This is a genomic window from Streptomyces sp. NPDC002888, assembly GCF_042888465.1.
Classification (GTDB): domain Bacteria; phylum Actinomycetota; class Actinomycetes; order Streptomycetales; family Streptomycetaceae; genus Streptomyces.
In genome coordinates this window covers 1-55,868 of the sequence record NZ_JBIAPU010000041.1, presented here as the reverse complement: position 1 = coordinate 55,868, position 55,868 = coordinate 1, and the positions used below count along the sequence as shown (strand labels likewise).

Here is a 55,868-nt window from a genome sequence, read left to right as displayed (position 1 = left end):
ATCGCGTCGGCGACGCTGTGCCACAGGGAACGGCCCTCCCGCACCGCCTCGATGAGCACCAGCAGGTCCTCGCCGGTGACGACGAGGTCGGCGGCGTTGCGGGCGGCGGCCGATCCCCGGGCGCTGATGCCCACACCGATGTCGGCGGCGCGGATGGCCGCGGCGTCGTTGGCACCGTCGCCGACCATGCCCACCACCCGGCCCGCGTCCCGCATCGACTCCACCACCTGGAGCTTCTGCTCGGGCGCGACCCGCGCCACGATGTCCGCGTCACGCAGCATCCGGGACCGCGCCGACCGGTCGGCCGCGGCCAGCTCGTCACCGGTGACCACCCTCGTGTCCTCCGGCCAGCCCAGGTCCGCGGCGATGGCACGGGCCGTCTGCGGATGGTCGCCGGTCAGCACCACCGGTCGTACGCCCGCCTCGCGCAGCCCGCGGACCAGCGCAGGGGACGTCTCGCGCGCCACGTCGGCCAGTGCCAGCAGCCCGGTGAACTCCAGTCCGTCCAGGGGGTGTTCGAGTACGTCCGCCGCCTCCTCGCCCTCCTCCAGCGGGCGTCGGGCCACGGCCAGGACGCGCAGTCCGTCGCCGGCCAGCGTCTGGGCCGCCTCGGAGGCGTGGGACGGCAGGTCGGCGCAGGCGGGCAGCACGGTCTCCGGCGCGCCCTTGACCACCAGCACGGGTGAGCCGTCCCCGGCGCGCCCGACCGCGGCGGCGTAAGCCCGGGAGGTCTCGAACGGCAGGCCCTCGTCCTGCGTCCAGTCGGCGTCGGGCCCGGCCGCGTCCAGGACCGCCTCGTCGGTGGCATGCGTCGGCCGGGCGCCGTCACCGTTCAGGCGGGGACAGGCACGCGCGGCAGCCCGTACGACCGCGGCGACGCCGGGCTCGTCCGCCCGGCTGACCGTGCCGTCCGCGTCGGCCACCCGGACCAGGCGCAGCCGGTTCTCGGTGAGGGTGCCGGTCTTGTCGAAGCAGATGGTGTCCATGCGGCCCAGCGCCTCCAGCGTGCGAGGGGTACGCACGAGGACACCGCGGTGGCCGAGCCGGCGGGCGGCCGCCAGCTGCGCCACCGTCGCCACCAGCGGCAGCCCCTCCGGGACCGCGGCCACCGCCACCGCCACACCGCCGCTGACCGCCTCCCGCACGGGCGTCCCGCGCAGCAGCGACAGACCGGTCACCGCGGCCCCACCCGCCAGCGTCAACGGCAGGGCCTTGCGCGTGAGTTCCTGCAGCCTGGCCTGAACTCCCGTGGCGGACGGCGTCCGTGCGGCCAGGGACACCGCCCGCGCGGCCTCGGTGCGCTCACCGGTGTCCACGACGACCGCCCGGGCGCGTCCCGCCACCACGGTCGTGCCCTCGAAGACCATGCAGTGGCGCTCTGCCACGGGAGCCGACGGCGTCGGGTCCATCGACTTGTGCACCGGCAGGGACTCGCCGGTCAGCGCCGACTCGTCCACCTCCAGACCGTCCTCCCACAGCAGACGGGCGTCCGCGGGCACGACGTCGTCGGCGTTGAGCTCGATGACGTGGCCCGGCTCCAGCTTGGCCGCGTCCACGACGTGCGCCTCGGCCGCCGAGTCCCGCGCATCCTCCTCGGCGACCCGCGCCTTCTGCTTCTGCTGGGCGAACAGCCCGGCGAGGGCCCGCTCGGCCCGCAGCCGTTGCACACCGCCCACCAGCGCGTTCAGGTCGAGCGCGCCCACCACGAGCAGCGCGTCCACGACGGACCCGAGGATCGCCTCGGCCGCCGAGCCGACCGCCAGGACCGGAGTGAGCGGGTCGTCCAACTCGCCGCGCATCGCCCGTGCCAGGTCCAGCGACCACCGCGCCGGGGCCAGTGCGGACACGTCGCCCGCCCGGTCGGCCATCGCCCGCATCCGCGCGCCCGCCTTCTCGAGCGCACTCGGCTCGGGTTCGCGCTCGTGCTCCTTCACCAGCCGCTCGCGTACGTCCTCCGGGTCCAGCGCATGCCACGCCACCCGCGGCCGTGGGTGCGGGGCGCGGGCCGCCGCCACGCCGAGGGCCGCGTGCACCCCGGACAGCAGGGCCGCCGCCGCGCTCGCGTCGACCGGCGCGTGCCGCAACCCGGGCAGTGTTGAACTGCGGCCCCGACGGGACTCGCCCACGGCTACGAGCAGCCCGGACAGCGCGGCACCGGACCGCGCCAGGATCTGCGACCTGCGCCCGACCGCGCGGGCCGCCGGCACCGCCCTCAGCAGCCGCCACACGTCGGCCAGACCGTGCAGGGCCAGGACGTCCGCGCCCCAGGCCACCGGACTGTCGCCGTCCGTCAGGGCGATCGCCACATCACCGCTGAGCAGCCCGGACAGCACCTCCGGGTCGTCGCCCGGCGCCGGGCGCACGACGGTGACGACGCCACCGTCCTCCTCGCGCAGCTCACGCACCACCTCGCTCAACGGCCGCCCGGCGCCGACGACCTGGTCGGCGAGTCCGGTGAAGTCGGCCAGCGCCGGATCCTCCACCATCACCACGCGCAGCCCGGCCCGCCGGGCCGCGTCCAGCACGGACTCGGCCCACGGATCGGCCCCGGCGCCCGGTGTGCGCAGCGCGCTCGGATCCAGGAGGACCGTGCCGGCCATCTCCAGCTGCCGCAGCCGGTCCGGCTCCCGCACCAGCACACCCGTCCGCGACAGCGCCCCGCTCAGGACGGCGTGGAAGGCGGCCGGACCGTACCGCGCGGCCTTCGGCGAACCCGAGAGCACCGCCTCCGCCGCCTCGGCCACGTCGTGCTTGACGAGCAACGCCGCCACCGCGCCCAGCACACTGCCGGCCGAGGCGTGGGCGGCGTACTGCTGGGCCGGGGAGGTACGCAGCGGCGGCCGTACGGACCGGCCCCCGGGCAGGCTGTCGCGACTCGGCACGCACAGCTCGTCGTGGACCGCCTCGAACGCGGCCCCCCGGGCCACCGCCTCCGCCAGCTGGCAGGCGCGCAGTGTCCCGTCGAGCACCAGCGAGGTCGGACTCTGACCCGCACCGTGGACGGCCGCGTTGGCGACGGCCAACGCCAGGTCCATGCGGGCGTCGCCGAGCCGACCGCGCAGCCAGCCCCGGAAGGCCGGGTTCTCGCGCAGCATCGTCGACACGGCCGTGATCAGCCGCGGCGAGGGCGGCAGACGCAGCGCCGACGCTGCGAACGCGGCGCCCACGCCCACCACGTCGGCCGCGAGAGCCGTGGCCGCGGTGCGCACCGAGCCGGGGTCACCCGGATGGTCGAAGTCCTCCACCGGGTCGGCCTCGGGCACCAGCCCGTGCCGCTCGGCGAGCTCCGTCGCCCGCTCCACCACCTCGTCGCCGACCGCGTCCTCGACCGCCGTCACCACCAGCCGGGACAGCCCGCGGTCCCAGTACGCCACCGCCACGTCCGGGTGCTCGGCCAGCGCCTCGGCCACCCGCCCCGCCACGTGCTCCATTCCACCGGCCCGGTGGATCTCCTCCGCCAACGCCGGCCGCAACGCGAGGTGGGCCCGCGTCCCGGCCCGCCAGTGGCGGGTACCGCCCGGCAGCGCCGTACGGGCGACCCGAGCCGCCCGTGCGGCGACGTCCGCGCCCCGCACCCCGGCCCGTGCGGTCGCCGCGACCGCTCCCGCGGCCACACCCACCGCGGGTGGCGTGCCCCGCGCGATGAGCCGGGGCCCGGCCAGCACAGCCGCGGTCACGGCACTCGAGGAACGCGTCAGAAGTCCGTCCATCGCCTGGCCTCAGCCTGCCTGTCCCGTGCCCGCCGTCGAACCGCTGACCCCGTCGGCGGGGGACGCCTTCCGTCGCCCGGCGGTGGAGGTGCCGCTCCGTCCGGGCGCCTTGCCGCCGGAGGGGGCGGGGGTGGCCGTGGCGGCGGGAGTCTGGGAAGCGGCGTCCCGGTGGGCGCTCGTGGGGCCGGCACCTGCGCCTCCGCCACTGGAACCTGCGGTTCCTTCGATGCCCGCGGTGCTTGCGACAGCACCGGCACCCTCAAAAACCCCGATACCCTCAGCGCTCCCAGGGGCCCCGGCGCCCGTCGCGCCCTCGGCCTCCGCCTTCTCCAGCTCCTCTTGCTTCTCCTGCTTCTCCTCGGGCCGAGGCTGCGTCAGCCAGGCCACAGCAGCCCCGGTGGCCGCGACGGGCCACTCGATGAGGCCGGTGACGCCCAGCACCCCGGCCCCGGTGTAGACCGCCACCCGCCGCCCGCGCGGCGACACGGCCCCGATCCTGTCCAACGTCCCTTCGGCCGCTCTGCTCACCATCCCGGCGCCCGGCACCTTCTGCAGCGTCGAGGCCGCCGCACGGAGCGGCTGCGGGAGGCGTTCCTGCGCCGACTTCTGCTCAGCCATGACTGTCCTCGCATGTGGGAATCTCACTTTTCCGGAACACCCGAGTTCCCGCACTTCGGGGGGCTCACCCCGATAACATCCCTTGCGTCTCAGCGCTCCGCCGCGGCGCGATGCCGCACCCACGCCTCCTCCCGCAGACGCGTCTCCAGGCGTACGTCCGTGGCGGTGCACGCCAGCGCCTGCGTCGCCGCAAGCAGCACCCCGCGGGTCCGCTCGGAGGCGGCGGCCTCGGCGAACTCGGGGGTGTGGTCGGAACCGTCCTCGCCCATGACGGCGACGAAGGGGTGGATGGCCGGCAGACGCGTACTGACGTTGCCGATGTCCGAGGAGCCGAGATACGCGCCGGGCGCGGGCGGCGTCAGGGTGATGCCCGCTCGGCAAAGATGGGCGGCGAATCGGCCGGACAGGGCAGCGCTGTCGCGGAAGTGGTCGTAACGGACCGTGGCGCGCACCACCTCGGCCCTGGTGCCGGTGGCGCGGGCGACGCCCTCGGCGCAGTCGCGCAGCTGTTCCGTCAGCTCGTCCAGGGCCACGGTGGTGGCCGCCCGCACACCGAACAGCCCCTCCGCGTGCTCAGGGACGATGGTGGTGGCCGTGCCGCCGTGCCGCCGTGCAGCCTCAGCGCCACGTCCCACAGCAGGTCGGCCCGGTCGGCGGCCTCCCTGCGGAGGTCCTGGTGGACGTCGTCGGAGTGCGGGCCCCGTGGCCTCCTCGGCGTGGGTTCCGGCGAGGCGGTAAGCGCCGGACGCGGTCGGGCGTACCGCCGTCGGGTTCCATCGTCCGGGCCCGGCGCCACCCCGCGTTTTGAACCCCGGACGCTGTGCAACCCGGTCCGTGTACCCGGGCGGCCGGCGTCCGCTCGTGTCCCGGCCCTCGGGGCCGATCTGGGAGGAACCATGGATCACTCGCGGGCGCCCGTGCTGGAGGCGCTGCGGGAGTTCCGGCGCCGGGGAGACGTGGCCTACGGTCCGCCCGGTCACAAGCAGGGCCGTGGCGTGGATCCGCGGGTGGCGGAGATCGTCGGGCTCGACGTGTTCCGCTCGGACGTCCTCTCCCTCAACGGCCTCGACGACCGACGCCAGTCCCAGGGTGCGCTCAGCCGGGCCCAGGAGCTGATGGCGGACGCGGTCGGCGCCGAGCGGGCGTTCTTCTCCACCTGTGGCAGCTCGTTGTCGGTCAAGACCGCCATGCTGGCCGTGGCCGGCCCGGGCGAGAAGCTGCTGCTGTCGCGCAACGCGCACAAGTCCGTGATCGCGGCCGTCGTCGTCAACGGGGTGGAACCCGTCTGGTGCACCCCAGGTTCGACCCCGAGCGGCACATCGCCCACCCGCCCGAGCTCGACGACGTACGCCGCAGCCTCAAGGAACACCCGGACGCCAAGGGCATGCTGCTGATCACGCCCACCGACTGGGGGACCTGCGCCGACATCCGGGGCGTCGCCCGCGTGTGCCACGCGTTCGACGTCCCGCTCATCGTCGACGAGGCGTGGGGCGCCCACCTCCCGTTCCACCCCGAACTGCCCGCCTGGGGCATGGACGCCGAGGCCGACCTGGTGGTCACCAGCGTCCACAAGACGGGCGGCGCCGTCGAGCAGAGTTCCGTCTTCCATCTCCAGTACGACCGGGTGTCTCCCGAGGTCCTCGAACAACGGGAGGACCTGCTCGGCACCACCAGTGCCTCGTCCCTCGTGTACGCCACCCTCGACGGCTGGCGCCGCCAGATGGTCGAGCGCGGGTACGACCTCCTGGACACCGCGCTGCACCGCGCGGAACGCATCCGCACGGCGGCCGGCGATCTGCCGGGCCTGCGCCCGATGGGCCGCGAGGTCGTCGAGGAGGGGCTCGCCGAGGCCTTCGACTTGCTGAAGATCGTGATCGACGCACGACAGCTCGGCATCAGCGGCATGCAGGCATTCGAATGGCTGCGGGACCACCGGCATGTGGACGTCGGCGGCTCCGACACCTGCCGTTTCAGCGCCTCCATCACGTACGCCGCCGCCGACGAGACCGAGAAGACCCTGGTGGACGCCCTGCGCGCCCTCGTCGACGGCGCCGACTCCATCGAACGGCAGGAGCCGGTGCGTCTGCCCGAGTCCTCGGCCCTGGAGCTGGAGCAGGCCATGCGGCCGCGTGCGGCGTTCTTCGCCGAGGTGGAACATGTCCCCGCGGAGCGGGCCGCGGGGCGGATCGCCGCGGAGATGGTCAGCCCGTACCCTCCGGGCGTACCCGTGATCGCCCCCGGCGAGGTCATCACCGACGACGTCCTCGACTACCTCCGCAGCGGCGTCGACCACGGCGTCCTGATCCCGGACGCGGCCGACCCCTCGGTCCGGACCCTGCGCGTGGTGGCGCGACGATGAGGCCGGGCACTGCCACCGGGCGTGCGGGACCCCGATGAGCCGGACTCGGCGGCGAGGGCCCATTGTCAGTGCCGGATGCGATCGTTCAGGTCATGGATGAGCTGGAGTTCATGCGCGGCCGGGTGTACGGGGCGGACCACGACGACGCGGCCCCGAGGCGCGGACGGGTCTACGCGGAGCTGGTGGGCGGCCCGTTGGACGGACTGCTCCTCGACGTGACCGACCGGCCCGACGACGAGTCGCGCGCAGGCGTGGCCCTGCCGACGGAGATAGGCCGCCACGGGCCGGGCGGCCGGGCGCTGTATGCGCCCAGGGAGGCCGACGGACGCCGCTTCGACTGGCGCGGCGACATTCCGTGACACGGGGCTGCCTACCATCGACGCAACCCACGACTGTCCCGTCGTCCCGTTTCGACCAACGGCCAACGGCTGACGTGGGGCCACACACGGGGGATTGAGAGGGCATTCATGACCGGCATGACGGTGTTCAGCTTCGTGCTGATCGGCCTGCTCGTGGTGATGGGCTGTCTGAAGGCGGACCGGGTCCGCGCCTGGCGCCGGTCCGTCAACCCCTCGGCGCCCGAACTCCCCGACGGTTTCTTCGTGGTGACCCGTATCGCCCTCTTCGGCCTGGCAGGCGTCGGCCTCTTCACGACGTTCCAACTGATGGCCACCGCCGACAACTCGGAGTGGAGCGAAGACGAGTCGGCCGGCGCGGTGAGCGGCGCCACGACAGCGCTGGACGGCAGTTCCCGCTACGGCGACCTCTACGGCGACGACAGCGGCTTCGACGGCGAGTACGCCAGGATGATCGAGGACGAGGTCCAGGAGCACGGCGGCGGTGACGCGCCCGGGTTCGGCGTGGACGCCGTCCCCGCCGACACGAACAAGGCCTCCGACGCCCGCTACACGGTCACCGCCTCCGGCGCCGGCGTGGCCTTCTGCCTGCACGTCGAGCGCACGCGGTCGAAGGAGGACGACTGGGACGCCCCAGGCGTCGCGGGAGGCGAGGGCACGGTGACCGTTCCGAGCTACAGATTCGCGGTGACCAGCCGAAAGGGGGCGTGCTGAGGCGCACACCGCGAGGCAAGGGGGACTGCCCGGCGACAATGGACGGAGGCGGCGATACTGAACCGATGCCGCCGACGCCACAGCCAGGACCCGAGACGCCCCCGGACCCCATCTCGGCCGACGCGCCGGGGGTGATACGCCGCCCGCTGCTCACCCAGTCCTGGCTCGACCTCACCTTCCTCCACTGGGCCGCGGACCCCGCCGACGTGGCCGGTCTGCTGCCGCCGGGGACCCGTCCCGACACCCTGGACGGTGTCACGTACGTCGGTCTCGTCGCCTTCCGCATGCACCGCGTCGGCTGGTTCCGTCTCCCCGGCGTTCCCTATCTGGGGACCTTTCCCGAGACCAACGTCCGCCTGTACTCGGTCGACGCGCACGGACGGCGCGGTGTGGTCTTCCGTTCGCTCGACGCCTCCCGGCTGGTGCCGGTGGCGGCGGGCAGGATCGGCTTCAGGATGCCGTACGTCTGGTCCCGGATGGCCATCCACGGCCACGGCGACACGGTCACGTACACCAGTTCCCGGCGCTGGCCCGGCCCGCGGGGCGCCCGCAGCCGCATCACCGTGCGGGTGGGCGAACGGATCGACGCGGCGACGGAGCTGGATCACTTCCTGACCGCTCGCTGGGGGATGCACAGCGCGTTCTTCGGCCGGTCGATGTACCTGCCCAACGCCCACCCGCGCTGGCCTCTGCACCGGGCCGACCTGGTCGAGTGCGAGGAGGACCTGGTGGCCGCGGCAGGCGTGCGCGAGCCGTTGGGGGAGCCGGTGAGCGTGCTGTACTCACCGGGCGTGCCGGTCCGCTTCGACCGCCCGGCCCGCCCGGCCGGCATCCCGACTCCCTGACCGCACCGCGTCCCAAGGTCAGCGAAGCGCTCCACGGCCTCGTACGGGAAGCGTCGGCCGGGGCCGCTGACGGCAGGGGGAGGCGATGACCGTGCCCGGGCGTCCGAGGACCGGCACGGCGACCCAACGTGCACGCCCGGCCCGCGCAGGCCCTGGGCGTTCCACGTGTCCTTCTCCCCCCGGGGGAGGCCACGACAGGGCCTGCGCGGCGCTGTGCCGTCAGCCGAGGCAGAGCACGAGCACGCAGATTTCGCCCGCCGGAGAGGTGGCGGTCGGCCCGCTGTTCGCCTGCGAGGTTCCCGAACCGGTACCGCTGTCCCCGCCGGTGTCACTGCTGCCGTCGGCGCCGCCGGTGGGCGTGGGCGTCGGCGTCGCGGCGGTACCGGAGTCGTCGGCCGAGCCTCCGGAATTCGACCCTGCGGAGCCCGACCCTGCGGAGCCCGAACCGTCGGAGCTCGAACTGTTGGAGCTCGAACTGTTGGAGACCGACCCGCCGGAGCTCCGCGAGCCGGCCTGCGGCTGCGGCGTCGGCTTCGCGGCCGTACGGGGCTGGTCGGCGGAGTCCGGCTGGACGTTCGACGGCATGTTCCGTGGCGGGGCGGCGGACCGCTGGCGTGGGAGGGCGGGCTCGGACGGGGTGGGGGAGGAGCGGTGCGCGTCCGGTCGTGTCGAGGTCGGGAGGCTGTCCTGCGTCGTCTGCTCGTCCTCGGTGCCCGGGCCGGTGATCTCAGGGGCGGTGGCCGCCTCCGCCCGGTTCGTGGAGTGCCGGTCCATCGTGCCCAGGGTCAGGCCGCCTCCGACGAGGGCGACCGCGGTCGCGACCACGGCCCGGCGCTGGTTCTTCTTCCAGCGGGCCCGCTGGCGACGCCGAGCCGCCCGCCCTTCCGGCACCGGCGGTGCGCCCCCGAGGTCGCCGGACGGCTCGGCAGGAGGAGCCTCGTCCGTGCCCGCGCCGTACAACCCGCCGTCCGCCTCGTCGTGGAGCGTGCCGCGGTGAAGCCCACCGCCGGGCCACGCGTCCGGGCCGGGCGCCCACGCGGCCGTCGCGCCGACGGTGGCCGGGCCCGGAACGGTGCGTCCGTCGGCGTTGGTCGGAGCGATGTCCGGGGCGTAGGCACCGCACCCGGGACACACCAGGGCGCCATTGAGGTGCCGGCGACACGAGGAGCAGTAGTCCATCTGCGGTCTTCCTGGGTTGACAAGCCGCCGGCCCGCCGGAGGGCGGCCCCGTCACGTTCGTTCACGTAATCGAGCAGCCAGCAACGCTAACGAGGGTTTCGGAACGGGATGTGCAGTCCGCGTGAGACTCGTGGGGGGATTCTTTGAGACGTCTGTGCGGGGCCCGGTCGCCGAGGCAGAGGGAGCCTCGAGACGCCGCCTCGGCCGCGTGCGCGTTTCCGGTCGGAATGCGTGACGTGTGGGCGGAGCCCCGCCGGGTCACTCGGTGGGCGTCAGACGTCCGGGCCGTCGGCCGATCCCGCCCGGCCGTCCCGCCGGCCACGAGGAGACCCACGATGCGCACATTGGAAACCCGGGACAGGCATCACACGCAGGACACGCGTGCCGACCTGCTCGGCATCTACCTCAACGACCACCTCGCGGGATCCACCGCAGGCGTCGACCGCGCCCGGTCCCTCGCCGAGGCCGAGCAGGACACGGCCCTCGGCGCCGACATGGGCCCGCTCTCCGACGAGATCGCCGAGGACCGGGCGACCCTGCTGGAGATCATGCGACGGCTCGACGTCCCCGTACGCCGCTACAAGGTCGTCGCCAGCCACCTGGCGGAGAGGGCGGGCCGGCTCAAGACCAACGGCCGCCTGCTGCACCGCTCCCCGCTCACCTCGCTGATCGAGCTGGAGCTGTTGCGCGCCGGCGTGACGGGCAAAACCGCCCTCTGGGAGGCGCTGCGCCGCCTGACCGACGAGGAGGAGCGCCTGGACGCGGGTCAGCTGGACACCCTGCTGGAACGCGCCCACGGCCAGCTGCGCACCCTGGAGCGACTGCACGCGCAACAGACCGCTCAGACCTTCCAGCAGACCCCCGACGGCTCACACCGGCCGGACTGACCCCCAGCCTCCGCCCCCGACCCCGAACGCTCTCCCCACCGGACGCCCCCACCGGACGCCTCCCACCAGACGCCCCGCCATCGAACGCACCGTCGCTCGACGCACTCCGCCCGCACAACTTGCTCTGAACATCAGCCAGTTGAAGTGCTCATTGGCCAGTTGCAGGTCTTCTGGACGCAAGCTCCTGCCGTCATGATCGTCGTGCCCCACACGTCCGACGCCCTCCGACGCCAAGGAAGCGCCCGTGACCTCGTTCCGTACCCCGCGAAGAGCCGCACTCCTCGCGTCGGGCACCGTCCTGATCACCCTCCTCGCTGTCCCCTCCGTCGGAGCGGCGGACCTGCCGGTGGTGACGGCCGCCGGCGAGACCGCTGCTCTGTACGACGACGAGGCCGGCGGCAACTCCGACGCCGACGACCCCGCGATCTGGCGCAACGCCGCCGATCCCGGACGCAGCCTCGTCATCGCCACCGTCAAGGAGGGCGGGCTGCGGGTCTACGACCTCGACGCCCGCCCGGTGCAGTCGCTGCCCGCCCCGAGGCCCCCGGCCGAGGACGACGCGCCGGGCCGCTTCAACAACGTCGACCTCGTCTCCGGCCTGCGCACGACCTCCGGTCCGGCCGACGTGGCGGTGGTCACCGACCGCGGCAACGACCGCCTCCGCGTCTACCGCATCGACCCCTCCCGCCCCGGCGGCCCCCTGACCGACATCACCGACCCGGCCGCCGCGGCGGTGTTCTCCGTCGGCCAGGCCGAGATCAACGACCAACGGACCGCGTACGGCTTGGCCACCTGGAAGGACAGGGCAACCGGTCGTAGCTACGCCCTGGTCAGCCGCCGCGAACGCACCCGCCTCGCCCTGCTCGAACTCGTCCCCACCGCCGGCGGCAGGGTCGGCCACCGCACCGTCCGCACCCTCGACCTGCCCTCCTCCTTCCGCCTGCCCGACAGCACGACCTGGAGCCCCTGCGCCGAGCCCGGCGAACTCCCGCAGGCCGAGGGCATGACCGTCGACCCCGCCACCGGCACGCTCTACGCCGGTCAGGAGGACGTCGGCATCTGGCGCCTGCGCGCCGACCTCACCGGCAGGCCGGTCCTGGTCGACAAGGTCAGGGAGTACGGCGTGCCCGGCACGTACGACGACGAGACCGAGGAATGCACACCGGGAGCCGACCCCGGCTTCGGCGGCCGGCACCTCTCGGCCGACGTCGAGGGCCTGACCATCCTCCAGGAGCCCGACGGGGACGGCCACCTGCTCGCCTCCAGCCAGGGCGACAACACCTTCGTGCTCTACGACCGCGAGGTGGGCGAGGCCAACGAGTACGAGGGCGGCTTCCGTATCGGCGCGGCCTCGGACACGCTCGACAGCGTCGAGGAGTGCGACGGCGCCGCCGTCCTGAACGCCCCGCTGGGCCGCCGCTACCCACGCGGCCTGCTCGTCGTCCAGGACGGCCGGGAGACCCCCGAGGTGCCCGATGGAGCGGGCGGCGGCACACGCACCGCGACCGGCTTCAAGTTCGTCGACCTCGGCGAGGTGAGGGACGCCACCGGCAGGTGAGCGGGACCGCCGTCAATCGCGCGGCGTGGGGTACAGCGGCCGAACGTGGGCCCAGTAGCGCCGTACATGCTCCTCGGCCTGCAGCAGGACCGGGTCGTCCGGTGCCGAGGCCGGTTCCCGTTCATGCGACGATCGGGAAGCAGGCGCGTTCCGGGTGGCGGCCCACCGCAGCAGCAGGACCAGGCCGGTGGACACACCGGCGGTGAGGGCGGGCAGGGTCTCGGGAGCAGACACAGTCGCGGTCACCTCGGGCAGTCGGGCAGGAGCGGAGGACGCGGGCTTTCACCGCGGCGGCACCCAACCGGGCACCGAACCTTCTGACGCCCGGTCAGTCGAGCAGGGTGACGCGGGCGGTGACGCGCTTGCCGACGGGCTCGCGCCGGACCTCGTATCCCGCGCAGACGGCCATCACGATCTCCAGGCCGTGCTGGCCCACCCGCCCGGGATCCGCTGCCCGCGCCACCGGCAGCACGGGATCGCTGTCCCAGACGACCACCTCGACCGCACCACCCGCGATCCGCAACTCCAGCAGAACCGGTCCCGGCGCGTACTTCCTGGCGTTGGTGACCAGCTCACTGACCACGAGCCGGGTGGTGTCCATCGCCCGGGCGGTGACCGGCAGCCCGTGCTCGGCCTGCACCCGGGCGAGGAAGTCGGCCGCGCGATGACGAGCCTCGGCGATACAGGAGGAATCGCCGTCCAGAGCAACAGTGGTGTGAATACGGCCACGCTGCGGCGCCATGCGGCCTCCGCCAATGATCACCGATTGCATACAGTCCGCCCTACTTTCGTGCACAGGCTCGCGTGTACCCGCTCGCCCGCCCCGCACGCCTCCGGCGGACCGGGGTCGTACCGGAAGGAGGCGGTCTCCCCTCGAAGGATCTACGGCGGTACCCTTTCCCGGACCGTGGCCGGCCCCTGACCGACGCCTTTGGGGATACCGTGGCAGAAATCGAGGAACCAGCAGTCCCGCAGCGGCTGTCGATCGCCCGCTCCGTCGTGGACGGCATCGACGTCGTCGCCCCGCACGGTGAGATCGACCATACGACCAGAACCAACTTCCGTCAGGCCCTGCTCCCGCCCGAGGGCGCCGGCACCGCGCGGCTGGTGGTCGACCTCAGTGGAGTCACCTTCATGGACTCCACCGGCGTCAACACCCTCATCGCCGCCCACCAGGCCGCCCAGGCCGCCGAGGGATGGCTGCGCCTGGCCGGGCCCAGGCACCCGGTCCTGCGGATCCTGCAACTGGTCGGGGTCGACACCGTCATCCCCTGCTACGCCGACCTGCAACAGGCACTGAAGAACTGAACGTCGGGTTCACCCCGCGCGCAGCAGGCGGACCGGCTCCCCGGCCAGGAAGGCCGCGATGTCCTCCACCACCTCGCCGTAGTACGTGCGGTAGTTGGCCTCGGTGACATAGCCGAGGTGGGGTGTGGCCAGGACGTTGGGGAGGGAGCGCAGGGGGTCCTCGGCGGGCAGCGGTTCCGTATCGAAGACGTCGAGACCGGCCCCGGCGATCCAGCCCTCCCGCAGGGCCCGCAGCAGCGCCGCCCGGTCGACGATCCCGGCACGGGACGTGTTGACCAGATGGGCGCCCGGCTTCATGGCGCGCAACTCGGCCTCCCCGAGCAGACCGCGCGTGCGCTCGGACAGCACGAGATGGACCGACACGAAGTCACTGCGGTGCAGCAGGTCCTCCTTGCTGTCCGCCAGTTGCGCGCCCTCGGCGACCGCGCGCTCGGCAGTGAGGTGCTGGCTCCACGCCAGCACCTCCATGCCGAAGGCCGCGCCGACGCGCGCCACACGGCTCCCGATCTTGCCGAGCCCGAGCAGTCCCAGCGTCCGGCCGTGCAGATCCTGGCCCACTGTGGACTGCCAGGGTCCACCCTCCCGCAGGGCCCGGCTCTCGACCGTGACCTGCCGTGCCAGTCCCAGGATCAGCGCCCAGGTCAGCTCCACCGGCGCGGTGACACTGCTGGCCGTGCCGCAGACCGTCACTCCCGCGGCCGCCGCGGCCGCGAGATCGACGGAGGCGTTGCGCATGCCCGTCGTCACCAGCAGCCGCAGCCGCGGCAGACGACCCAACAACTCCGCGTCGAACGGCGTCCGCTCCCGCATGATCACGACGATCTCGCAGTCCACGAGCGCCTCGACCAGCTCCTCACGGTCCGACACATGTTCACGCAGGACCCGTACGTCCATCTCGTCCGCGAGGGGTGTCCAGTCCGCGTGCGTGAGGGCAACGCCCTGATAGTCGTCGAGGACGGCGCAACGCAGGGGCGAACGCTCGACGAAGCCGGTGCCCGTCACGGCGTTGCGGACGGCCGGACCGGCCTCGTAGGTGTCGCGGTGCGTGGTGTCGCCGTGGGCGGCGTCGCCGGCCGGGGACTCGGATGTCACGTGCTTCGTTCCTCTTCACGCGTTGATGATGTTGAAAACGCTGGCACTGCAGCCTCCGCCGAAACCGACAGCCGGTCAACCGTGCGAAAGACTTGACCAGGACACCGCCCCCGGCGTGCACCTGGCACATCGACGTGCACGACACTGTGGTACGAGACCGCACCCAGCCACCGGCCGGCACCGTGCCCGCAGGCGACGACCCAGGAGAGACCATCATGATCATCTTCGGCACCAAGGGATACCTGTACCAGCTCGCGATACTCACGCTGCTGTGCGGCCACTGCGGCAATCCCTCCGCCCACACCCTCAGGAAGCGCGTCACGAAATTCACCCTCTTCTTCGTGCCGCTGTTCCCCATCTCGACGAAGTACGCCACGCAGTGCACGTTCTGCGGCGCCGAGCAGAAGGTGACCAAGGAGCAGGCGGACCAACTGCTTGCGCAGGCCGCGAGCGGGCACGGCAGCCAGCCCTACGGGCAGCCCCAGCAGCAGCCGTACCAGTCCTGAGGGAGGCCGGGGCCGGTCCCGCCCGACAGATCGGAACACCGGTCCATGCTCCCGGGACACCGGGCGCACCAGGGTTGCGAACGCCGTGACGGCGAGCGCGGCGGCCGTGAGGCGCAGCCCCGACCACACCCATCCGTACGTGACATCCTCACCAGGCTTCAGGCGGTCACCAGGGCGGAGGCCATCGTCCGGGCCCGCCGGGCGGGCCTGGGCGATACCTGACCGGCGTCAGCGCTTGCTGAACTGGGCCCGCCCCGGCTGGTCGACGTTCGGGGTGATGGCGATGCCGGTGTCGGTGAGTGTCTGGCCGTAGATGTCGGTGACACGGATGTCGGAGCCGCAGCCGGCGCCGTTCTCGGAGACGAAGTAGTTGTACTCGTAGCGCGGCAGCTGACGCCACGTGGAGCCGGTGCGGACCTCCAGGGTGGCGACGGGGTTGCGGTGGTTGCGGACCTGGATGCCGCACCACCACTGCGAGGAGCCCTCCTTGTAGCGGTAGGCGACGGGGCCGCCGATGTCCGGGCTCACCAGCTTCCACGTGATCGGCACCCGGCCCGCCACGGGGTCGGCGATACGGGCGAAGGCGCGCTCACCGAGGTCGATGTCACCGGGTCTGCACTCGGGGCAGCGGTCGACGATCTTCACGGTGATCTCGCCCCGGGGGCCCTTGACCTGGAGGTACGCCCCGCACATCCGTGAGTTCTCGTAGTCGGTGTGGTTGAGCGCCGCGATGCCGATGTCGCCGGTGGCGTCGTAGAGACAGTTCCCGACGCCGGTCGCGCCGTAGAAGGTGCCCTCACCGGAGTAGGTGGTGCCGGGCTGGACGGAGGCGTGCGCCGGTGCCGTCGTCGTACAGAACAATGCTGTGGCGCCGGCGAGGAGAGCGAGGGGTCTGCTGCGCATGCGGGTGCCTTTCGAGGACGGTGGGGACGCGCTCGAGCGAGGTGATCCTGGCAGCGTTGAAAGATCAATTGAAAGTGCAATTACGGCCAGGGCTCGCCGTGCTCCTCGGTCGGCGCCCGCAGAACAGCGAGCGGTACGTCCACCGCCACCCACCGCCCCCCACCGACTGGGCGGGCCATCCCCGGCGGCCGCGAGGATGCCCCGCACGGCGGAGGCATCCCCGGCGCCGGACGGCGTTCACCCTGTTCGGGCTCACGCCGTCCCGGGCCTCAGCCCGCCTTCGTCACCTCCACGGAGAAGTCGTTGTCGACGGTGTAATAGGGGCGCAGGCCCGCTCCGCCGACTGTGACCGTCGGATAGACGAACACCTCCTTGCGGCCCGCCACGTCGTCGAGCAGACGGGCGAGCCGGATGAGGGGCGCCTCCGCCGCGGGCTGGACGAACACGTCCCAGACCCCGCTCCCGCCCACCGTCTCGGCGGCCAACTCCGCGTGGTCGACCGTGAAGGAGAAGCTCCGGCCGTCGTCCTCGGCCCGCGGCTCCAGGTCCCGTACGCCGCCGCTGCCGCCCCGCAGACGCAGGTGCACGACGGCTCCCGTCCGGAGCGAGGCACCGTGCAGGCGCGCGCCGACCGTCAGCGACCGGTCCGTGAGGGTGATCGCGTCGACCTCCCCGTGGGCGGGGCGCAGCCAGGACCGCACCGCGAGAAAACCGTCCGCGGTGGCGTACGGGACCCGGACGGCCAGCGGTGCCTGCCAGTCCCGGCGGTGTCCGTCGACGAGGGCCCGCAGATCGCGCATACCCGGGCGCAGCCGCTGCCGCTCGGCCTCCGGCTCCCTGAGCAGGTACACGTCCCACCGGCCCTCCACGAGCACGGTGTTCGGGTCCAGGACGGCGCGTCGCCCACCGTCGTCCGTGGGCTCCAGGTCGAGGACGTGGAGGACCTTCTCGGGCTGCCCCTTCTTCGGCCGCAGCCGCAGAAGCAACTGCCGCCCTTCGGCGGACCGCGACACCATCTCGAAGACGATCCGGCCCCCGGTGTCGACGACGCACCCGACGCGCGGCTGCACTCCCTGTTCCGCGCTCACCGCTGCCCCCTCCGTATCGCGCGCCGCGCGTTGCCCGCCGCGGAGAACGCGGCGTCGCGGGCGGCGAAGCCCTGGCTGACCAGCACGCGGTGCACGCCCGCGCGTTCCTGTACGACCGCCCGCCCCGCTTTTCTCGCCGAGACCGCCTCGCCCAGCAGACGCTCGGCCTGCTCGACCACAGGCCCGGGAGCGAACCGCTGCGCGTTCTCCAGGGCCGCACGGCGCATCCGTAGGCGGCGCTCGTCGTCACGGACCAGTTCCAGCAGGGCCGCGCCCAGTGCGTCACGGTTCCCTACGGGCACGAGCCGTCCGTCGACGCCGTCCTTGATGATCTCACCGGGCCCGTACGGGCAGTCGGTGCTCACCACCGGCAGCCCGCAGCGCATCGCTTCGACGATCGTCATGCCGAACGGCTCGAAGTTGGAGGCGGCCGCACCGATCGAGCCCTTGACCCACTCGGCCTCCATGGGGGTCGCCGCGCCCATCAGGAAGACGTTGTTCCACAGCCCGAGCTCTGCAATGAGCTTGCGCAGCCGGTCGTGCTCCTCACCCTTGCCGTAGATGCGCAGCTGCCAGTCCGGGTGTTCGGCGGCGACCGCGGCGAACGCCTCGATGAGCAGGTCGTAGCGTTTCACCGGCACCAGCCGGCCGGCCGCGACGACCACCTTCGCGGTGCCGTCCGCGGCCGCCAGCACGGGATCCGGAACGCTGTTCGGGAGGGCCTCCACCCGAACGCCCGGCAGCCGCATCTTGCGCCGGTAGGCGGCGGCGTCGGCCTCGGTCACCGTGGTGAGCGCGTCGAGCCGACGGTAGGCCCGGCGCAGCGTGGTGCGCAGCCCCGGCGGATGGTTGTCCAGGGTGAGGTGCTCCTGGCCGATGCGCACGACGTGTGACGGAGCCTGGAGAGCGAGGTGCACGTTGAGGCCCGGCCGGGTGCCGATCACCACGTCGGCGTCGGTCGTGGCGAGGCTCTCGCCGATCCGCTGGTCGGTCAACTCGCTGTACTGCCGGTACCGGTACTCGGCGCGGGGAAACACCTTCGCAGGTCTGAGATGTAACGCGTGCTCCTTGTCCTGTCTGAGGTCCACCAACGGCCGCAGGGACACCCGCGGGTCCAGGGTGAGGTTCGGGTGCTCCCGGTGCCGCAGGACGGAGACGATCTCCACCTCGTGCCGCTCGGCCAGTGCGTGGGCCAAGTTGAAGGTGGTGGTGATGGTGCCTCCAATCCCGTACGCGTTATGAATCAGGAAAGAAATCTTCATGGCGGTTTAGACGTCGTCAATTTCCCTACAGTTGTGGTCCGTTACCAGTTCGTAGTGCACGCCTGCGCCGCCCGCGGGGAGCCGAGCCGGCCGGTCAGGAGCCGGTTGGTCTCAGTGGGGCGCTCCTGCTGGACCCAGCGGCCGCCACCGTCGAGGATCCGCGACGTGAGCAGCCCGGGTGCATCGGGTGTGGGCATGGTGTCGGCGGACAGGCGGCGTAGAAGACTGCCGGCCGGCCGCGCACGTCGGGCTCGATCTCGGCCCCGGCCCGGCCGGGCCGAGGCCGCTGGAAGAGTCGCCCGGCAACTGGTGCCGCCAGGAGTCCGGGAACCGGACCTACGGGTTGCCCTCCGAGCGACGCGCCACCGCGGCGTGCACGAGCCAACCCACCGCCGCGCCGACCGCGTACCAGAACAGATCGGGCGGATTGAAGGTGGACCCCAGCACGAGCCGAGCGACGGCACTGCGCCGGGACAGCTCCGCCGGCACGTCACTCAGCTGCAGGAACTCGACCGCCCAACTGGCGGCCAACGCACTCGCGGCCCCGGTCAGGGGCGTCACCCGCGGCGCCACCACCACGACAAGAGCGACCAACAGAAGGGTGTACAACGCATCCCCACCGTACTTGGCCACACTCCCCGCCGCCGCGCCCCGCAACCCCAACCCGAGGCCGACGATCACCACCGCCGCCCCGACCGCCGCGAGACGGATCCACATCGGGTCGGCGGCGGCAGGCTCGCTGCTTCGAGGCACAAGGGGCACAGCGGCATACTGCCGCACGTGCTCCGCGGTGTCTCGCACTACCCAGCCTCGGCTCGTCACCCGCGCACGGCCGGGTGGCCATGGAAGAACAGGACCGGTCCGGGGCCGGCACCGGGAGGTACTTGTGGCACACACCCCGCGCATGTCATCGACGAATCTCCGACTCAGGGCACAGCACCAGGTGGGCTCCCCTCATCACCGGCTCACTGGATGTGGTGCTGCTCCCAGAAGGGGCCGAGGTTCTTGCTCGTCATGCGCTGAGCGGCCTTCTTGAAGTCGGTGGTGGTGGAGACCCCGTACCAGTGGTCACGGGCGTACTGCTTGAGCAGGCGGGCCATGGTGCCGGTGCCGAGCGTGCGTTCCAGTTCGGCGAGGGCGCAGGAGCCGGCGGTGTAGATGAGGTGGTACTCGCCGGGGTGCTGGTGCCAGTACGCCATGGAGTTGGTCAGTCGGGCGTCGTCGCTGGGCCAGTCCTCCTCCTCTTGGCAGTCGCGTGTGTCCCAGCCGTAATAGCGGGCGTTGGCGTACTGGGCGAAGCTCTCGTCGAGCCAGGGCGCGTTGTATTCGTCGTTGCCGACGATGCCGTACCACCACTGGTGGGCGATTTCGTGGACGACGGCGCTGCCATCTTCGGTGGTGCCGAGGAGGACGAGACCGGGGTATTCCATGCCGCCGCCGAAGCCCGGGGTCATCACCAGGTCGATTTCGCCGTACGGATAGGGGCCGAATTCCTTGCCGAACCGGTCGACGGCGCCGGTGGCGTCCTTCCGGTTGAGACGCACACCCGCGGAGGGCGTGCCGGGTGCCCAGTACGAGTTGACGCGCACGCCGCCGGGCGAGGTCTCCGTGGCCGTACGGAAGGGACCCGCGGCCCATGCGAAGTCCCGTACCCGGAGTGCGGTGCTCTGGGTGACGGTGCGGCCGGGTCTGCCCGGGCTGGTGCGGGTACGGCCCGTCGCGGGGACCTTGAGGGCGGCGGGATGGTCGAGGCGTACCCGGAAATCGGCGGCGAGGGCGTAGAAGCTCTCGCCGACGGACACGTACGGGTCGAGGTGCCACCCCTTCTCATCATGTACGGCGAGCACGGGCAGCGCGTTGCCCAGGAAACGGAAGGCACCTTCACGGCCGAAGCGGCTGTTGCGCCGGGGCACGGTGATGGACACGTCGAAGGCGACGGTCGCCTGCCGACCGCGCGCGAGCGGCCTGGACAGCGTGATGCGCAGTGCTGTGCAGTTCACGGTGAGGCGGCCCGCCGTGCCGCCGCGCACGTGGGTCACGCTGACGGGGGAGGGCCGGCCGGGTGCGCCGCAGCCGTCGTCCCCGTTGCCCCACAGCCGTACGTACACCTCTCGCAGGGGCAGGCGGGAGGCGTTGCGGAACGACACCCGCTGCCGGCCCGTCCAGTGCGAGCCGTCGCTGTCGGAGCGCAGTGTCACGTCGTAGCGCAGGCCGTCGGGCGTCGCGGCGCCGACGGTCGCCCGTGCCGGGGGCGCCGCAACGGCGTCGGCCACGGTGACGCCCACCGCCACGAGCGGCGCCAGCAGGACAACAAGCAGACGACGACCGGTCCTTGACCACCACGCGGGTAACGACGACATGGCAGCGGATCCTGCCACATCGCCTCCGACATTCACCCCCCACCGGGAGAATTCGAAGAAGCGCCTCCACTTCGCACGGCGGCCCGCTGGGATGTCACATTACGGCGGGCCCGACCGGTCGTAGGTGTATGACGACGCACACGAACCACAGCCAGGACGAGACACGAGTGCAGAACCAGAGCGTTCTCCTCGCGGGAGCGAGCGGAGTCCTCGGCCGCCATGTCACCCGCGCCCTCACCGAGGCGGGACACAAGGTCACGAGCCTGGGCCGGGGCCCGGCCAACGGTATCCGGGCCGATCTTCTGGACCGTGACGCGCTGCTGCGCGCCGTGGAGGGCCACCGCTTCGACACGGTCGTTCACGCCGCCACCGCCCTGCGCGACGCACCGCTGCGCCACCGTGACATGCACGCCACCAACGCCCTGCGCATCGAGGGCAGCGCCCACCTGATCGAGGCTGCGCAGGCCACCGGCGCGCGGCGCTTCGTCTCCGAGTCGATGGTCTTCGGATACGGCTACGGCGACCACGGCGAGCACCCCCTGACCGAGGAGGACACCTTCGGCCCCCGCGGCCGCACCGCGGAACTGGAACGGCACATCGCGGCCATGCGCATCAAGGAGCAGCTCACCTTCGGCACACCGGGTCTGGAGGGCGTCGCACTGCGTTTCGGGCTCTTCTACGGCCCCGGCGGCACCGATGCCCTGCTGCCCCTGCTGAGAGGACGCAAGCTCCCCGTGCCCGGCGACCGGGACCGGGTCCTGCCGTGGATCGAGCTCACCGACGCGGCGCGCGCCGTCGTCGCCGCCGTCGAGCGCGGGCGCCCCGGCGAGGCGTACAACATCGCGGACGACACACCGATGGGCTTCGGCAGCCACGTCCGCGCCGTGGCCGAGCACTTCGGGCTGCCGAAGCCGATGCCCGTCCCGCTGTGGCTGATGAGGCCGATGTCGTACGCCCACACGATGATGTCGACCACGCTGCGCGTCTCCACGGCGAAGGCCCAGCGCCAACTGGACTGGACGCCCGCCTACCCCTCCACCCACGCAGGACTCGCCGCCATGACAGCCCGGCGGCGGACGACGCGCGGGAACGCTGCTACGCGAAAGCCACGACATCCCCGGCCATGACACGGGGAGGGTTGGGGAGCAGGGCGGCGAGGTTGTCCCTTACGAAGTCCGCCGCTCTCGAGACCGATTCCTCCGCACCGGACTGGTCCTCGAAGACGCTGGTCGAGACCATGACTCCATTCCCGGCATCGACCCAGTAGTAGGCCACGAAACCGGGAATCCGGCGCACGAGCGGCACGAACCCCTCGTTCACCAGGCGACCCGCCTCGGCTGGATCGGTCACGCCTTCATACCGCCGGACTGCTGCGTACATACCTGATCTCCTCGCGAATTCCGGGCCCATTCCTTGCTGAGACGCCGTACCCCCTACGACAGCCGGCGCTCGCCAGGCGCCCGACAATCACCGGAAGGACCGCCCACCCTGACCCGAACGGCGGCTTCCGACCCGGCCACACCGGCGCGGCTCCGGTCGGCATGACAGAAGCGTTCGCTACTCGTGGGTAAGGAACCGGGAAGGGCGGGGAAGGAGCAGAGCAGCCACGTCACTGCTCGCGCTGAGCCTGGCCGAGCTCGCGACCCCGCTCCCCGGCCGTCCCTCGTGGCGGCGCTCGGGGATGCAGACGCGGAGTTCAGCGCCTGGGGGTTCATGCACCTTGGGTCGCCGGCCGACTTTCCGGACCGCCCCCGGATCCCTGTCCCAGGCCCCCAGCAGTCCGGCGTCGACAAGCTTGTCCAGGTGGAAGGCGGCGAGCTTGCGCGATATGCCCACACTCGCCGCGGCCTCGCCGCGGTCCCGTCACGAGTGACAGGGTGCTGGGCACGCCGGATGAAGGCGAACAGCTGCCGCCGGGATCCCTCCCCGAGGACACTGACGGACTCGATCGCCCTGGCTTCGTAGGTGAGAACGGAGAGCGAATGTCGATGGGGCCTGGCATCGGTTCTTGATCGAGATGCTCAGAAACGTTGATGAGAACTGGCAGCACCCAGAGGACTCGGCTCGGGCGTGTCGGCACCGACGGACATGATGCGGCTGTGGAGCTAAGACCGGAGTTGTTGCCCCCGCCCGTGAGCCGGCAGCGGCTGGACGAGCTGTGCGCCGAGGTGGAGCGGATCGCTGACCTGCTGGAAGCCCGCCCGGAGGCGGCGGGCGAGGCGATCGCGGCCTTCAACGCGATGACCGGTCACGAATACGAGGCTCGCGACTTCGCCGAGTACGACGGAAGCAGGAGCCTGGAGGAGTTCGCGAGGGAGGCGGCCAGGCCGGCTCGCCCCATGGTCGCGGACATCACCCGGGACGAGCTCGTTGAGATCGTTCGCAGACTCCTGATGGCCGACCTGGAGAACGACTACTACCTGCGGCTCCTGGAGGCGAACTGGTCGGGATCGGTACGCGACCGGCTGCTGTTCGCGACGCTGAGTGAGACCGGGATGCGGCTGGGCGAGTGCCTGTCGCTCAAGCACTGCGACTGGCACGTCGGCCGGGGCAGGACCCCGTTCGTCGAGGTCGTGCCCCGGCAAGACCACCCGGCCGGGGTGCGAGTGAAGAACGGCCGGTTCCGCCGCATCTACATCAGCGACGACCTGGAGCGTCTGCACAGCAGGCCGAGCCGAGGTCGGCGGCAGCCTCCAGCCGAGGACGATCAATAAGAACCTGCAGACGATCGACCTGTTCTACCGGGTCATGACCGACGCCCGCGCCGAGGTTGCCGAAGCACTGAACGATGCGCGGTGGCTGGCGCTCACCGACAGCCATGCCCGCATGTTCCGCCCCGCCGACCGGCCCCGTCAGCGCGAAGTCCGCGAGGCCGACGAACGCAACTACATCAACGACACCGACCTCAGCAGCAGTCCCCTCGCCTGGCCCCAGAGCTCACGATCCGGAACGCAATCCCAGAGCACTGTGCTCCACCACACCCGAGGGAAGATCGTTCTTCCCTGAAGCCCGAGCAGTCAGCTCCACGAGCCCGGCCCGGAGGTCGGTGGCTGGCTCACCAAGGACGATCGCGCTGATGATCAGCTCCATCATCAAACGGTCGTACTCGTCGCCCATGCTCCGATAGCGCTTCCCATCGGCCTCCACCACAGCAGAGGCGATCCTCCTCCCACCACCAGCCACGGGGGCAAAGGAGGCCTCATAGACGCCGTGACCGGTCCAACTCCGGTGCATGAAAACGACGTCGCCTTCGGCGAAGACGTTCCACTTCTCATCCATGTCCCGGGCTCGATATCCGCGCCGGATCCGGTCCCAGCCCTCGTCAGTCCAGACACGATCCGGCAACTGAGACACCGGCCTGGGCGCGTTGATCGGATGGAGGCGTCGGAACGACTCTCGGGTGAGCGGGGCATCGGCAGTCATGACGTAATCCTACGGATGCCCCACTCCAACAGGACAGCGACTTACTTCCAACTGGGCAGAGGATGAACCTCAGCCACCTTTCGGACGCGTCCGCAGCTTCCTGAACAGCGACCTTGCCAGGCCGCTACACCGCTACCCCAGATAACTGCGGCGACTTGTCGCGGGGGAACCCGGCGGCCTTGATCCGCCGTTCGGAGCGACGTCGGGCCCGGTCGTCGCATTCGGCCAGCAGCAGCTCTGAGAGGAATCCGAGGTAGGACATCTGCTCGCGGCCGACGGTCTCGGCGAGTTCTGGGAACTGGGATCGGATGGTCGGCAGCCGCAGCATCCGGCATGCCTGGTCGACCGCAGCGGTGGCGGCCTGCTCGGCGAGTCCTCGCTGGCGGGGGGAGGTCACAGTCGTTCTCCTTCAGGATGGGGGGTGGTCCGGCCGACGTAGCCGCAGCAGCTGGTCGTAGTGGGCGACCGAGGGAAGCGGCCGCTTGTCGGGAGGCAGGTGAGCCAGGCGGCGCGAGGTCAGGGACGTAACCTTCGACCGGCTGGCCGTGGGCAGCGAGAGTTCCGTGGTGCCGCTGTCCTCCTCCGCTGCCTTGCCGGCCTCAAGCGCGACGGCGTCCGCGGTCAACGCGCCCGTCTTCAGGGCCGCTGCAAGGCCGGTGACCAGGTGTTCGTGGGGTAGATGACGGCCGAGAAGGAGGACCTCGATGAGCGCGCGGGTACCGTCCCGTTGGCCGTGGGCCTTGACCGCCGCCCACCAGGCGTCATGGACTTCCAGACGCCGGTGCGCTCGGCGGTGCTGACATGCTGGTGCGATGACTGATGCCTGGGATGACTGGTTGGCCACCTTGTCCAAGGACAAGCAGGACTTGGCGGGTGAGCTGCGAGATCGATTCGAAGAACTGGGCGCTGAGGATCCGGAAGGCTGGACGCGCTCGGAGATCAGCGAGAACATCCCGCAGCTCGCGCGCTTCCTCATACTGCGGGCTATCCGCCGGCAGGCGGTCGATTCGTGGGCCCGTGCAGGTGCATTGACTACGATTCCTGCTGCTCAACGGCTGCTAGCCGCTGGCGCCGACCCGGGTGACCTGCTTTGTCTGGTTCAGGCCACTGTTCACGATACGGCCTTTGCCGTACTCGAATGCCTCGACGAGGGCCGGGATGCCGAAGTCTCAGAGGAACACCCGGGCTGGAGCCTGGTGGAGGCAGGGGGAGCCCACGCTGGAGTGAGTCGCAGGATCGAAGGACTCCACGAAGATCTCCAGCCATAGATCCGATCGGGCAGGATGGCGGGATGCCTGTTGATGAACCATGGGAGCAACTGCGATCTCGACTGCGGATCGGCGAGTGCTTGACCGGGACCGTCGTACACGTTCCCAAGCCCGGTGCCATCGGCATTTTCGTTGATCTGGGGCTATCTGTAGGCGGTTTCGTCGATGTCGTCCTTATGCCGCGGCGCGACCCTGCCAGATGGCCGACTGAGGGGACCGTGACTGACTTCGAGATCTGGTGGATGGACGAGCGGGCACAGATTCGGCTCAAGCCGGTTGACCCTGCCTATCTGGTGGAGGACTTCGACTGCTGGGTCGCCCGGGAGAACAGCGTCGCAGCCAAGCAATGGTTGCAAAGGGCCAGCGAGAGGCGCCGGGACGTGTGATCACCCGAGCGCATTCTCTCCGGCTTCACCCTGGCCAGTTTGCTCTCGCAGTCGCTTGACCTGTTGTTTCTTGGTGGCGATGTGTCGCAGGCTCTCCTGCAGACCGGCGACTTCGCCGAGCCACTGCATCCGCTGGGCTTCCCTGAGACGTTTGCGGGTGTTGCTCTCGATCTCCAGAAGTCGGGGTTCCTGGGCCAGGTCCAGGCGGAGCATGGGACATCTGACGCAAGCGTTTTCATGCTGGCAAGGGGTTCCGTAGGGGCGGTCGCAGGTGCCGAGGGCGACTTTGCGGAGACTGAAGTGGTCACGGAATTCCTGCCATTCGGTGTCACTCGGTTCGCGGCACTCCTCGCTGGGGCGGTGGGTCCGGCGCTGGTCGACGAACTGCCGGTAGTGGCGGATGACCTCCTCGGGATAGACCGCGACGTATGCCTGGGTCGTGTTGAGATCGAAGTGGCCGAGTAGCTTCGCGGCGATGTGGATCGGCAGGCCGCCGTTGACGGTTTCCGTGGAGAGAATCCTGCGGAAGTCGTGCGGCGATGAATCTCAGCGGTGTCCCGTCGACATCGACGATGCCGGCCTGCAGGGCGAGATCGGTGAGGAGTTCGCGGATTCGGTTCGCGGAGATGACCTGCAGCCGGTGCTGGGAGGGGCACTGGTACAGGTGCGGCAGCGGCGGGCCGAAGACCCGCTCGTAGCCGTCGTACCGGTTCAGCAGCGGGACTTGCCCGTCGGGGCCTTTGATGCGGCGGATGATTCCGGCGAGCACCGCGACCAGGTCCGGGTCGGCGGGGATGACGCGTTCGCGGTCGGTCTTGGACGGGCTGATCTTCAGCAGCGGCACCGTCTCGCTGGTGGGCGCCTGGTACTGGCGCAGGCTCAGGTAGGAAAGCTCAAGTATACCTCCCGAAGGCACTCGCTGACCGGTGCGATCGGCCGCCCCGCACTATCGAGCACCCCCAAGGGAGCGTGGCGGCGGTGGTCGCTTCCACACTGCCGACCCGCGCCACCACCAGGCTGGACACATCGAGCTCGGATATTTCCGCATCGTGATCCATCGCATCTCCGTCTCATCGGGCACATCCCGAACGGAGACTCCTCGCCCTCACCACGCCAACACGCAGGACACGCCGATAGTGCGGTCAACGGGTCGGTGCACTGCCTTGCCCGAGTAGGACAGGCGGGAACGCGATCAGGTAGCAGGTCACCACCTCGCCGCCCAACCGCACGGTCACGTCCCCGAAGTCGACTTCCGCCTCCGGCCTGTTGGTCTGCGGGACGAACGCCTCCACCACACCCCGGCCGGCCTGGACCTGAATCTCCTCACGGCGTCCGGCAACGTAGCCGCGGACCATCTGGTAGGAGCTCTCGTTCGCGCCGTGCTCATCCAGCACCCGCTCGAAGATCCGCTTCACGGTGTGGCGCTGCTTGCGCGGCGCGTCCAGGTCCGCCCGGAGCATCTCGTCGATCAACGGCTTGAACGGATCAAGCCGGGTCACCCTCGGCGGAAGCGGCTTCCGCGGCTCCGGCCACGCCGACGACAACGCCTTTTGCACCATCAGAAACCCGACGCCGTACTTCCGCTGGAGAGCACGGTTCGACAGGCCTTGACGTGCATCACGGCGGATCGCCGCGTACGGATCGACCATGGACTTCGGCAGCACCCCGGCCCCCTCGTCGTGCAAAGCACAACCATGGTCCCGAAGCAAGCACCCAGGTGCTCTCAAAACTCGGCGACATCACTCTCCCGTGGAAGAGCGTGCTCTCACCCGTGAGCTGCAGACGCTCTCGCAACTCACCTACAAAGCCAATCGCCCGATCACCCATACCAGGCATATGAGGCATCGTTGCGGTCACCGTTGACCAGGCCGACATGCTCGAGCCGTAGCACGTGGGCGTCGATTGATCAGCGACGGACCGTCGCGACAAGACGTTGCAGTGAGGTGTGTGCGGGTGGCCCCCAGGTGGGCTTGCCTCCAGGGCGGTCGTGGATGCCGGCCTCTCCGATGAGGATGCCGCTCAGGGCCCGCAGCACGGCCCAGCCGCGGGCGCGGCGCAGGGTCGCGGGGTCCGGGACCGGTCGGTAGGCGCCGTGCAAGCGGTCGGCGGCGCCGTCCGGCAGCAGGATCCAAGGCGCGGCGAGGTCGCAGGCCGGATCACCTGCGCAGAGGTCGCCGAAGTCGATCACGCCGCAGAAGGTGCCGTCCGTGGTGAGGAGGTTGGCCGGATGCAGGTCGCCGTGGAGCCACAGTGCCGGCCCTGTCCAGTGAGGCGCGGCGACGGCGTCCTCCCAGACGGCGCGGACGGCGTCTGGGTCGGGGACGAGACCCAGCTCGGTGGCCGAAGCCAGTTGTTGGGCGAACTGCTCGGCGCGGTCGGCCAGCGGCCCCCCACGGCCGCGGCCGGCCGGGGCCCCGTCGGGGGCAGGCCGGTGAAGGGCGGTCAGGAAGGCGGCCAAGGTGTCGGCTGCCTCCGCCGTGCGTGTGGCGGGGGAGCGGTCGGCGGCCGTGCCCGGTACCCAGGTGGTGACGATCCAGGGCCGCGGAAACCGCTCGGAGGGCTCGCCGAGGCGCTGCGGGACGGGGACGGGAGGGGAAGGTGCGCGGCGAGAGCCGGCAGCCAGGCGTGCTCCTTGCGCAGCAGTTCGTCCGCGGACTGCGTGGCCCACGGCAACCGGACGGCGAGCTCGTCGCCGAGCCGCCACAGCTGGTTGTCCCAGCCACGCGCGCCGAATCGCAAAGGGCGATCGGCCAGGTCGGGGTGCTGGTCGCGCAGCAGATCCCGGACCAGCTCTGCGGTGGTCTCGATTTCGGTGAGGGTCATGCGGAGCCACGGTAGCCGGGCCGTGACCGGCCCTTTCCGGCAACGTTCGACGGCACACACGCTCGACGCGCCGGTTGTCCTCCTCGTCCCCAGCAGGTCACCCCGGCGCCGGGCCGTTGACCGCCTGCTACGAACGCGCGATGCGCGTCCGCGGCTGCTGCTCGGCGCCGGAAACTTGCATGACAAAGCCGCGAGGGTTTGGCACGATCGCTCAGCTGTCCTGCCCTGCCCGGTTCTGGAGGAACGCCACGGCCATCAATTACGAGCTCGCCCCGGCCTGGTTGCCGTGGTCTGCCGTCGATCCCGATCTCATTGCCTTCTCCTGGGACGACGAGGAGGACTCTCAGGTCGCCACAGCGATCGCCTCGATGGTGCCTCCTGCCGATGCCGGATGGGAAGAGAATCATCGCTTCACCACCGAGGTCACGGTGCTTCTGGCAGCCCGATACGGCCGGTGGGTCTGCGGATGGCACTGGGCGGTTGGCGAGGGCGGTGGTGGTGGCATCGTCACCAGTTGGTGCTGTGCCTCCCATTCGATAGGCGAACCCGCAGCGACGGCCGCCAAGGTGATCGCTTCGCTGCTGGAGTGGCGCGACTGGCTGGAGGAACTGGCCGAGCGGTTCGCCCAGTTGGCACCGCCCGCCGAAGCGGACGCAGAGGAGCGCAGCTGGCACCTGGAACGGGCGGCCACCCGACTGGTGACGGTGGTAGTGGACCGCACGGGTGCCGAATGCGGCTGGTACGGGCTCTGCCGCACGGTGCTGACGTGGTTCCTCTCTTCTACGGGCATGGGGCCGCAAAGTGCGAAGGACGCGGTCGAGACCGCAATCGGTGGACGATTCAAGAGCTGGACGGAACCGTCGCGGACCCTGATCGACACCGTGGGAGAAGATCTTGCCGTAAGCCTGACCGGAGAGCAGCCTTACCGTGACCGCTGACGCCTTGGCTGCCTGGTGCCGTGTCAGGAACCAGATCGACTGGACTTCCGCGGTCGGTGAGACACCGGCCCCGGTCGAGGCGACCGTGGACGGCCTCGGCAACTGGTGTGATGCGCAGGGCCGTTCCTCGAATCCGGCTCGAGCCGACCGATTGCTCGCGGCGCTGGCTCAGTCGCGCGCGGACGCCTCCCACAAGCGCCCCCTCACCCTCGCGCTTCTTGCTGAATGGCAGCGGCTTGTCCTTGGCGTGCCTGAGGTTCCGTTCCGACAAGGCGATGCCTTCGCCAAGGGCGGCCGGGAACGCTACGCACGAACGCCACACACCCAGCGGGACTTTGAGCATTGTCTGCGCGACAGCGCCGACCTGCGAGTCCCCCTGGCCTCCCGCGCGGCCAGGGTCTACCTGGACGTGGCCTTCTTCCACCCCTTCACCGATGGCAACGCCCGCCTCGCCATGCTCACCCTCGCCTATGTCCTGGAACTGGAGGGAGTCCGACTGAATGAGACTGGCCCCTTGCAGACCACGCGTTACGCGGACGACGCTGCCGGCGCAGCTGACCTGGCTGTCCTGGTCTCCGTCCTCATCCGCTCGACCCATCACCGGACCATCAGAGCCCGCCACTGAGAGCGCAACCTTGCATCAGGGTCCTCGACCAGTCCGGCCGGGGGGTGAGCACGTACATCCGCACGTGACGCCGACGGCAAGGTTCCGGAGGCGGCCCAATTCGTAGGATCAAGGCTGCAGATCTGGGCTGAGCGGAGCCAAAATGCTGCCCTCAGGCCCTGCCTGCGGGGTCGTACGGCATGATGTCGACCATGCGTAGAGGGGTGGGCGGGGGGCTCCGCCGACTGTGGCCGTGGCGCGCACGCGATGAGTCGGCGCTCGCCGAGATCGAGGCCGAGATCACCGCGTTCGGCGAGGCCCTGAACGGCCATTCATTCAGCCCCGGCCAGCCCGGCGCCACCGATGAGATGCGGGCCGAGCTGGCGCGTGCTCTCGACGCATACGAGCAGGCGAAGCGGGACTTCGTCGGCGACCGGACCCGGGCCGACGCACTCGACGCCCTGCGCGCACTGGACGAGGGCAGGCACGCGCTGGCCTGTCTGGATGCCCTGATCGCCGGCCGGCCGCTGCCGGAGCGCATGCCGCTGTGCTTTTTCGACGCGCGGCACGGGCGGGCCGCCCGGCAGGTCAGCTGGGCGCCTGCTGGGGGTGTCGTCCGCAACATCGCCGTGTGCGCAGCGGACGCGGTCCGCTTGGCGGAGGGCCCGGGCCTGATCACTCCGCGGCCGGGCCCGGTCAGCGGACTCCCTGGCGCACAGCCGCACGGGGCCAGGTTTCGTACGTCGACGCCGTTGAGCGCCCCGCAGTCGCAGGTCAGCGGGAAGGGAAGCAGCGGCGAGCAGACACATCAGCTGGCAATGCCGTCGTACCGCCCGGCCGTCATGGTGTTCTCGACGAACGCGCAGGCACGGGTCAACCTGCGCTTTGAGGGCATGAAGGGGCGCTCCTCACGCCTCTACCGGCTGTCCGGCGACGGCACCCGTATCACCGCCCGGATTCCGCTGCCGGAAGGGAAGAAAGCAGTCGCCTTCCGAGTGTTTGCTGCCGGCGGCCGGGAGGCGTGGACGGTGACTGCGGCACCGCTTCGAGAAGTCCCCCGCTTCCACGACGGGTTGGACGGCACCGGGTCCGATGTCGTGCACTACCGAGGGGGACCGGGTCCGGGCGTTCTGCAGTACGAAGGACCGAGCCTGATCCAGCTGGAGGCTCTGGACGACCGCCTCGCCTACTGGGTGACGGTGGCCGAGGGCAGTGCCGGGGAGCATACGTTCCAGTGGCCGGGCCGCGGCTACTACCAGGTGCGCTCGGCCGGGCCATGGAGTCTGTCCGCCACGTGACGGAACGCGGACCGCTGGGTTGAACCGGGAGTCCGGTGCCCGAGCTCTGCGGCGGACACGAATCGAAACTGATCGCTGATGTGGCCTTCGACGATGCCGAAGCGGTCCAGTTGCAGGCGGCGGCCGATGACGCTGAGGGACAGCCATGCGGCAGCTGATTCGTTGACGTCCCTGTGGCGTTGGCGCACGCGGTCCAGGGGGGCGTTGCCGGGAATGTCGACGGCGCTCCGGCGTCCGTGGCGGCAGGTCGGCGCAGACATGCGCGGTGCCGACGGCACGTCCTTCCGCAGCCGACGAGAGGCTCTGGAGGAAATACCGGCGATCAGCGACTTCCCGGACGTCAGGCGCAACCTGCCTGATGGCCTTGGTGAAAGCCATCAGACGATCACGGCACACGATCTCGGCGCCGGGTGCTCGTGCAGCCAGGCGGCAACCGAGCCCGTCTCACGGTCGCGTAGGACGTCGCGGCTCGGTCAGGCCGTCCCTCTGTTTCACGCACGTCCGGCGCCGGCAGTGGCTCTGATCGCAGAAGAACCGGCGCACACGCAGACGGAGGATCAGATCCGCCGGCACGCTCCTGCAGTCAACCGCCAGGTGCCGCCGTGGCGGGGCCTTGGCTCACTACCGCCGCCCGCCGAACTCCCAGTCATGGACTTCGATGTCGGCATACCGGTCCGGCGTCAGGACGGCGCGTGCCGTGTCCGGGTCGGAGGCCCTGAGCAGCACCGCCGTGCCCAGCCAGGTGGCGCCGTCGTCGGACAGCAGCGGCCCGTACGCGATCAGCTCGTCCCGGTCGGGCGGCACGGTGAGGTCGGCGGCCTGCCCCGAGCCGAGGCCGAGCACCAGGTACCGGGTGCCACCGGTCCGCCCACCAGGGAAGTCCCACATGGTGCGCCCCAGTAGGTTGCGCCACCTGCGCAGCAGCACGTCCCGGTAGGCGCCGGCCTGGTAGTTGGGCTCGTCGAAGGCGAATGCGCGGGCGGTGGCGAGATCGGGCAGGTCGACGATGTGCACGCTACCCGTGGGTGTTTCGCCGTCTTCGGCGAAGGTCGGGCCGCGAGCGATCAACTCCTTCGCGTACCGGTCCATGTAGGACCAGTGCTCTTCCAGTAACTCCTCGCGCAACGTGAGGGAGCCGGGCCGATCGCGGTGGTAGCAGAGGAACTCCATGGTCACAGACTCTGTCCGACGTACGGGGGCATCTCAACAGGATTTGGCGACGATGACCGCACGCTCCCAACGCGGCGGCGATCCGTCAGACGGCCGTCGCGGAAGCGTGGCCACAACCAACGGGCGTGCTCCGTCACTTCGGATCGTGGTCCTGTGTCGGGTGCCGCTCGGCCACGGCCGTCGCAGGCGCCCTCTCTCATTTGACTTGGCCTTCACGGCTACTCCGCTGGCACCGTGGGCGCGTCGGCAGGGCTCGAGAGAACCGCCGCTGCCGTCTCCGACGCGCGGCACCCAGACCCTGCGCACCGTCGCCGATGTGCGCAGCCTTGCTTCCATGACTCCCGTCCGGCAATCTAGGTAGACCTACCTATCTACCTATCTACCTATCTACCTATCTACCTATCTAGTTTGGGCCGTGATGAGCGAGACCGATGTGAGTACGACGGGGAGCGGACGACGGCGCCCGGCCCGGGAGCGGCTGCTGGAGGCGGCGGCACGCCGCTTCTATGCCGACGGCGTGGCGGCGACCGGCATCGACACGATCACCGCCGAGGCCGGCGTGGCGAAGATGAGCCTGTACAACAATTTCTCCTCCAAGGCCGACCTGGTCAGGGCCTACCTGGACGCGCGGCACGAGGAGTGGCTCGGCCTGTACCGGGCCCGACTGGAGCAGGCCCAGGGTCCGCGCGAGGGTGTTCTGGCGGTCTTCGACGCGTACGCCGATCACGCGGCGTTCGCCTACGAGCACGGATTTCGGGGCTGTGGCCTGCTCAACGCCGCTGCCGAACTGCCGGCCGGAGACGAGGGCCGGGCCGTGGTCCGCGCCCACAAGGAGGAGGTCGAGCGGCTGATCGCCGGCCACGTGGAGCAGCTGCTGCCCGACCGCCCCGAGGAGGCGCAGGCGATGGCCGAACACCTCTCCTTCCTCCTGGAGGGCGCCATGGCCCGCGCCGGCCTGGAAGGCGACGGCGACCGCGTCCAGCACGCCCGCTCGCTCGCGGCCACCCTGCTGGACCGGCTGTGAAGGGCATCGACCGCGGCCGGTCCGCGGGAATCGGAGCGCTGTGCGTGCTGGCCGCCTCGGTCCTGTGGGGTACGACGGGCACGGCAGCCACCCTCGCTCCGGGTGTGGGCCCGCTCGCCATCGGCGCCGTCGCTATGGGTTTGGGCGGACTGCTCCAGGCGATCGTTGCCGCGCCGCAGATCACCCGTCAGGCGCCCCGCCTGCGCGATCAGCGCGGCACGGTACTGCTGGGTGCCGCCTCGGTGGCGGTCTATCCCCTGGCGTTCTACAGCTCCATGCACCTGGCCGGGGTCGCCGTGGGCACCGTCGTGTCGATCGGCACCGCCCCGCTGGCCTCAGCCCTGATCGAACGCGTCATCGACAATCGTCGGCTCACCCGCCGCTGGGCGCTCGCAGCCACCCTCGGCCTGCTCGGCACCGTCCTGTTGTGCGTCGCCGAAGCCACTCACGCCGCCGACGACGCAGGCGAAGCGTCCGTGGCTGCCACGCTGCTCGGCGTGGCCCTCGGCATCGTGGCCGCGGCGACGTACGCCCTCTACTCCTGGGCCGCGCACCGGCTCATCATCGAGATCCCCTCCCGCGCCGCGATGGGCGCCGTCTTCGGGCTCGGCGGACTGCTCCTGGTGCCCGTCCTGCTGGTCACCGGTGCCCCGCTCATCAGCTCCTGGTCCAATGCCGCGGTCGGCACCTACATGGCGTTGGTCCCCATGTTCGCCGGCTACGTCCTCTTCGGCTGGGGCCTCGCCCACGTGCCCGCCAGCACCGCCACCACACTCTCCCTGCTCGAACCGGTCGTCGCGGCCGTACTCGCCGTCCTGGTCGTCGGCGAACGCCTCCCTGCCACCGGCTGGGTGGGCATCGCACTCGTCATCGCGTGCCTCGCCGTCCTCACTGCCCCTACACCCGCCACCCGCCGACAGCAGCAGCCCCCGAACCCGGCTGCGGAAGACGATGCGGGCGATCCGCAGAAGGACGCTCTCCTGCCCGCGGCAGGCTCCGTGCGGTGGGACGGCGTAGCCCTGGCCGACGCCGACGTAGCCAGTGCGCCACGCACCGCGGACCCTTCTGAGCTGTTGTAGCCCAGCACCTCCTAAGAAATGCCGGCCGCCACCCTGGAGGCTGAAGTCAACGCTCATATAGCCGAGTTGGCCGATCAACGTGACGAGCACGGGCGCCGCCTGGTGGTCCGCAACGGCTATCACCAGCCAAGTCAGGTCACTACTGCGGCCGGGGTGGGTCGAGGTGAAGGCGCCGCGGCTGAACGACAAGGCGTCGACGAGCCACCGGTGAGCGTTAGCGGCCTTCTCGACGATCCTGCCGCCCTGGTGTCGCAAGTCTCCGAAGATCAGCGAAGTACCGCCCCTGCTCCGTCCGCACGGTCTGTCGTCGGAAGACTTCGTGCGCGCGCGGGAGCAGTTCCTCGGCTCCACGGCGAAGGCGCGGGCCTTCGATGCACCCTGGCCGAGACCCTTGGTGCCTGCGCAGACCCGAGAGGGCCGCCCCGCTCCTGGAACAGGCCGCCGAGACATCAGGCGTCTCAACAACAGGTCTGGAAAGGCGTCACGGCGGCACGGGCACGGTCCGGGTTCGCCCGGGCGTACTCGACCGCGATCAGTCCGCCGAGGGAATGGCCCACCACAACGGCCTCCCGCACGCCATGCGCAGCGAGCGCATCTGCGATGTGCCGCACCACGGTGGGGATGGTCCAAGGGGAGATGCCGGGAGAGCGGCCGTGCCCGGGAAGGTCGACGGCGAGAACATGGTGCCCGGCGGTGAGCAGGGCGGCCGAGGCGTCCCAGTCGGCGAGCGACCGTGCGTAACCGTGCAGGAGAACCAGTTGAGGGCCATCGCCCCCATGGTCATGAACATGTAGGAGTGTCATTGGGCTTCACTGTAGGGGCACACAGCATTTCGAACACCGAATTAATGATCTACGAGGCGCGTCGGATTGGATGACGGCGTTGTACGTCGCGGAGGCGATGAGCCGGAATCTCAACTCCCGGCCGGATCCCGTCGCGCCCTGCCCGTCGCCCTACTGCGGCTCTCTACTGACAACTTGGTATGGTGCGCAGGTTCACCGCTTTGAGAGTTGGGGCAGCACTCAAGGGGAGAGGGGCCAGGCGACGATGCAGGCGTCAGAGGCCTCGTGTGCGGTGGCCGCGGCCATGTCGACCGCCTCATCACTTGGCCTGACAGTCGACGACGTGATCGTTCTTCATGATTCGAACAAGCTCACTCTGCGTCTGCTGCCTTGTGACGTCCTGGCCCGGGTGGCACCGGCAGCGCATCAGGTCGCACAGTTCGAAGTCGAGCTTGCTCAGCGGCTTGCCGAATCCGGGTGCCCTGTGGCTGCTCTCGAGCCTCGAGTGGAGCCACGCGTCTATGAGCGTGATGGCTTCGTGGTCACGCTATGGACCTACTACGAACCTGTGACACCTCGAAAGGTCTCACCAGCCGACTACGCCGATGGGCTCGGGCTGTTGCACGCCGGCATGCGCAAGCTCGATGTCCCGACGCCGCACTTCACGGATCGAGTCGAGCAGGCTCAACAACTCGTGGCGAACCGCGACCAGACTCCGGCGCTCGCCGACGCGGACCGGGAGCTGCTCGGCGACACGTTACGAAGCCTGAGACGAGTGATCGGCGAGCGCGGCGGCGCCGAGCAGCTGCTGCACGGCGAGCCGCACCCGGGCAACGTGCTCACCACGAAGAACGGGTTGCTGTTCATAGACCTTGAGACGTGTTGCCGTGGGCCCGTCGAATTCGACCTCGCCCATGCCCCCGAAGAAGTCAGCGAGCACTATCCGGGTATCAATCAAGACTTGCTGCGCGAGTGCCGGCTCCTCGTGCTGGCGATGATCACAACGTGGCGCTGGGATCGAGGCGACCAACTCCCAAACGGGCGCCAGCTGGGCACAGAGTGGCTCAGCCAGATCCGAGCAATACTCGATCACAACGGCTTTGATACCCATGGCTGATGGCGGTCGCCAGGGCGGGCGAGGAGGCTGCGTCGTGCTTCGCGGCCGATGCGGACAATTGGCCGTGGACTTTGCGCAGGGTGGCGGCTATTTGCGCAGTGACCAGCGGGTGAAGAGCTGGCCGAGCCTGACTGGTCGAGTGGTGGCCGTCCGGATGGCGAAGTCCTCGCCGTCAGGGCTGACCACACGGCGACGGCTTTCCGCCCACTGAAAGTCCAGGCAGGCCAGGCCGATCTCGTTGCACCGGTGGTTCACATCCCGGACGGTGTCCTCGTTGGCCTGCACCAGCTGGGCGATCACCGGTCTCGGCCCTGGCACGGCCTCGGTCAGTTTCAGAATGCCCAAGCCCAGGGGTCCGCCTTCGACGATGAGCTGAACATCAAAGCGCTATGGCGAACTGCACCCCGCGTGCGCCAGCCAGGACCTGGCGAGCACTTGGGGATCAAACAAGGGGAGTTGGACACCACGGCGACGGAAACGGCAGCCGGCCTGGTGGGCTGTGCCGGCGTACAGGCCTCTGCCCGCCCGAGCAGTGCTGGGCGGGCAGAGGCGCGGGCTGCTCAGTGCGCCCGTACGGATGCGCCGTAGTCGTCACTTTGGCGAAGCACCGTCGCCGGTGCAGCGGCCGCTGGCCACGCCTGGATGAGGTACCACTCGGTTACCTCATCGGGAGCGAGGTCGATTGCGGTGTCCCGGCCACGGGCGTGAATGCGCAGCCGGTAGTCGCCGGGGCCGCTGAAGGACAGGCTGGGGAGTTCTTCGTCCAGGTCGTCCATCAGGCCGCGGACCATGAGATCGCCCGACGTGGAGTGTGCGGAGACCTCCACGATCTCCTGCCAGGCACCGCTGTCAGGCGCGGGTTCGGCCTCGTGGAGCGTGACGGTGACGTCCACGTTGCCGGTGTGGATACCGGTGAGCACGATGGTGACGCCGTCAGTGACCTGCACGAGTCCGTTGTGCTTGCGACCCAGGTCAAGGCCGGTCGGCCCCTCCTCGTCGCTGATGTTGAACTGGTGATATTGGACTGGGACCGGTCCGCTGCCCCGTTCGGCCTCGTCGCTCATCTCGCCGTCCTCATGCCGGCTGGTGCGGGTCTACTCGACCCACACCAGCCGACCGGTCCTTCTCGCGATAGAAGGTGGCGCGGACCTTGCCCGCTCGCTCCAGTCGGCCGAAGACAGGGGCTTGGGCGCCGTATGCGTCCGCCCCATATGTTCGCAGTTTCTCGGTCACCGTCAGCGGGATGGTGTGCAGGGCGGGCCGTGAGTGCAGGAAGTCTCCGGCTCGGGCGAGGAAGTCGTCGACGTCTTCGGTGAGGTGCCAGTCATTCGGGCGCATGCTTCATGATCCTCAGCCCTCATTCTGTAGGTGTGCTGTTCCGTCACCAACGGGTGCTTCGACACGCTCGACGCTCGCCGGAAGACTTCGAAGAATTCCGTCGAGCGTTTTCGCAGGCAGGGTTCGAGCTCGGAATTCCGTTACCCCAGCTCCCGGCCGAACTCCGCCTTCGCGTACGGTGCGCCGATCGCCTTCGGCCCGATGACGGTCGCTGCATCCGTCACGATGCCCGTCGGTCGGCCGCGCAGCACCCAGACCGCTCCGTTCCCGCCGTCCTCGCCCAAAGCCGCCGCGGCCAGGTCGGCGTACCCGTTGCGGTTGATGTCGAGGAGTGCGACCTGCGCGCCGAAGGCGTCGCCCGGCTCGGCCGTGCCCGGTATGCCGGCCGTGTCCTGGGTGAAGGCCTGAGCGCTCCGGCCCGTCAGCCCGGTCCGGCTGCCGCGCAGGACGACGACGGCGCCCGCGCCGTCGTCGTAACCGAGTTCCTTGCCGGGGACGCCGACCGCGAGGTCGTCGATGCCGTCGCCGGTGATGTCGCCGGCGGACAGAGCCGTGCCGAAGCGGTCGTTGGTCTCGTTCGCTCCGGGCACGCCCGGCGTGTCCTGGGTGTACGACTTCCACGTGCCGCGGGGACGGACCCCGGAGGCCGAGCCATAGGCCACCGTGACCGTCGAGTCGGTGGCGGAGCCGACAGCCACGTCGTCGTGGCCGTCGCCGTTGAGGTCGCCCAGGGCGACGCCGCCGTCACCGCTGGGGATGGTGTCGCGCCGGTACTTCAGGCCCGAGGCGGAGCCGGTGTAGAAGTCCGTGCAGTAGCTGCCTTCCCCGCAGTAGACGCCGAGCGCGAGCTCGTCCCGGCCGTCGCCGTTCACGTCCCCCGTGGCGCCGTCCTTGACGTCGACGTACTGGAGGCGGCCGGGGTCAAGGGCGCTGGTGCGGGCGGGGGTGCCGGAGCGGCCGACAGGGCCGGTCCACACCGTGGCGGTGGTGCCGAGCGGGTCGTCGCCCGGTGAGTCGCCGGTGCGGAACAGGGCGAGGTCGAGCCGGCCGTCGCCGTCGAAGTCGCCGGTCAGCGCGCGTGAGGCGGGGATGGAAACCCCGCCGCCTGACAGGCCCCGCGGCCCGCCCCACACCACGACCGCGTCGCCCGTCCGGGTCGCGACCCCGACGACCAGGTCCGCGTACCCGTCTCCGTTCAGGTCGCCCTTGGCGATCTGAGTGCCGAAGCCCTGGCCCTTGACCGGACTGCCCGGAATGCCGCCCGTGGCCCGGCTGATGACGGCCCGTCGGCTGCTGGAGACCCCGTGCGGTCCGCCGTACGTCACCGCCACGTAGCCCGCCTTGCTCTGCCCACCGACGGTGGCTCCCGGGGCGCCGACGGCGAGGTCGGCGTACCCGTCGCCGTTGAAGTCGTCGCGGACCGGGACCCGGGGCGCGGCCTGCGCGCCGCCCAACAAGTCCGCCGGGACCGCGCCCAGCGCGAGCAGACCCGCCACCAGCGGCACGGCCCAACGGGATGACGAACGCATGGACAACACGCGGAGACCCCCTCGTTACGCCTACACCATCACCCCACAAGACTCCTCACCGTGCCCAGGGGTTGCAGCCGTCAGAGCAGGGACGCCCACAGCTCCTCGGTCGCCCCTCTTTGATCAGTTGTCCCCGGGTTGCTCGGCCTCCAAGGCCGACGGCGTCGCGCGTGGAAACGTGTGGGCATGGATACGTTCACAGTCCGGCTGGACGGCGCATGGGAGTGTTGGTCAGCCGCCATCGAAGAGGCGCAGGAAGGGCGCTGGGTCCGTGATGCCGTGGAACGGCAGGTGATGGCGGACATCGGGGCGGCCACCAATTGCCGGGCGTCAGGCGGAGCCGTCCGCCTGCCCCCCGGGGGGCACGCTGAATGTCCCACCTTCATGACCCGCACTCCCGCACCCCCGAGGCCTCGATCGCCTTCCAGCAGCACGTCATCCGAGCATCCCCACCACATGACCGATAACCGTGTGCTTCTGCTGGACATCCGACCACCGCGGGGTCTGACTCCACACCCCGTCGCCGTTGCAGCTGCGCGAGTCGGCTCACTGCCATGCGGTCTGGAACAGCGCGCATTCGAGCAGGTCGGTGGACGTGTAGGACGGTCAGCAGTCTGTTGCCGCCACCTGCCGACGGCTGCGTGCATGAAGGAGAGGCAGACCGCGTAGCGTTGGGGCGACCAGCCCCCATCCCCCCGTACCCGGCCAGCGACCGAGCCGTCGGGATCGTGGCCGGTCTCCCGGCCGACCACAGCAGCCAAAGACCGCAGACGCCGGGACAGCAAGCCGCATTACGGTGTCGGTATGAAGGATGAGGAATCCGGCAACCGGCTCGGCAGCTACCTTCGCGCCCGGCGTGAGCTGGTCTCCCCGGCGCAGGCAGGGATCCCGCCTGGCGGTAACCGCCGCGTGCCCGGTCTGCGCCGTGAGGAAGTCGCCCTGCTCGCCGGAATCAGCCCCGACACTACCTGCGACTGGAACGCGGCCGCGACAAGAATCCCTCACCGCAGGTCCTCGAATCACTCGCGCGCGTCCTGTGTCTCGACGACATCGAGCGGACGTATCTGCTCGGCCTCACGGCAGCACGCCCCAGGGCACCGCGCCGCAAGCGGCCCGAGCACGTACCGGCACGGGTGCACCAGTTTCTCGCCCACCTCCAGATCCCCGCGTTCGTCGAAGGGCGCGCTTTCGACGTCCTGGCCTCCAACCCCATGGCCGTCGCGCTCTCCCCGCGCCTGCGGCCTGGCCAGAACCGGCTTCGTTCCCTCTTTCTCGATCCCGAGGAACAAGCCTTTCACCAGGACTGGGCCAAAGCCGCCGCCAGCTTCGTCGCCGCTCCTCGCACCACCATCGGGGACGACACCGACAACCCCCGGTTCGTCGAACTCGTCGGAGAACTCGCACTGTCCAGTCAGCGGTTCCGCATCCTGTGGGCCCGACACGACGTCCGCAGTCTCGACGGAGGCACCACCACCGTCCACCACCCCGTCGTCGGTGAACTACGCCTCCACCGCGACAAACTCCCCATCGACGACGTCATCCTCGTCGTCTACTACCCCGACAAGGACAGCGACAGCGACGAGAAGCTGCAACTCCTCGCCGCACTCTCACAGACCGAACTCACCGGCACAGTACACAGCAGGGCAACAGACGCCCCCCACTCGAAGACACCCTGACGAACACCGGCCGCCCGGCAGTACGGCCAGAACGGCCGCGCCACGATTTCCGCCATCCGCGGACCGCCTCGGCGCCCGGTCATTAGTCGTCGGTGGCGTCCAGGGCGCGCAGGGGCCGCAGGCCGCCTGGGGCCCGAAGTTGGAGCCGGTGCTGCTGTCTGATGACGAGCGGGCTGAGTTGGAGCGGTGGACGCGGCGGGCGACATCGGCCCAGGCCCTGGCTCTGCGGGCGCCGGATCGTGCTGGCGTGTGCGGGCCGGAAGTACCGCCGAGCGTCGCGGTTGCCCGGGATCTGCGGGTGACCAGCGGACACCGTCCGCAAGTGGCGGCGACGCTTCCTTGCCGAGCGGCTGGACGGACTGGTCGACGAGCCCCGGCCGGGCCGGCCGCCCACCATCAGCGTTGATCAGGTGGAGGTGGTGGTAGTCACCACGCTGGAACAGCTGCCGAAAAACGCCACTACTGGTCGCGAACGTCGATGGCGCAGCACAGTGGCCTGTCGAAGTCGACCGTGGGCCGGATCTGGCGGCAGTTCCAGCTCAAGCCGCATCTGGCGGACTCGGCGCTACCCCCTTACGGTCGGGTGAGAATTTCGGCTCCGCTGTCGGTGATGGCGATGGTGTGCTCGCTGTGCGCGGTCCGGCAGCCTGTCGCGCTGCGCAGCGTCCAACCGTCGGCGTCGGTGACGAGTGTGGCAGTGTCGGCCATGACCCAGGGCTCCAGGGCGAGCAGCAGTCCGGGGCGCAGCTTGTATCCGCGGCCGGGCCGTCCGGTGTTCGCGACGTGTGGGTCCTGGTGCATGGTCGAGCCGATGCCGTGGCCTCCGAACTCGGTGTTGATCGGGTAGCCCGCCTTGCTGAGGACCGTGCCGATGGCGTGGGAGAGGTCGCCGATGCGCGCCCCAGGCTTGGCGGCGGCGATGCCGGCGGCGAGTGCACGTTCGGTCGTCTCGATCATCGCGACGCTCTCCGCTGGCCTGGCCTTGCCCACCAGAAAGCTGATCGCGGCATCCGCGGCCACCCCGCCCCTGGCTACGGCGAGGTCGAGAGTCAGCAGATCCCCGTCTGCCAGCGTGTAGTTGTGAGGCCGCCCATGGAGCACTCCGTCGTTGACGGCCGTGCAGATGTAGTGCCCGAACGGGCCGCGCCCGAACGAAGGCGCGTAGTCGACGTAGCAGGACTGCGCTCCCGCCTCGGTGATCATCTCCTTGGCCCACTGGTCGATGTCCAGCAGGTTCGTCCCGACCGTGCTGCGCTGCTTCAGCGTGTGCAGGATGTTTCCGACCAAGGCGCCGGTGTCCCTCGCCCGCTCGAGCCGCGAGGAGTTCAGGATCTCAATCATGGGGGACCTCTCATGTATGTCCAATAACTATCCCGGTCTAACTGTACCGGTATTAGAATGGGGTCATGGTCAGGTTGCCGCTCACCCCCGCCGAGGTAGAACGCGGACAGCGCCTTGGCGCCCTGCTCCGCCGAGCCCGGGGTTGCCGCTCGATGCTGGACGTGGCGCTCGCTTCGCACATCTCGCCGGAAACTCTTCGGAAGATCGAATCCGGCCGTGTGGCTACCCCCGCCTTCCCGACCATCGCAGCGATCGCCGACGCCCTCGGCCTGTCTCTCGACGCCGTCTGGGCCGAGATTAGCCAGGCGGAGCGAACCGTCGAGGATCAGTCGGTCCTGCCTGTCACACAGCATCCATTGCTGGTTTCGTAACGCCGCACTCAGAGAGTCAGCGGTTCACTGACCGTGCTGTGCCGGTACGCCTGCGCGCACGCTGATCACCTCGTCGACCAGCCCGAGCACCGCCTAGCCTCGATCGTTCATGAGTCCCCGTCAGTAAACCGACGGGGACTCATGAACGATCGAGGCTAGGGGCCTCCTCTTGATGGGCCAGGGCAGGACGCACCTCTACGGCGTAGCTGACCGCCACGGATATCCCCTACCTGAAGGGACGTACATCAAATGCGGGACGGCTCCGCAGGCCCGAGGCTGGGATGCGGGACCCGAGCGCAGGCCAGTTCCCGGCAGTCGGTGGCCATGACATGCGAGTCTCCGGCCCGCCGCCGTCCACCCTGTAGTCAGCCTGGAGGCTCACGAGATGAAAATCGCTCCCATCGACAAGTCGAAGCTCGCAAAAAACGGCGAAGGGTACCGCGCCCTGGTCGAGAGTGATGCGGATTGGATCGTTCGGTCGAAGGATGACCTATATGAGCTTCGAGCCAACGAAAAGGATGGAGTTTTCGCCAAACTCCCCGAGCCCGACTTTCAAGCGTTTGTCGGCTCCCTTGAGTTTCAGGGGGGAGGTGTTAGCACCGGATACTATAAGTCTTTGATGTCTTCCCTGACGTTGACCGAGATCCACCAGGTATTTGCACACTTCGGAATCGGTCAGGAATACCTCAATAGCGACATGCTGGAAACGGGGGCGTGTTCTAGGCCGTTTGTCGCTCCGGCGAAGTGTCAGACGCGGCGCCCACGACTCGCCGAGTGGAGATCACCAAGGCGCCCTATCTGGAGGGGTGGTCGGGACAATGTCACGATCTCCGCGTGAACTTCGGCGGAGCGTGTTCTGTATCGACCCGGTAGTTCGTGAGCATTTCCCTCAGATGTTCGAATATCTCTTCATCCTTCATACCGTCCCCAGGAGCTTCCGGTATGTCAGAACCGCTAATTTCCGTGCAGTACTGACCTGACTTCATCTCCGTTCGCGGTGACGATGAACCATCGCTACTAGCGACTAGGGTTTCGATGTTTCCGTGACGGTCGTGAATGGCAGTAAACTTCATCGCGGAGGCCCGCCTCCTTCACTAGGATTCATCTCTCCGTGCTATTCTTTCAGTGCGCGGACCGACCCTCTTAATCTTCACGGGTGGCCCGAGATCAGCGGGTGGATGCTTTGCTGAACTAGCTGACGCGAGTCTGGACTGTGTACCAAGCCGAAATTGGCCGACTTCCGGTATTGTTGAAGTTTGCCCCGACGTAGACGTCAACGGCTTGAACGTCGCCCACCTTGTAGGTGTGCCGAGTAACATGGACCTCCCGAACCGACATTGTGTAGTCCCCGGATGGGAAGTCGGCAGGAGTCCCGGTCATGGTCCATGTGCCTATGGCGGAGGAGTCGGATACTGTCCAACCGAGCCAGTATGCACTTCCGGGAAGAATGGAAGGAGATGTCACCCAGTAGTCTTTCTGCTGATGGATTGTGGCCATAGCTGAAGTCTCCTACAGGAGCGGGTTTCCCATGAGTAGCTTCAGTTTGGAACTTGTCTTCCTGGCCTGCAACTGGAGTATTGGGTCGCGCCCTTGCTGCGTTAGCTGAATGTATTCGGCTGGTTGCATGGCTGTGCAGCGCGGTTCCGTCGACGTCGAACACCAGTGGCAGGTTCCGCCAACTGTGGCGCTTTAGCACGTACAGCGAGTCGCGCTGGGTACCGGCCCGTCGCCTTCTGGCGGGGCTCCGAACGAGGCTCGTACTTGCCTCATTTGGCTCATAGGCATGCACGCCAACTACCAGCGGGTTTGCTTGACAACCCTAGATAATGAGCGGTCGAAGGGTCGTGACGTAGTAGATGACGCGGACCCCGTCGACGTCGTCGACGTAGTCGCGCAGCAGGGTGTCGGGCACCGGGGTGCCCAGCTCGGGGTTGACGCTGATCGCGACGATCGCGCGGTCCAGGCCGGTGCGTCTCGCTCATGAACTGAATGTGCCCAGTCCTCCACATACCTGACGGCCCCGCCGCGCTCGACCCGCTCAAAAGTTCGCTGGGAACGGTCAACCTTCAGTGAGACGAGACAGACGCGTGACGATCACGCTGGGTCAACCAGCTCCGGGCGCCCGAGGCTCGGTGGAACGCCCGCCGTTGGCGATGCCGGCCTGCTCCTCCCACGCCTGCCCCCAGGTGGTGAGTTCCCTTATTTATGTCGAGCCCGGCGCAGCGTTCATAGATTCTCCTTCGGGGTGACGTCCGCAGGACCTCCGGCTTGCTGATTGGGATACGCGGCTTCATCGCTTCGTAGGACATCTCCGGCGAGGCCGTCTGCGGGCTGATCAGGACGGGCGGCTGTACGAAGCCCGCCGCCCCCGTGGAGCTTCCCAAGGCCGCGGATGGCCCGCAGACCGTAGTCCCGGGCAAACGCCGCCGTGTCAGCCATGAGACGAGTGTCTGCCCATTCCGGCCACCACGGTAGGCCATTGGGGTCGCCCTACGTCACCGAAGAATCCGCGCAGCACGCGGATCACACCCGCCACCGCAGTGAACGGCGCCGCCAGCGTGATGGCCAACAGAGCGCACCATGTGACATTCACGGTGTTGACCAACCAATCGCTCAGCAGTTCTTCCTCGGCAGCGTCGCCCACCCCCATGACCCAGAACATGGTCTGCGGCACCATGACCGACCACAACAGCCAGAACCCGCCGGTGGCCGCGGTCCAGGTCCGGATGCCGTCCACGGAACAGCGCTCGAGTCGTGCACGGAAGTACTGCAGCGCTACCAGGGCGACGATGAGGACCACCGTCCATGGCACCCGCCACCCGTCGTCGTCCATCGCCCAGTGGTGCAGTTCCTGCCACCAACGACTGTCCTTGTCTGTCGTCGGATGCTCGCGGGCCTGCGCCTTGAGGCCAGGTCCCGCTACCAACAGGACGGACATCGGCAGCAAGCCGAACAGGCTCAGCAGCGGGTGGCCCAGCGCCCAGCTGCGCACCCAGGGCGCTATCCAAACCTGCTCTTCTGGGCCACTGGCTGGTGCCGTGCCTGTCGACACCCTCGCTCCTTCGACGGACGGCCTGGAGGACGGCGCTCGCGAGGGCGGCGGTGGGCTTGAGTGCGTCGGGGCGGTGAAGCCGGGCCGACTGCCGAAGCCCGCTGGTGGGGCGGGGCCAGCTGGTGGGGCGATGGCGGTCAGTGGTTCAACCGTGGCCGGTGGGTCGAGGGTGACCGATGCGTCGCTCGGTGCACTTGGGGTTGCTGTGGCTGTTGGCAGGTCGACGATCGTGGAATCTTCCATGACCGGTGGCGGAACGGGTACCGCCGGGACCGCTGTGGCCGTTGGCAGGTCGGCGGTCGGGGGGACGACGGTGGTCGGGGGAACGGCCTCGGTGGGGGGAACAGCCGCAGTGCTTGGTGGTACCCGGCCTCCGTCATGTCCCGGCCCCGCGTCGCGATCGGCGGCCTCCAGGCTGAGCAGTTGCTCGCTCCTTCGGGCAATCTCCGACGCGATGGAGGCGGGCGGCCAGTGTGCGGTGTCGGTGCCGTGCTCCTCCGTCCATGCACGCAGTTCCTCGAGGGAGGGACGGTGCCCGGGATCCTTGGCCAGGCACTCGCGCACAACCGCCGCGAGGTCGTCCGGCACACCGCTCAGGTCCGGCTCCTCGTGCACGATCCGATAGTCCACCCCCGCTCCAGAGCCGAACGGATTACGCCCAGTAGCTGAGAACGCCAGGACCACGCCGAGCGAGAAGACGTCGCTGGCGCCCCCTATCTCCCACCCTCGCCCCCGCCCCCGCCACTGCTCCGGCGACATGTAGCCGGGCGTACCGATGGGGAAACCTGTTCTTGTGAGTGCTGCGTCTTCGGCGGCGCGGGCGATCCCGAAGTCGATCAGCAGCGGTCCGTCGGAGGACAGCAACACGTTCGCCGGCTTGAGGTCGCGGTGAACCAGCCCGCACGCGTGCACCGTGCCCAGGGCCTCGGCAAGCCCCGACAGCAGCCGCCACAAAGCGGGTCCGGGCAGCGGACCATGCCCGCGCACAGCCTCGTCGAGGGAGGGCCCCGGGACGTAGTCGGAGGCCAGCCAGGGCACGGGCGCGGCCGGGTCGCTGGTCAGCGCCTGCACCGTGCCCGGCCCGGAAACCGCCAGCGACGCACGGACCTCGCGCTCGAACCGTTGCCGGAAACCCGGAGTGTCGGCCCACTCTGCTTTCACCATCTTGACCGCGATCCACTGACCGGTCGGCGACCGCCCGAGATACACACGGCCCATGCCGCCCACACCCAAGCGGCGTACCAGCTCGTACTCGCCCACCTGCCGCGGATCGTCTTCGGCCAACGCCTGCACTCTCAACACCCCCGGTACAAAGCGCACTTGGACGATCTGCGAATCGTGACACCGCCGCGTCACTTGCGCCACCGCCCAGGCGGCCCGAGCGCACGTGAGGGAGCCGGGCCTGGTCGGCGTCGCCCATCGCGACGCGGTCCCCGGAGCGAAGGCCGGCGTCGGCCTGGTGCGCGCGGGCCAGCAGGGCGTTGACGGCGAGCGCGGCCGCGGGGTCGGAGTCGGGCAGCGGCTTGACGGCGGCCCGCTCGTCCTCGCTCAGCGAGCCCAGGAGGCCGGTGCGGGTCAGGGTGCGCAGCAGGGCGTGGCGCAGGACGTCGGGGGCGAGCGCGGCACGGCGGGCGGCTTCGGCTTCCTCCTCCTGGAGGCCCTTCTCCTCCTCCAGCTGCTTCTCGCGCTCGCGTTCGGCGTCTGCCGCGAGCTCGTCCTGGACCACGGCGTCGGCGTCCGGGGCGTACACGCCGCCGGAGTTGGCGAGCAGCTGCACGATGCGCGCCCACTCCGCACGTTCGGCCGGGCCGCGCTCATCGTCGGCCAGGTCCTCGCGGTCGCGTTCGAGGTGCCGCTGCAGCCGGGCTTCCTCGAGGGCGGCCGCCGCCTCCGGGTGGGTCATGCCGTGGGCACGCCGGCGGACCGAGCGACGCCCGACCTTCGCCCAGTCGACCGGCTCGCGGGGCGCGGCCGCGCGGTGGGCGGTTGTAGCGTTGCGGGCGCCGCAGGTTCCCGCTGATCTTGCCGGAGTCACGCGGGACCGGTGCGACGCCGCCGAAGCCAGCAAGGCGGTCGGGAGTTCGGGGCCGCTGCATCGGATGCGACGGACATCTGATCGTCTCCCAGATCACAGTCCAGGTGACCGGGCGTTCGGCTCGCTGGTGTTCCCAACGATGCCGAGAGGCAGCCCGCCTGCGACGCGATCCCAGGCGGGCACCCGAACTCTGGCCGCCCAGCACGTCCAACTGCCAGCAACGCGGTGAACACCTCGGCTCGGACAACGACCTTCGATGGTGCTCAAGTATCTGCCGGAACGCCTTCTTCAGAGGGTTCCGCCGACAAGACTGCGGGATCTGTGGTGGTCCACTCCTCACAGCTTCCCTGGGACGTCCACTGAAATGGTGCTCAAGCCACTGCCGCCGGGCGGCCTACGAACAACGCCGGGTCGAACAACGGCAGCTCCGCATCAGCGCGCCCCTGGGCGCCGCACTGCCCTGTCCGGGGCTCCCCACCACGCGTTGAGTCACGGATGGAACCGCCACCGGCCTTCAGAAATGACATCCACCTTGCCGTCCCTGACACGAACGGCCGTCTCGTCGTCGATGAAGTAGATCGGGAAGTCCGTTCGCGCAGCGATGCGATCAGCCCAGGCGTCGTCCCGCTCGGGGAAATCCGGCGAGTACAGGTGAGGCTTGAGATACCAGTCGAAGAGGCCGAACGGCGGCTCCACGGTCGTCGCGCCGAGCACGTGGAGGTCCCTGGTGTCCCCGATGACGTCGGCAGAGTGTCCGGTGAGATTACGGCTGAAGATCATTGATCCGGCGCTGAACCCCACATAGACCCGGCTCTCCAGCGCCTCCAGGAAGCCGTCGGCCAGGCCGTTGCCGGTGATGCTGCGCGCGAGGTGGTAATGGCTGCCGCCCCCAACATAGATGACGTCGGCGTGGAGCAGCCGGTCGAGCACCATCTGCCGGGGCAGGCCATTCAGCTCCAGGACGTCGAACTCTCGCCAGCCGAGGCCGTGCAGCCGGTTCATGTCCGCGACGAACCACCCATGGTCCCCGGGCTCGGCGACTGATGCCGTGGGAACGTACACGACGTTCGCCGATCCGAACGGCTTTCCCAGCATGTCCCGCAGCGCATCCCTCAGCGACTCGTTACGCAGGCCACTCGCCGTCAACAGAAAGTTCATCGAGCGAGCCAAGCACGACTCACGGGCCCGCGCAACAAACCCAGGATCCACCAATACCGTCATGGCATGGCCGCATCAGGAACAGGCATTCAACTTGTTCTTTAACCTCCGTCCCTACTCTGACGCTCCCCCTTAATGGGGTGATCATGACGAGCTGATCCGACACACTGGTTCGATGCGGCACGATGATGAACAGCCTTTGGCCGGTGGCAACGTCAGTGATGGTGTCGTTCGCGTCGGGGACACCGTTCGCCGTCCGACCGGACCATGGACTCCCGCTGTGCATGCCCTGCTTGCCCACCTGCACGAGGTGGGATTCGGCGCGGCGCCTCGTCCGCTCGGCATTGACGATCAGGGGCGTGAGGTCCTGACCTTCATGCCGGGAGATGTGGTCTGGCCCGACCGGTTCTCGCTGATGGAACCCGCTCGACAACTGGCTCGCGTGGCACGGCTGATCCGGGACTTCCACGACGCCGTGCAGGACTTCACGGCGCCCTCCGATGCGCGGTGGCAGACGCTGATCCCCGCTGAGGGCAGTGACATCATCGCCCATAACGACCTGGCCCCCTGGAACCTCGTGGTCGCAGACGAGGCGCGGTGGGCCTTCATCGACTGGGACGCTGCAGGTCCCGGCTCGCGCCTGTGCGATGTCGCATACGCCATTCACGGGTTCATCCCGCTGTCCGCGCATCCGGACTGGCAGAGCCCGGACGCGGCGGACCGACTGCGAGTCTTCGCCGACGCCTACGGGCTGGCTGAGTCCGAACGCCGTCGGTTGGTGCCTCTACTGGGGCGCCGTACGCGTTCCATGCACGACTTCCTGCGCGACCAGGCAGCCCAAGGAGCCCAGCCCTGGGCAAGGCTGTGGGCTGAAGGCCACGGCGACGCTTGGCGAAACGACGCCGAATACATCGAGCAACGCGAAGACCAGTGGATGCAGGCCCTGCTCGCTAGCTGAGGCATCAGCGCCCGTGCCTGGCATCGAACGACATCTCGAACTGGATCACTCACCTGGGCATTCGCCGGACATTGAAGCGGCCTTCGCCTGATCATGTGCTCCGACCAAGGTGCACCGATCGAGACGAAGGCCGTGAGGGTGAGTCTGCTGCCTGCCACCGGTCCCGGGGAGGCGTTCGCGCAAGCGTCACGCTTCCGGGAGGACTTATTCGACTGCCTGACCGCGCGCGGGGACGAACTGTTCGACCTCGTGGACGCGTTGTTGTGCGCGGACGGTCCGGTGACCTCGCCGGTGGGACCTGACGCTGGTGGCCGAGCACCGGCGCGGGCACGGCGCGATGTATGAGGCGTTGAACTGCGGGAGTGTGGACGTGCCCCGGTTGCGGCAGGTGCTGGCCGGTCTGCCGATGCCGCGGGCCGCCGACGGGCGCCTGGTCCTGGCGGCCGACGTCAGCAACTGGCTGCGCCCGGACGCGCCGACCAGCGCGGACCGTCTGTTCTGTCACGTCTACGGCCGCAGCGGACGCTCCTCGGACCAGTTCATCCCCGGCTGGCCGTACTCCTTCGTCGCCGCCTTCGAATCGGGCCGCACATCCTGGTGCCAGCTCCTGGACGCCGTGCGTCTCGGACCCGAGGACGACGTCGCCGAGGTCACTGCCGCCCCGCTCCGCCGGGTGGTCGAGGACCTGATCGAGATGGGCCGCTGGCAACTTGGGCGACCGCGACATCCTCATCGTCTTCGACGCCGGCTACGACGCCCCGCGCATGGCCCACCTCCTGACCGGCCTCCCGGTCGAGGTACTGGGACGGATGCGCTCCGACCGCGTCATGCGACGGCCGACGCCCTCGCTCAAGGAGTACGCCCCGGCCTATCCCCAGGGCGGGCGACCGCCGAAGCACGGCAAGGAGTTCCGCTTCGCCAGGCCGGAGACCTGGGGCGAGCCGGACGCGGCAACCGTGCAGGTCACCGACCGGTACGGCACCGCCCGCGCGATGGCCTGGGACCGCATCCACCCCCGCCTGACCACCCGCTCCGCATGGATCGACCACACCGGCGAACTCCCCATCATCGAAGGCACGCTGATCCGCCTCCAGGTCGACCGCCTGCCCGGCGGAGGCGATCCCCTCCCGCTCTGGCTCTGTTCGTCCGCCACCGGCCTGAACAGCGAGGACGCCGACGTGCGCTGGCAGGCGTTCCTGAGGAGGTTCGACATCGAGCATCTCTTCAGGCTGATGAAACAGACCCTCGGGTGGACCCGTCCGAAGCTGCGCACCCCCGAAGCCGGCGAGCGCTGGACCTGGCTGATCATCGCCGCGCACACCCAGATCCGCCTTCTGCGCGGCGCGGCCGCCGACCTGCGGCGGCCGTGGGAGAAGCCGGCCGAGCCCGGCCGACTCACCCCGGCCCGCGTCCGCCGGGGGTTTCGGAACCTCCGGCCGCACCTGTCCTGCCCCGCCCGTGCACCGAAACCCTCAACACCCGGCCCGGGAAGGCCACCTGGCTCGAAGAACCGGCGGCCCGCCACCCGCTACGACGTGGGCAAGACCGTGAAACGACCCGAGAGCATCACCGAACGAAACCGACTCAGACCATAAAGAACAAGCTGAGTAACTGTTTCTGATCTGGGACCGGTGACGAGCTGGTGGACGACTCGTTGAGCCGACATGATCGATGGTGTGCCGGATCTAGGTGATCGATTCCAAGGGGTTCAGTGGTCGTAGACGGTCAGTGCGCGCATGACCGGCTGGCCGCGCATGAACCTGGCTCCACTCATCGGGCCTCTTGGAATCGATCATCTAGGCTGGCGCGGTGACTGATGAGCAGGAGCGGGTGCAGCCGTCGGGAGTGTGGGCCACGGCGGTGGGGGTGGCCAGGGTGCGGGCGCTGGAGACCGAGCGGGAGAACGCGCTGTTCCGCGACCCACTGGCACAGGCCTTCGCCACCGCCGGCGGCCTGTGGCCTTCCTCGCCGCCGCTGCCCGATGACGAGGCCGCGCGACGCCGCCGACTGGCCGTGTCGTACTCCATCGTCATCAGGACGAAGTTCCTCGACGACCTGTTGCAGCAGGCCTCCGCGTCCGGGGTCCGGCAGGTCGTGCTGCTCGGCGCCGGCATGGACAGCCGGGCCTTCCGGATCGACTGGCCCGAGGGCACCCGGCTGTTCGAGGTCGACACCGCCGCGCCACTGGACTTCAAGGCTTCGGTGCTGCGCCAGGAGCGGGCCGTCGCACGCTGCGAGCGGATCACCGTCGCGGTGGATCTGCGTGAGGACTGGCCAGGCGCGCTGGCCGCCGCAGGGCACGACCCGGCGGTGCCGACCGTGTGGATCGCCGAAGGACTGCTGATCTATCTGCCCGAGGACGCGGTGGAGCTGCTGCTGGCCCGGATCAGCGCGCAGTCGGCGGCAGGCAGTCGGATGGGGCTGACGTTGGGCTCGCGCGGCGTGATCGAGCGCTTCGGCGTGGACGCCGTGCCGGGATCGGCGGCGTCCATGTGGGTCTCGGAGATGCCCGACGACCCGGTGGGTTGGCTGGCCGGGCACGGCTGGGAGGCCGGCAGCCACACCCTGTGCGAGCGCGCTGCCGCCTACGGCCGCCCGATCAGCACCCCGCCGCAGCGCGAGGAGCGGCCCGGCGGACTGATCTCGGCGGTCCGCCGGTAGAGCGCCTCCCGGTTCCCTAACGAGCTCGTGCATGGTTGGCGGTGGCGCGTTGAAGACGGTGATCGTTGATCATGGTCTGTGTGGCGGGGAACCAGGCGCGTGCAGTGATCATCCATAGCCAGCGGATCACAGGGCTGACGTCCGATGTGATCGCCGAACTCATCATCGAGATCGGCCCGTTGTGGCACGAGCGGCACCAGGCCGTGCTCACGGCACGCCCCCGGCGCCGGGCCGTGGGTGCCGGGGCGAAACATAAACTGGTCTTCGTCGACCGCCTGTTGGCCACGCTCGTCCACCTCCGCCACGGCGCCACTCACGACGTACTGGCCTGCTGGTTCGGCGTCGACCGCTCCACCATCACGCGCGCAATCGGTGAAGTACGGCCCCTGCTGGCGGGCCGCGGCTGCACCGTCGCGCCCGGCATCCGACTGCGCACGCTCGCCGAGGTCGTCGGCCATCTCGGTGCGAGTGGACGGACCGGGATCATCGACGGCACCGAGATCCGGGTCCGCCGCCCGGCCGCAGGACGCAAGGACCGGGAGAAGTTCATCTCCGGGAAGAACAAGCAGAACGCCGTCAAGTCCATGGTCGTCACGGATGCCGACGGCCGGGTGTTGTTCTGCAGCCCGGCCGAGCCGGCCAGCTGCGCGGGCATCACCCATGCCCGGCAACTGGGCCTGGTCACGCTCCTGGCCAACGGGCCAGCGGTGGAGATCCTCGCCGACGCCGGCTCCAGCAGGCCGCCACCACTCCCGGCGATCCGCACATGTGAACCCCGAGGGCAAACCGCGCTCCTCGACGCGCCACCGCCAACCATGCACGAGCTCGTTAGGCTAGAGTCCGACTTCAAACGGATCTTGCCCAGAGCAGGAATGACGCGAGTGTGACCGCCGCTTCGTAGGAGGTGGCGGTCTTTTCGTATCGGGTTGCGATGCCGCGGAAGCCCTTGAGCCGGTTGAATCAGCGTTCAACGATGTTGAGTTGGCGGTAGGTGTGCCGGTCGAACGCTGGTGGTCGGCCGCCGCGGCGGCCGCGGTTGTGCCTGTGTCGCTGCTGGTCAGTCTTCTTCGGGATGGTCTGCTCGATGCCGCGTCGGCGCAGGTAACCACGGGAGCTCTAAGGGCCTGTCCCCGAGTGGTGGACACCTCTGAGCCCGGCCCCACCAGGGGCCGGGGAGGAGAGATCTCTTATGGTGATGAAGGTCTACTCGCCCGAGTTCAGGGCGGACGCGGTCGCGCTGTACCTGTCGGACCCGAGCCATACCTTCGAGGGCATCGGCAAGGACCTGGGGATCAGCCGGGAGACGCTGCGCAATCGGGTGCGGGCCGAGCGGGCCCGCCGCGGTCCAAGCGGCGCCACGAGCACGAACACGAAGGACGTCCCGGTGAGCGAGGCCACGAGGCAGGAGCTGGAGGCCGAGATAGCGGCCCTGCGTACGGAACTGAAGACCGTGCGCAAGGAGAACCAGAAACTGGCCACCGAACGGGACATCCTGCGCAAGGCGACGAAGTTTTTCGCACAAGAGACGACCTGGTGAACCGCTGCCAGTTCATTGATCTATTTCATTGTGAATTCGCAGGTCGGGCCGCTGGCGAAGGTGTCTCCTCAGCCTGTACCTGGGCCTGCATCATCCGCCGGGTTCGGGCGTGGTCTTCTTTCTTGTCCACCGGAGCCAGCACCTCGCCGACCCGCGAGCGGGCGATGGCCCACTCCTTCCAATCCCGTTCGGCCATGGCCAGTTCGGCCTGGAGCCGGTCGGCTTCCTCCCGCAGCTCGTCCACCCGACGGCGGGCAGCGAGCTCACGCTGTTCCAGCAACCCCACGACCGACGGCATCCACGGACTCTCCAGAAACGATGACACGACAGGCCACCACTCCCACGGAATCACCGGGCCTATGCCTGAACAGCGAAAACGCCGTCCTCAGGTTCGGTACGACAACAGCACTGAGAACTGACAGACAACTTGTCAGGTTCCCCGATGCGTCCCCGCTCCGTAGGGTCGGACCTGCGGAATGTGGCTCTGGAAGGGGGCGGCAGGCGCCGGATAGGCTCCCGACATGGACGTCCGAGTAGAGATCATCCGGGAGGCGAGTCAAGGGCTCGTCGACGCTTTCAGCAGGTTGCTTCCGCAGCTGTCTTCGACCGCCAAGCCTCTTGACCACGATGCCATCGACCGGATGGTGAACTGTGATGCCAATACGTTGCTGGTCGCCCGAACGCCTGACGCGATCGTCGGCACTCTGACACTGGTGTTGTTGCCGTTGCCGTCCGGCTTGCGGGCCCGCGTCGAAGATGTGGTCGTTGACATTGCGGCGCGAGGACAGGGAGTCGCCGGCCTTCTCACTCAAGAGGCTCTGCGGATCGCCCGGGAAGCAGGTGCCCGGACGGTTGATCTCACCTCCCGACAGGATCGTGCGGCGGCGAACCGACTGTATGAACGTCTTGGATTTCAGGCCCGACAGTCCACGGTCTACCGCTTCCAGATCGACAGCTGACTGCTGATAGAGCCGTAAGCGGCCCCCTATCTCCTGCTCCGGGGTGTGGGCGTGTCGGCGTCGGCTGAATCGTGGTTCCGTCGCCCGTCGCCCGTCGCCCGTCGCCCGTCGCCCGTCGCCCGTCGCCTGTTCGAGGAAGTCCGCGAGTGCGGCTACCCCGGCGGCGAGAACGTCGTGAAGGTCTACGTGGCCAGGCTCCGCGAGACCTTCCCGCACGGCCCGCCCCGCAAGGCGCCGTCAGTGAGGAACGTGACCAGCTGGCTCACCCGCCATCCCGACCGCCTCACCGACGACCAGGCCCAGCAGCTCAAGGTGATCCTGGCCCGTTGTCCCGCCCTCAACCGCACTGCCCACCACGTCCGCGCGTTCGCCGAGTTGATGAACAACCGGCAGGGACGGCACCTTAATCAGTGGATCAGAAGTGTCCCAGGCCGACGATCTTCCCGCCCTGCACTCCTTCGTCACCGGCCTCGGCCAGTACCTCGACGCCGTCGTCGCCGGCCTTAGAGGTCGTCTCATTTGGTCCGGTAGATAGTGTGTCTTCGTGGGGATCGTTGAGCGCCTGGTGCCGGATGAGATGTGGGAGCTGTTCGAGC

General features: G+C 69.5%; 51 protein-coding genes and 9 pseudogenes (1 of these 60 running past the window's edge). 30 read left to right on the top strand and 30 right to left on the bottom strand.

Annotation, left to right across the window (positions count from 1 at the left end):
• The 3 genes and pseudogenes from ACFYWX_RS43450 to ACFYWX_RS43440 all read right to left on the bottom strand — a co-directional run.
• A protein-coding gene (locus ACFYWX_RS43450) for an HAD-IC family P-type ATPase (protein ID WP_389430862.1) crosses the window boundary here: on the bottom strand, positions 1-3,710 show its 5' portion. Its footprint begins 646 nt before the window's first position; 3,710 of the gene's 4,356 nt are visible here — the first part of the coding sequence; its start codon is at positions 3,708-3,710; its stop codon lies off the left edge, out of view.
• A 9-nt stretch (positions 3,711-3,719) separates the two neighbouring features.
• Positions 3,720-4,328 (bottom strand): hypothetical protein, encoded by a 609-nt coding sequence (locus tag ACFYWX_RS43445; RefSeq protein ID WP_389430861.1) that lies wholly within the window; start codon positions 4,326-4,328, stop codon positions 3,720-3,722.
• A gap of 89 nt (positions 4,329-4,417) precedes the next feature.
• A pseudogene (locus ACFYWX_RS43440) lies at positions 4,418-4,930 on the bottom strand (amidohydrolase); the annotation flags it as partial.
• A 294-nt stretch (positions 4,931-5,224) separates the two neighbouring features.
• Between ACFYWX_RS43440 and ACFYWX_RS43435 the strand changes: the two are divergent.
• The 4 genes and pseudogenes from ACFYWX_RS43435 (at position 5,225) to ACFYWX_RS43420 (ending at position 8,602) form a co-directional block, all read left to right on the top strand.
• Positions 5,225-6,687 (top strand): annotated as a pseudogene (locus ACFYWX_RS43435) (aminotransferase class I/II-fold pyridoxal phosphate-dependent enzyme).
• A gap of 92 nt (positions 6,688-6,779) precedes the next feature.
• Complete coding sequence (locus ACFYWX_RS43430; RefSeq protein WP_389430859.1) at positions 6,780-7,046, top strand: hypothetical protein; 267 nt, start codon at positions 6,780-6,782, stop codon at positions 7,044-7,046.
• Positions 7,047-7,154: 108 nt separating this feature from the next.
• Complete coding sequence (locus ACFYWX_RS43425; RefSeq protein WP_389430858.1) at positions 7,155-7,757, top strand: hypothetical protein; 603 nt, start codon at positions 7,155-7,157, stop codon at positions 7,755-7,757.
• A gap of 65 nt (positions 7,758-7,822) precedes the next feature.
• Positions 7,823-8,602, top strand: a complete 780-nt coding sequence (locus ACFYWX_RS43420) for a YqjF family protein (protein ID WP_389430856.1) — start codon at positions 7,823-7,825, stop codon at positions 8,600-8,602.
• A gap of 219 nt (positions 8,603-8,821) precedes the next feature.
• On the opposite strand, the gene ACFYWX_RS43415 is transcribed toward ACFYWX_RS43420, so the two are convergent.
• On the bottom strand, positions 8,822-9,781 hold the full coding sequence (locus ACFYWX_RS43415; RefSeq protein WP_389430854.1) for a hypothetical protein: 960 nt from the start codon (positions 9,779-9,781) through the stop codon (positions 8,822-8,824).
• 335 nt (positions 9,782-10,116) lie between these two features.
• Between ACFYWX_RS43415 and ACFYWX_RS43410 the strand changes: the two genes are divergently transcribed.
• Both ACFYWX_RS43410 and ACFYWX_RS43405 read left to right on the top strand, forming a co-directional pair.
• Positions 10,117-10,668 (top strand): hypothetical protein, encoded by a 552-nt coding sequence (locus ACFYWX_RS43410; protein ID WP_389430852.1) that lies wholly within the window; start codon positions 10,117-10,119, stop codon positions 10,666-10,668.
• A 244-nt stretch (positions 10,669-10,912) separates the two neighbouring features.
• Entirely contained in the window at positions 10,913-12,226 is a 1,314-nt protein-coding gene (locus ACFYWX_RS43405; protein WP_389430851.1) for a phytase, read from the top strand.
• Between the two features lie 12 nt (positions 12,227-12,238).
• Here ACFYWX_RS43405 and ACFYWX_RS43400 read toward each other — a convergent pair whose 3' ends face one another.
• Both ACFYWX_RS43400 and ACFYWX_RS43395 read right to left on the bottom strand, forming a co-directional pair.
• Positions 12,239-12,460 (bottom strand): hypothetical protein, encoded by a 222-nt coding sequence (locus ACFYWX_RS43400; protein ID WP_389430850.1) that lies wholly within the window; start codon positions 12,458-12,460, stop codon positions 12,239-12,241.
• A gap of 94 nt (positions 12,461-12,554) precedes the next feature.
• Positions 12,555-12,968 (bottom strand): ATP-binding protein, encoded by a 414-nt coding sequence (locus ACFYWX_RS43395; RefSeq protein WP_389430848.1) that lies wholly within the window; start codon positions 12,966-12,968, stop codon positions 12,555-12,557.
• A 200-nt stretch (positions 12,969-13,168) separates the two neighbouring features.
• On the opposite strand from ACFYWX_RS43395, the gene ACFYWX_RS43390 reads away from it, so the two are divergent.
• Entirely contained in the window at positions 13,169-13,534 is a 366-nt protein-coding gene (locus ACFYWX_RS43390) for an STAS domain-containing protein (RefSeq protein WP_389430846.1), read from the top strand.
• Between the two features lie 9 nt (positions 13,535-13,543).
• Here ACFYWX_RS43390 and ACFYWX_RS43385 read toward each other — a convergent pair whose 3' ends face one another.
• On the bottom strand, positions 13,544-14,503 hold the full coding sequence (locus ACFYWX_RS43385) for a D-2-hydroxyacid dehydrogenase family protein (RefSeq protein ID WP_389430902.1): 960 nt from the start codon (positions 14,501-14,503) through the stop codon (positions 13,544-13,546).
• A gap of 338 nt (positions 14,504-14,841) precedes the next feature.
• Between ACFYWX_RS43385 and ACFYWX_RS43380 the strand changes: the two genes are divergently transcribed.
• Positions 14,842-15,132 (top strand): zinc-ribbon domain-containing protein, encoded by a 291-nt coding sequence (locus ACFYWX_RS43380; protein WP_389430845.1) that lies wholly within the window; start codon positions 14,842-14,844, stop codon positions 15,130-15,132.
• Between the two features lie 228 nt (positions 15,133-15,360).
• Here the strand turns inward: ACFYWX_RS43380 and ACFYWX_RS43375 are convergent, their stop codons facing one another.
• The 6 genes from ACFYWX_RS43375 to ACFYWX_RS43350 all read right to left on the bottom strand — a co-directional run bounded on the left by ACFYWX_RS43375 (position 15,361) and on the right by ACFYWX_RS43350 (position 20,745).
• Positions 15,361-16,035: an expansin EXLX1 family cellulose-binding protein gene (locus tag ACFYWX_RS43375; protein WP_389430843.1), complete on the bottom strand. Its 675-nt coding sequence runs from the start codon at positions 16,033-16,035 to the stop codon at positions 15,361-15,363.
• A 269-nt stretch (positions 16,036-16,304) separates the two neighbouring features.
• Positions 16,305-17,123, bottom strand: a complete 819-nt coding sequence (locus ACFYWX_RS43370; protein ID WP_389430842.1) for a hypothetical protein — start codon at positions 17,121-17,123, stop codon at positions 16,305-16,307.
• Positions 17,120-18,385 (bottom strand): glycosyltransferase family 4 protein, encoded by a 1,266-nt coding sequence (locus ACFYWX_RS43365; protein WP_389430841.1) that lies wholly within the window; start codon positions 18,383-18,385, stop codon positions 17,120-17,122. Before ACFYWX_RS43365 ends, ACFYWX_RS43370 begins: the two co-directional genes overlap by 4 nt.
• A gap of 41 nt (positions 18,386-18,426) precedes the next feature.
• Positions 18,427-18,582 (bottom strand): hypothetical protein, encoded by a 156-nt coding sequence (locus tag ACFYWX_RS43360; protein ID WP_389430840.1) that lies wholly within the window; start codon positions 18,580-18,582, stop codon positions 18,427-18,429.
• Between the two features lie 139 nt (positions 18,583-18,721).
• Positions 18,722-19,102 carry a DUF2809 domain-containing protein gene (locus ACFYWX_RS43355; protein ID WP_389430901.1) on the bottom strand — a complete coding sequence of 127 codons (381 nt, stop codon included), beginning with the start codon at positions 19,100-19,102 and terminating at the stop codon, positions 18,722-18,724.
• A gap of 248 nt (positions 19,103-19,350) precedes the next feature.
• Positions 19,351-20,745, bottom strand: a complete 1,395-nt coding sequence (locus tag ACFYWX_RS43350) for a M1 family metallopeptidase (RefSeq protein WP_389430839.1) — start codon at positions 20,743-20,745, stop codon at positions 19,351-19,353.
• A gap of 128 nt (positions 20,746-20,873) precedes the next feature.
• Between ACFYWX_RS43350 and ACFYWX_RS43345 the strand changes: the two genes are divergently transcribed.
• A complete protein-coding gene (locus ACFYWX_RS43345) occupies positions 20,874-21,872 on the top strand; it encodes an NAD-dependent epimerase/dehydratase family protein (RefSeq protein ID WP_389430838.1) in 999 nt (332 codons plus the stop codon).
• Here the strand turns inward: ACFYWX_RS43345 and ACFYWX_RS43340 are convergent.
• Positions 21,841-22,125: a hypothetical protein gene (locus ACFYWX_RS43340; RefSeq protein ID WP_389430836.1), complete on the bottom strand. Its 285-nt coding sequence runs from the start codon at positions 22,123-22,125 to the stop codon at positions 21,841-21,843. The genes ACFYWX_RS43345 and ACFYWX_RS43340 overlap by 32 nt on opposite strands.
• 719 nt (positions 22,126-22,844) lie before the next feature.
• On the opposite strand from ACFYWX_RS43340, the gene ACFYWX_RS43335 reads away from it, so the two are divergent.
• Entirely contained in the window at positions 22,845-23,459 is a 615-nt protein-coding gene (locus ACFYWX_RS43335) for a hypothetical protein (RefSeq protein ID WP_389430835.1), read from the top strand.
• Between the two features lie 223 nt (positions 23,460-23,682).
• Here the strand turns inward: ACFYWX_RS43335 and ACFYWX_RS43330 are convergent, their stop codons facing one another.
• From ACFYWX_RS43330 to ACFYWX_RS43320, 3 genes and pseudogenes are all read right to left on the bottom strand, one after another.
• The gene (locus ACFYWX_RS43330) at positions 23,683-24,168 is read right to left on the bottom strand and encodes a hypothetical protein (protein WP_389430834.1); all 486 of its coding nucleotides are present in this window, start codon (positions 24,166-24,168) and stop codon (positions 23,683-23,685) included.
• 151 nt (positions 24,169-24,319) lie between these two features.
• Positions 24,320-24,565 (bottom strand): annotated as a pseudogene (locus ACFYWX_RS43325) (ATP-binding protein); the annotation flags it as partial.
• A 12-nt stretch (positions 24,566-24,577) separates the two neighbouring features.
• The gene (locus ACFYWX_RS43320; RefSeq protein ID WP_389430833.1) at positions 24,578-24,793 is read right to left on the bottom strand and encodes a hypothetical protein; all 216 of its coding nucleotides are present in this window, start codon (positions 24,791-24,793) and stop codon (positions 24,578-24,580) included.
• Between the two features lie 187 nt (positions 24,794-24,980).
• On the opposite strand from ACFYWX_RS43320, the gene ACFYWX_RS43315 reads away from it, so the two are divergent.
• The 3 genes from ACFYWX_RS43315 to ACFYWX_RS43305 all read left to right on the top strand — a co-directional run bounded on the left by ACFYWX_RS43315 (position 24,981) and on the right by ACFYWX_RS43305 (position 26,287).
• The gene (locus tag ACFYWX_RS43315) at positions 24,981-25,436 is read left to right on the top strand and encodes a hypothetical protein (RefSeq protein ID WP_389430832.1); all 456 of its coding nucleotides are present in this window, start codon (positions 24,981-24,983) and stop codon (positions 25,434-25,436) included.
• Positions 25,437-25,654: 218 nt separating this feature from the next.
• Positions 25,655-25,822 (top strand): hypothetical protein, encoded by a 168-nt coding sequence (locus ACFYWX_RS43310; RefSeq protein ID WP_389430830.1) that lies wholly within the window; start codon positions 25,655-25,657, stop codon positions 25,820-25,822.
• 39 nt (positions 25,823-25,861) lie between these two features.
• Positions 25,862-26,287 (top strand): hypothetical protein, encoded by a 426-nt coding sequence (locus tag ACFYWX_RS43305; protein ID WP_389430829.1) that lies wholly within the window; start codon positions 25,862-25,864, stop codon positions 26,285-26,287.
• Positions 26,288-26,964: 677 nt separating this feature from the next.
• Here ACFYWX_RS43305 and ACFYWX_RS43300 read toward each other — a convergent pair.
• Positions 26,965-27,507, bottom strand: coding sequence for a hypothetical protein (locus ACFYWX_RS43300; protein ID WP_389430828.1), 543 nt, complete (start codon positions 27,505-27,507; stop codon positions 26,965-26,967).
• A gap of 221 nt (positions 27,508-27,728) precedes the next feature.
• Positions 27,729-28,645, bottom strand: a pseudogene (locus ACFYWX_RS43295) (aminoglycoside phosphotransferase family protein).
• Between the two features lie 179 nt (positions 28,646-28,824).
• On the opposite strand from ACFYWX_RS43295, the gene ACFYWX_RS43290 reads away from it, so the two are divergent.
• The 3 genes from ACFYWX_RS43290 (at position 28,825) to ACFYWX_RS43280 (ending at position 31,485) form a co-directional block, all read left to right on the top strand.
• The gene (locus ACFYWX_RS43290) at positions 28,825-29,583 is read left to right on the top strand and encodes a hypothetical protein (protein WP_389430826.1); all 759 of its coding nucleotides are present in this window, start codon (positions 28,825-28,827) and stop codon (positions 29,581-29,583) included.
• The gene (locus ACFYWX_RS43285) at positions 29,573-30,208 is read left to right on the top strand and encodes a Fic family protein (RefSeq protein ID WP_389430825.1); all 636 of its coding nucleotides are present in this window, start codon (positions 29,573-29,575) and stop codon (positions 30,206-30,208) included. Before ACFYWX_RS43290 ends, ACFYWX_RS43285 begins: the two co-directional genes overlap by 11 nt.
• Positions 30,209-30,399: 191 nt before the next feature.
• Positions 30,400-31,485, top strand: coding sequence for a hypothetical protein (locus ACFYWX_RS43280; protein WP_389430823.1), 1,086 nt, complete (start codon positions 30,400-30,402; stop codon positions 31,483-31,485).
• A 621-nt stretch (positions 31,486-32,106) separates the two neighbouring features.
• Here the strand turns inward: ACFYWX_RS43280 and ACFYWX_RS43275 are convergent.
• Entirely contained in the window at positions 32,107-32,655 is a 549-nt protein-coding gene (locus tag ACFYWX_RS43275) for a YciI family protein (protein WP_389430821.1), read from the bottom strand.
• A 418-nt stretch (positions 32,656-33,073) separates the two neighbouring features.
• On the opposite strand from ACFYWX_RS43275, the gene ACFYWX_RS43270 reads away from it, so the two are divergent.
• The 3 genes and pseudogenes from ACFYWX_RS43270 to ACFYWX_RS43260 all read left to right on the top strand — a co-directional run.
• Positions 33,074-33,679 (top strand): TetR/AcrR family transcriptional regulator, encoded by a 606-nt coding sequence (locus ACFYWX_RS43270; protein ID WP_389430819.1) that lies wholly within the window; start codon positions 33,074-33,076, stop codon positions 33,677-33,679.
• Positions 33,676-34,758: a DMT family transporter gene (locus tag ACFYWX_RS43265; RefSeq protein ID WP_389430818.1), complete on the top strand. Its 1,083-nt coding sequence runs from the start codon at positions 33,676-33,678 to the stop codon at positions 34,756-34,758. The genes ACFYWX_RS43270 and ACFYWX_RS43265 overlap by 4 nt, the downstream gene beginning before the upstream one ends.
• Before the next feature lie 18 nt (positions 34,759-34,776).
• Positions 34,777-35,113 (top strand): annotated as a pseudogene (locus tag ACFYWX_RS43260) (IS256 family transposase); the annotation flags it as partial.
• Between the two features lie 103 nt (positions 35,114-35,216).
• On the opposite strand, the gene ACFYWX_RS43255 reads toward ACFYWX_RS43260, so the two are convergent.
• Complete coding sequence (locus ACFYWX_RS43255; RefSeq protein WP_389430816.1) at positions 35,217-35,561, bottom strand: alpha/beta fold hydrolase; 345 nt, start codon at positions 35,559-35,561, stop codon at positions 35,217-35,219.
• Positions 35,562-35,805: 244 nt separating this feature from the next.
• On the opposite strand from ACFYWX_RS43255, the gene ACFYWX_RS43250 reads away from it, so the two are divergent.
• Positions 35,806-36,657, top strand: coding sequence for a phosphotransferase enzyme family protein (locus tag ACFYWX_RS43250; RefSeq protein WP_389430814.1), 852 nt, complete (start codon positions 35,806-35,808; stop codon positions 36,655-36,657).
• On the opposite strand, the pseudogene ACFYWX_RS43245 reads toward ACFYWX_RS43250, so the two are convergent.
• From ACFYWX_RS43245 to ACFYWX_RS43230, 4 genes and pseudogenes are all read right to left on the bottom strand, one after another.
• A pseudogene (locus tag ACFYWX_RS43245) lies at positions 36,636-37,008 on the bottom strand (hypothetical protein); the annotation flags it as partial. The gene ACFYWX_RS43250 and the pseudogene ACFYWX_RS43245 overlap by 22 nt on opposite strands.
• Before the next feature lie 209 nt (positions 37,009-37,217).
• Positions 37,218-37,721 (bottom strand): hypothetical protein, encoded by a 504-nt coding sequence (locus ACFYWX_RS43240; protein ID WP_389430812.1) that lies wholly within the window; start codon positions 37,719-37,721, stop codon positions 37,218-37,220.
• A 10-nt stretch (positions 37,722-37,731) separates the two neighbouring features.
• Positions 37,732-37,995, bottom strand: coding sequence for a hypothetical protein (locus tag ACFYWX_RS43235; protein WP_389430810.1), 264 nt, complete (start codon positions 37,993-37,995; stop codon positions 37,732-37,734).
• Between the two features lie 140 nt (positions 37,996-38,135).
• Positions 38,136-39,524, bottom strand: coding sequence for an FG-GAP-like repeat-containing protein (locus tag ACFYWX_RS43230; protein ID WP_389430809.1), 1,389 nt, complete (start codon positions 39,522-39,524; stop codon positions 38,136-38,138).
• Positions 39,525-40,328: 804 nt separating this feature from the next.
• On the opposite strand from ACFYWX_RS43230, the pseudogene ACFYWX_RS43225 reads away from it, so the two are divergent.
• Positions 40,329-41,200: pseudogene (locus tag ACFYWX_RS43225) on the top strand (helix-turn-helix transcriptional regulator).
• A 350-nt stretch (positions 41,201-41,550) separates the two neighbouring features.
• Entirely contained in the window at positions 41,551-41,787 is a 237-nt protein-coding gene (locus ACFYWX_RS43220) for a hypothetical protein (RefSeq protein WP_389430899.1), read from the top strand.
• On the opposite strand, the gene map is transcribed toward ACFYWX_RS43220, so the two are convergent.
• Complete coding sequence (gene map, locus ACFYWX_RS43215; protein WP_389430808.1) at positions 41,774-42,541, bottom strand: type I methionyl aminopeptidase; 768 nt, start codon at positions 42,539-42,541, stop codon at positions 41,774-41,776. The two genes, ACFYWX_RS43220 and map, sit on opposite strands and share 14 nt — an antisense overlap.
• 65 nt (positions 42,542-42,606) lie before the next feature.
• On the opposite strand from map, the gene ACFYWX_RS43210 reads away from it, so the two are divergent.
• Positions 42,607-42,912 (top strand): helix-turn-helix domain-containing protein, encoded by a 306-nt coding sequence (locus tag ACFYWX_RS43210; protein WP_389430806.1) that lies wholly within the window; start codon positions 42,607-42,609, stop codon positions 42,910-42,912.
• A gap of 2,431 nt (positions 42,913-45,343) precedes the next feature.
• On the opposite strand, the gene ACFYWX_RS43205 is transcribed toward ACFYWX_RS43210, so the two are convergent.
• Positions 45,344-47,248 carry a serine/threonine protein kinase gene (locus ACFYWX_RS43205; protein ID WP_389430804.1) on the bottom strand — a complete coding sequence of 635 codons (1,905 nt, stop codon included), beginning with the start codon at positions 47,246-47,248 and terminating at the stop codon, positions 45,344-45,346.
• 103 nt (positions 47,249-47,351) lie between these two features.
• On the opposite strand from ACFYWX_RS43205, the gene ACFYWX_RS43200 reads away from it, so the two are divergent.
• Positions 47,352-47,984, top strand: a complete 633-nt coding sequence (locus ACFYWX_RS43200; protein ID WP_389430905.1) for a hypothetical protein — start codon at positions 47,352-47,354, stop codon at positions 47,982-47,984.
• Between the two features lie 504 nt (positions 47,985-48,488).
• On the opposite strand, the gene ACFYWX_RS43195 is transcribed toward ACFYWX_RS43200, so the two are convergent.
• A complete protein-coding gene (locus tag ACFYWX_RS43195) occupies positions 48,489-49,157 on the bottom strand; it encodes a Type 1 glutamine amidotransferase-like domain-containing protein (RefSeq protein ID WP_389430803.1) in 669 nt (222 codons plus the stop codon).
• A gap of 175 nt (positions 49,158-49,332) precedes the next feature.
• Between ACFYWX_RS43195 and ACFYWX_RS43190 the strand changes: the two genes are divergently transcribed.
• From ACFYWX_RS43190 to ACFYWX_RS43170, 5 genes and pseudogenes are all read left to right on the top strand, one after another.
• Complete coding sequence (locus ACFYWX_RS43190; RefSeq protein WP_389430802.1) at positions 49,333-50,115, top strand: phosphotransferase enzyme family protein; 783 nt, start codon at positions 49,333-49,335, stop codon at positions 50,113-50,115.
• Positions 50,116-50,253: 138 nt separating this feature from the next.
• A pseudogene (locus tag ACFYWX_RS43185) lies at positions 50,254-51,710 on the top strand (NF041680 family putative transposase).
• A gap of 250 nt (positions 51,711-51,960) precedes the next feature.
• Positions 51,961-52,776, top strand: coding sequence for a class I SAM-dependent methyltransferase (locus ACFYWX_RS43180; RefSeq protein ID WP_389430898.1), 816 nt, complete (start codon positions 51,961-51,963; stop codon positions 52,774-52,776).
• Positions 52,777-52,856: 80 nt separating this feature from the next.
• A complete protein-coding gene (locus ACFYWX_RS43175; protein ID WP_389430801.1) occupies positions 52,857-53,663 on the top strand; it encodes a transposase family protein in 807 nt (268 codons plus the stop codon).
• Positions 53,664-53,965: 302 nt separating this feature from the next.
• The gene (locus ACFYWX_RS43170; protein ID WP_389430799.1) at positions 53,966-54,313 is read left to right on the top strand and encodes a transposase; all 348 of its coding nucleotides are present in this window, start codon (positions 53,966-53,968) and stop codon (positions 54,311-54,313) included.
• Positions 54,314-54,341: 28 nt separating this feature from the next.
• Here ACFYWX_RS43170 and ACFYWX_RS43165 read toward each other — a convergent pair.
• A pseudogene (locus ACFYWX_RS43165) lies at positions 54,342-54,611 on the bottom strand (hypothetical protein); the annotation flags it as partial.
• 223 nt (positions 54,612-54,834) lie between these two features.
• On the opposite strand from ACFYWX_RS43165, the gene ACFYWX_RS43160 reads away from it, so the two are divergent.
• Positions 54,835-55,272 (top strand): GNAT family N-acetyltransferase, encoded by a 438-nt coding sequence (locus tag ACFYWX_RS43160; RefSeq protein WP_389430798.1) that lies wholly within the window; start codon positions 54,835-54,837, stop codon positions 55,270-55,272.
• Positions 55,273-55,687: 415 nt separating this feature from the next.
• On the opposite strand, the gene ACFYWX_RS43155 is transcribed toward ACFYWX_RS43160, so the two are convergent.
• Positions 55,688-55,868 (bottom strand): hypothetical protein (locus ACFYWX_RS43155; protein ID WP_389430797.1); only part of this gene is annotated, 181 nt, incomplete at its 5' end.

Coding starts and splice junctions, on each gene's coding strand:
- ACFYWX_RS43170 (WP_389430799.1), top strand. CDS start 53,966: ATGGTGATGAAGGTCTACTCGCCCGAGTTCAGGGCGGACGCGGTCGCG.
- ACFYWX_RS43235 (WP_389430810.1), bottom strand. CDS start 37,995: ATGCGCCCGAATGACTGGCACCTCACCGAAGACGTCGACGACTTCCTC.
- ACFYWX_RS43395 (WP_389430848.1), bottom strand. CDS start 12,968: ATGGCGCCGCAGCGTGGCCGTATTCACACCACTGTTGCTCTGGACGGC.
- ACFYWX_RS43160 (WP_389430798.1), top strand. CDS start 54,835: ATGGACGTCCGAGTAGAGATCATCCGGGAGGCGAGTCAAGGGCTCGTC.
- ACFYWX_RS43330 (WP_389430834.1), bottom strand. CDS start 24,168: ATGACTGCCGATGCCCCGCTCACCCGAGAGTCGTTCCGACGCCTCCAT.
- ACFYWX_RS43275 (WP_389430821.1), bottom strand. CDS start 32,655: ATGGAGTTCCTCTGCTACCACCGCGATCGGCCCGGCTCCCTCACGTTG.
- ACFYWX_RS43350 (WP_389430839.1), bottom strand. CDS start 20,745: ATGTCGTCGTTACCCGCGTGGTGGTCAAGGACCGGTCGTCGTCTGCTT.
- ACFYWX_RS43445 (WP_389430861.1), bottom strand. CDS start 4,328: ATGGCTGAGCAGAAGTCGGCGCAGGAACGCCTCCCGCAGCCGCTCCGT.
- ACFYWX_RS43360 (WP_389430840.1), bottom strand. CDS start 18,582: ATGCCCACACCCGATGCACCCGGGCTGCTCACGTCGCGGATCCTCGAC.
- ACFYWX_RS43375 (WP_389430843.1), bottom strand. CDS start 16,035: ATGCGCAGCAGACCCCTCGCTCTCCTCGCCGGCGCCACAGCATTGTTC.
- ACFYWX_RS43345 (WP_389430838.1), top strand. CDS start 20,874: ATGACGACGCACACGAACCACAGCCAGGACGAGACACGAGTGCAGAAC.
- ACFYWX_RS43410 (WP_389430852.1), top strand. CDS start 10,117: ATGCGCACATTGGAAACCCGGGACAGGCATCACACGCAGGACACGCGT.
- ACFYWX_RS43210 (WP_389430806.1), top strand. CDS start 42,607: ATGGTCAGGTTGCCGCTCACCCCCGCCGAGGTAGAACGCGGACAGCGC.
- ACFYWX_RS43250 (WP_389430814.1), top strand. CDS start 35,806: ATGCAGGCGTCAGAGGCCTCGTGTGCGGTGGCCGCGGCCATGTCGACC.
- ACFYWX_RS43420 (WP_389430856.1), top strand. CDS start 7,823: ATGCCGCCGACGCCACAGCCAGGACCCGAGACGCCCCCGGACCCCATC.
- ACFYWX_RS43355 (WP_389430901.1), bottom strand. CDS start 19,102: ATGTGGATCCGTCTCGCGGCGGTCGGGGCGGCGGTGGTGATCGTCGGC.
- map (WP_389430808.1), bottom strand. CDS start 42,541: ATGATTGAGATCCTGAACTCCTCGCGGCTCGAGCGGGCGAGGGACACC.
- ACFYWX_RS43425 (WP_389430858.1), top strand. CDS start 7,155: ATGACCGGCATGACGGTGTTCAGCTTCGTGCTGATCGGCCTGCTCGTG.
- ACFYWX_RS43255 (WP_389430816.1), bottom strand. CDS start 35,561: ATGACACTCCTACATGTTCATGACCATGGGGGCGATGGCCCTCAACTG.
- ACFYWX_RS43240 (WP_389430812.1), bottom strand. CDS start 37,721: ATGAGCGACGAGGCCGAACGGGGCAGCGGACCGGTCCCAGTCCAATAT.
- ACFYWX_RS43365 (WP_389430841.1), bottom strand. CDS start 18,385: ATGAAGATTTCTTTCCTGATTCATAACGCGTACGGGATTGGAGGCACC.
- ACFYWX_RS43315 (WP_389430832.1), top strand. CDS start 24,981: ATGACTGATGCCTGGGATGACTGGTTGGCCACCTTGTCCAAGGACAAG.
- ACFYWX_RS43270 (WP_389430819.1), top strand. CDS start 33,074: ATGAGCGAGACCGATGTGAGTACGACGGGGAGCGGACGACGGCGCCCG.
- ACFYWX_RS43380 (WP_389430845.1), top strand. CDS start 14,842: ATGATCATCTTCGGCACCAAGGGATACCTGTACCAGCTCGCGATACTC.
- ACFYWX_RS43190 (WP_389430802.1), top strand. CDS start 49,333: ATGCGGCACGATGATGAACAGCCTTTGGCCGGTGGCAACGTCAGTGAT.
- ACFYWX_RS43280 (WP_389430823.1), top strand. CDS start 30,400: ATGCGTAGAGGGGTGGGCGGGGGGCTCCGCCGACTGTGGCCGTGGCGC.
- ACFYWX_RS43195 (WP_389430803.1), bottom strand. CDS start 49,157: ATGAACTTTCTGTTGACGGCGAGTGGCCTGCGTAACGAGTCGCTGAGG.
- ACFYWX_RS43290 (WP_389430826.1), top strand. CDS start 28,825: ATGACAAAGCCGCGAGGGTTTGGCACGATCGCTCAGCTGTCCTGCCCT.
- ACFYWX_RS43415 (WP_389430854.1), bottom strand. CDS start 9,781: ATGGACTACTGCTCCTCGTGTCGCCGGCACCTCAATGGCGCCCTGGTG.
- ACFYWX_RS43340 (WP_389430836.1), bottom strand. CDS start 22,125: ATGTACGCAGCAGTCCGGCGGTATGAAGGCGTGACCGATCCAGCCGAG.
- ACFYWX_RS43230 (WP_389430809.1), bottom strand. CDS start 39,524: ATGCGTTCGTCATCCCGTTGGGCCGTGCCGCTGGTGGCGGGTCTGCTC.
- ACFYWX_RS43430 (WP_389430859.1), top strand. CDS start 6,780: ATGGATGAGCTGGAGTTCATGCGCGGCCGGGTGTACGGGGCGGACCAC.